52 protein-coding genes (2 of these 52 cut by a window edge) are annotated in these 56,519 nt (G+C 73.7%); 28 read left to right on the top strand and 24 right to left on the bottom strand.

The genetic code is table 11. The annotated features are described in order from the left end of the window. On the bottom strand, positions 1-791 hold the 5' portion of the coding sequence (gene nadA, locus AB0I41_RS13465) for a quinolinate synthase NadA (protein WP_357106084.1). 409 nt of this gene lie to the left of the window's left edge; 791 of the gene's 1,200 nt are visible here — the first part of the coding sequence; the start codon lies at positions 789-791; its stop codon lies beyond the left edge, outside the window. Positions 792-859: 68 nt separating this feature from the next. Here nadA and AB0I41_RS13470 point away from each other — a divergent pair, with 68 nt between their 5' ends. The 3 genes from AB0I41_RS13470 (at position 860) to AB0I41_RS13480 (ending at position 3,816) form a co-directional block, all read left to right on the top strand. Continuing rightward, a complete protein-coding gene (locus AB0I41_RS13470) occupies positions 860-1,996 on the top strand; it encodes a glycerate kinase (protein ID WP_357106087.1) in 1,137 nt (378 codons plus the stop codon). Between the two features lie 207 nt (positions 1,997-2,203). Continuing rightward, positions 2,204-2,572 carry an iron-sulfur cluster insertion protein ErpA gene (gene erpA / locus AB0I41_RS13475; protein WP_088961031.1) on the top strand — a complete coding sequence of 123 codons (369 nt, stop codon included), beginning with the start codon at positions 2,204-2,206 and terminating at the stop codon, positions 2,570-2,572. A 266-nt stretch (positions 2,573-2,838) separates the two neighbouring features. Then, positions 2,839-3,816, top strand: a complete 978-nt coding sequence (locus AB0I41_RS13480; protein ID WP_357106091.1) for a carbohydrate kinase family protein — start codon at positions 2,839-2,841, stop codon at positions 3,814-3,816. 24 nt (positions 3,817-3,840) lie between these two features. Here the strand turns inward: AB0I41_RS13480 and AB0I41_RS13485 are convergent, their stop codons facing one another. Then, entirely contained in the window at positions 3,841-4,068 is a 228-nt protein-coding gene (locus AB0I41_RS13485) for a sulfurtransferase TusA family protein (protein ID WP_357106094.1), read from the bottom strand. Continuing rightward, complete coding sequence (locus AB0I41_RS13490) at positions 4,065-5,216, bottom strand: aminotransferase class V-fold PLP-dependent enzyme (protein WP_357106096.1); 1,152 nt, start codon at positions 5,214-5,216, stop codon at positions 4,065-4,067. The genes AB0I41_RS13485 and AB0I41_RS13490 overlap by 4 nt, the downstream gene beginning before the upstream one ends. A gap of 169 nt (positions 5,217-5,385) precedes the next feature. On the opposite strand from AB0I41_RS13490, the gene coxB reads away from it, so the two are divergent. Together coxB and AB0I41_RS13500 are read left to right on the top strand one after the other, a co-directional pair. Beyond that, positions 5,386-6,357: a cytochrome c oxidase subunit II gene (gene coxB, locus AB0I41_RS13495; protein ID WP_357106099.1), complete on the top strand. Its 972-nt coding sequence runs from the start codon at positions 5,386-5,388 to the stop codon at positions 6,355-6,357. Positions 6,358-6,367: 10 nt separating this feature from the next. Next, positions 6,368-6,793 carry a cytochrome c oxidase subunit 4 gene (locus tag AB0I41_RS13500; RefSeq protein ID WP_357106101.1) on the top strand — a complete coding sequence of 142 codons (426 nt, stop codon included), beginning with the start codon at positions 6,368-6,370 and terminating at the stop codon, positions 6,791-6,793. A gap of 476 nt (positions 6,794-7,269) precedes the next feature. Here AB0I41_RS13500 and AB0I41_RS13505 read toward each other — a convergent pair whose 3' ends face one another. From AB0I41_RS13505 to AB0I41_RS13520, 4 genes are all read right to left on the bottom strand, one after another. Continuing rightward, positions 7,270-7,482: a hypothetical protein gene (locus tag AB0I41_RS13505; RefSeq protein WP_357106104.1), complete on the bottom strand. Its 213-nt coding sequence runs from the start codon at positions 7,480-7,482 to the stop codon at positions 7,270-7,272. A 197-nt stretch (positions 7,483-7,679) separates the two neighbouring features. Continuing rightward, the gene (gene trpD, locus AB0I41_RS13510; protein WP_357106106.1) at positions 7,680-8,726 is read right to left on the bottom strand and encodes an anthranilate phosphoribosyltransferase; all 1,047 of its coding nucleotides are present in this window, start codon (positions 8,724-8,726) and stop codon (positions 7,680-7,682) included. A gap of 89 nt (positions 8,727-8,815) precedes the next feature. Continuing rightward, positions 8,816-9,211 carry a hypothetical protein gene (locus tag AB0I41_RS13515; RefSeq protein ID WP_357106109.1) on the bottom strand — a complete coding sequence of 132 codons (396 nt, stop codon included), beginning with the start codon at positions 9,209-9,211 and terminating at the stop codon, positions 8,816-8,818. A gap of 187 nt (positions 9,212-9,398) precedes the next feature. Beyond that, complete coding sequence (locus AB0I41_RS13520) at positions 9,399-10,385, bottom strand: cytochrome c oxidase assembly protein (protein WP_357106112.1); 987 nt, start codon at positions 10,383-10,385, stop codon at positions 9,399-9,401. A 108-nt stretch (positions 10,386-10,493) separates the two neighbouring features. On the opposite strand from AB0I41_RS13520, the gene AB0I41_RS13525 reads away from it, so the two are divergent. The 5 genes from AB0I41_RS13525 to AB0I41_RS13545 all read left to right on the top strand — a co-directional run bounded on the left by AB0I41_RS13525 (position 10,494) and on the right by AB0I41_RS13545 (position 15,693). Continuing rightward, entirely contained in the window at positions 10,494-11,093 is a 600-nt protein-coding gene (locus AB0I41_RS13525) for a heme-copper oxidase subunit III (RefSeq protein WP_357106115.1), read from the top strand. 72 nt (positions 11,094-11,165) lie between these two features. Next, positions 11,166-11,999 carry a cytochrome c gene (locus tag AB0I41_RS13530; protein ID WP_357106118.1) on the top strand — a complete coding sequence of 278 codons (834 nt, stop codon included), beginning with the start codon at positions 11,166-11,168 and terminating at the stop codon, positions 11,997-11,999. 67 nt (positions 12,000-12,066) lie between these two features. Beyond that, the gene (locus AB0I41_RS13535) at positions 12,067-13,155 is read left to right on the top strand and encodes a Rieske 2Fe-2S domain-containing protein (RefSeq protein ID WP_357106121.1); all 1,089 of its coding nucleotides are present in this window, start codon (positions 12,067-12,069) and stop codon (positions 13,153-13,155) included. Continuing rightward, positions 13,152-14,780, top strand: a complete 1,629-nt coding sequence (locus tag AB0I41_RS13540) for a cytochrome b N-terminal domain-containing protein (RefSeq protein ID WP_357106124.1) — start codon at positions 13,152-13,154, stop codon at positions 14,778-14,780. Before AB0I41_RS13535 ends, AB0I41_RS13540 begins: the two co-directional genes overlap by 4 nt. Before the next feature lie 181 nt (positions 14,781-14,961). Continuing rightward, on the top strand, positions 14,962-15,693 hold the full coding sequence (locus tag AB0I41_RS13545) for a DUF4142 domain-containing protein (RefSeq protein ID WP_357106126.1): 732 nt from the start codon (positions 14,962-14,964) through the stop codon (positions 15,691-15,693). A 67-nt stretch (positions 15,694-15,760) separates the two neighbouring features. Here AB0I41_RS13545 and AB0I41_RS13550 read toward each other — a convergent pair whose 3' ends face one another. The 5 genes from AB0I41_RS13550 to AB0I41_RS13570 all read right to left on the bottom strand — a co-directional run bounded on the left by AB0I41_RS13550 (position 15,761) and on the right by AB0I41_RS13570 (position 21,386). Further along, complete coding sequence (locus tag AB0I41_RS13550) at positions 15,761-16,048, bottom strand: Lrp/AsnC ligand binding domain-containing protein (protein ID WP_357106129.1); 288 nt, start codon at positions 16,046-16,048, stop codon at positions 15,761-15,763. Between the two features lie 81 nt (positions 16,049-16,129). Next, positions 16,130-16,972 (bottom strand): sugar phosphate nucleotidyltransferase, encoded by an 843-nt coding sequence (locus AB0I41_RS13555; protein WP_357106250.1) that lies wholly within the window; start codon positions 16,970-16,972, stop codon positions 16,130-16,132. A 41-nt stretch (positions 16,973-17,013) separates the two neighbouring features. Next, positions 17,014-17,544 (bottom strand): NUDIX domain-containing protein, encoded by a 531-nt coding sequence (locus tag AB0I41_RS13560; RefSeq protein ID WP_357106131.1) that lies wholly within the window; start codon positions 17,542-17,544, stop codon positions 17,014-17,016. A gap of 167 nt (positions 17,545-17,711) precedes the next feature. After that, positions 17,712-19,499, bottom strand: a complete 1,788-nt coding sequence (locus AB0I41_RS13565) for an HD domain-containing protein (RefSeq protein ID WP_357106253.1) — start codon at positions 19,497-19,499, stop codon at positions 17,712-17,714. 129 nt (positions 19,500-19,628) lie between these two features. Next, positions 19,629-21,386, bottom strand: a complete 1,758-nt coding sequence (locus tag AB0I41_RS13570) for a DEDD exonuclease domain-containing protein (RefSeq protein ID WP_357106133.1) — start codon at positions 21,384-21,386, stop codon at positions 19,629-19,631. A gap of 127 nt (positions 21,387-21,513) precedes the next feature. Here AB0I41_RS13570 and AB0I41_RS13575 point away from each other — a divergent pair, with 127 nt between their 5' ends. From AB0I41_RS13575 to AB0I41_RS13590, 4 genes are all read left to right on the top strand, one after another. Beyond that, positions 21,514-22,917, top strand: coding sequence for an NYN domain-containing protein (locus tag AB0I41_RS13575; RefSeq protein ID WP_357106136.1), 1,404 nt, complete (start codon positions 21,514-21,516; stop codon positions 22,915-22,917). A gap of 121 nt (positions 22,918-23,038) precedes the next feature. Continuing rightward, positions 23,039-23,251 carry a hypothetical protein gene (locus AB0I41_RS13580; RefSeq protein ID WP_357106139.1) on the top strand — a complete coding sequence of 71 codons (213 nt, stop codon included), beginning with the start codon at positions 23,039-23,041 and terminating at the stop codon, positions 23,249-23,251. A gap of 219 nt (positions 23,252-23,470) precedes the next feature. Then, entirely contained in the window at positions 23,471-24,730 is a 1,260-nt protein-coding gene (locus AB0I41_RS13585) for a M48 family metallopeptidase (RefSeq protein ID WP_357106142.1), read from the top strand. Then, positions 24,727-25,851, top strand: coding sequence for a glycosyltransferase family 4 protein (locus AB0I41_RS13590; protein WP_357106144.1), 1,125 nt, complete (start codon positions 24,727-24,729; stop codon positions 25,849-25,851). The genes AB0I41_RS13585 and AB0I41_RS13590 overlap by 4 nt, the downstream gene beginning before the upstream one ends. 323 nt (positions 25,852-26,174) lie before the next feature. Here AB0I41_RS13590 and AB0I41_RS13595 read toward each other — a convergent pair whose 3' ends face one another. Then, positions 26,175-28,292, bottom strand: a complete 2,118-nt coding sequence (locus tag AB0I41_RS13595; protein WP_357106147.1) for an MMPL family transporter — start codon at positions 28,290-28,292, stop codon at positions 26,175-26,177. A gap of 182 nt (positions 28,293-28,474) precedes the next feature. Here AB0I41_RS13595 and AB0I41_RS13600 point away from each other — a divergent pair, with 182 nt between their 5' ends. Then, positions 28,475-29,788 carry a histidine kinase gene (locus AB0I41_RS13600; RefSeq protein WP_357106150.1) on the top strand — a complete coding sequence of 438 codons (1,314 nt, stop codon included), beginning with the start codon at positions 28,475-28,477 and terminating at the stop codon, positions 29,786-29,788. After that, on the top strand, positions 29,740-30,459 hold the full coding sequence (locus AB0I41_RS13605) for a response regulator transcription factor (protein WP_357106153.1): 720 nt from the start codon (positions 29,740-29,742) through the stop codon (positions 30,457-30,459). The genes AB0I41_RS13600 and AB0I41_RS13605 overlap by 49 nt, the downstream gene beginning before the upstream one ends. On the opposite strand, the gene AB0I41_RS13610 is transcribed toward AB0I41_RS13605, so the two are convergent. From AB0I41_RS13610 to AB0I41_RS13630, 5 genes are all read right to left on the bottom strand, one after another. Further along, entirely contained in the window at positions 30,448-32,151 is a 1,704-nt protein-coding gene (locus AB0I41_RS13610; protein WP_357106256.1) for a bifunctional diguanylate cyclase/phosphodiesterase, read from the bottom strand. The two genes, AB0I41_RS13605 and AB0I41_RS13610, sit on opposite strands and share 12 nt — an antisense overlap. Before the next feature lie 88 nt (positions 32,152-32,239). Continuing rightward, complete coding sequence (locus tag AB0I41_RS13615; protein WP_357106155.1) at positions 32,240-33,052, bottom strand: SAM-dependent methyltransferase; 813 nt, start codon at positions 33,050-33,052, stop codon at positions 32,240-32,242. 253 nt (positions 33,053-33,305) lie between these two features. Further along, positions 33,306-33,974, bottom strand: coding sequence for a response regulator transcription factor (locus AB0I41_RS13620; protein ID WP_007072219.1), 669 nt, complete (start codon positions 33,972-33,974; stop codon positions 33,306-33,308). A gap of 7 nt (positions 33,975-33,981) precedes the next feature. After that, positions 33,982-35,673, bottom strand: a complete 1,692-nt coding sequence (locus tag AB0I41_RS13625) for a GAF domain-containing sensor histidine kinase (RefSeq protein ID WP_357106158.1) — start codon at positions 35,671-35,673, stop codon at positions 33,982-33,984. A 14-nt stretch (positions 35,674-35,687) separates the two neighbouring features. Next, positions 35,688-37,502 carry an AMP-dependent synthetase/ligase gene (locus AB0I41_RS13630; RefSeq protein WP_357106161.1) on the bottom strand — a complete coding sequence of 605 codons (1,815 nt, stop codon included), beginning with the start codon at positions 37,500-37,502 and terminating at the stop codon, positions 35,688-35,690. A gap of 212 nt (positions 37,503-37,714) precedes the next feature. Here AB0I41_RS13630 and AB0I41_RS13635 point away from each other — a divergent pair, with 212 nt between their 5' ends. From AB0I41_RS13635 to AB0I41_RS13660, 6 genes are all read left to right on the top strand, one after another. Next, positions 37,715-38,170 (top strand): SRPBCC family protein, encoded by a 456-nt coding sequence (locus AB0I41_RS13635; protein WP_357106163.1) that lies wholly within the window; start codon positions 37,715-37,717, stop codon positions 38,168-38,170. 34 nt (positions 38,171-38,204) lie between these two features. Continuing rightward, positions 38,205-38,864: a hypothetical protein gene (locus tag AB0I41_RS13640; protein ID WP_357106166.1), complete on the top strand. Its 660-nt coding sequence runs from the start codon at positions 38,205-38,207 to the stop codon at positions 38,862-38,864. 71 nt (positions 38,865-38,935) lie between these two features. Then, positions 38,936-39,883, top strand: coding sequence for an ROK family glucokinase (locus tag AB0I41_RS13645; RefSeq protein ID WP_357106169.1), 948 nt, complete (start codon positions 38,936-38,938; stop codon positions 39,881-39,883). Further along, positions 39,880-40,596 carry an endonuclease/exonuclease/phosphatase family protein gene (locus tag AB0I41_RS13650; protein WP_357106171.1) on the top strand — a complete coding sequence of 239 codons (717 nt, stop codon included), beginning with the start codon at positions 39,880-39,882 and terminating at the stop codon, positions 40,594-40,596. Before AB0I41_RS13645 ends, AB0I41_RS13650 begins: the two co-directional genes overlap by 4 nt. A gap of 147 nt (positions 40,597-40,743) precedes the next feature. Next, a complete protein-coding gene (locus AB0I41_RS13655) occupies positions 40,744-42,150 on the top strand; it encodes an NAD(P)-binding domain-containing protein (protein WP_357106173.1) in 1,407 nt (468 codons plus the stop codon). Between the two features lie 175 nt (positions 42,151-42,325). Beyond that, positions 42,326-43,141 carry an alpha/beta fold hydrolase gene (locus AB0I41_RS13660; RefSeq protein ID WP_357106176.1) on the top strand — a complete coding sequence of 272 codons (816 nt, stop codon included), beginning with the start codon at positions 42,326-42,328 and terminating at the stop codon, positions 43,139-43,141. Between the two features lie 9 nt (positions 43,142-43,150). Here AB0I41_RS13660 and AB0I41_RS13665 read toward each other — a convergent pair whose 3' ends face one another. Together AB0I41_RS13665 and AB0I41_RS13670 are read right to left on the bottom strand one after the other, a co-directional pair. Then, positions 43,151-44,569: a trehalose-6-phosphate synthase gene (locus AB0I41_RS13665; protein ID WP_357106179.1), complete on the bottom strand. Its 1,419-nt coding sequence runs from the start codon at positions 44,567-44,569 to the stop codon at positions 43,151-43,153. Positions 44,570-44,750: 181 nt separating this feature from the next. Then, entirely contained in the window at positions 44,751-45,584 is an 834-nt protein-coding gene (locus tag AB0I41_RS13670) for a DUF308 domain-containing protein (RefSeq protein WP_357106182.1), read from the bottom strand. 248 nt (positions 45,585-45,832) lie between these two features. On the opposite strand from AB0I41_RS13670, the gene AB0I41_RS13675 reads away from it, so the two are divergent. Beyond that, on the top strand, positions 45,833-46,543 hold the full coding sequence (locus AB0I41_RS13675; RefSeq protein ID WP_357106185.1) for a lysophospholipid acyltransferase family protein: 711 nt from the start codon (positions 45,833-45,835) through the stop codon (positions 46,541-46,543). A 16-nt stretch (positions 46,544-46,559) separates the two neighbouring features. Here AB0I41_RS13675 and AB0I41_RS13680 read toward each other — a convergent pair whose 3' ends face one another. Continuing rightward, positions 46,560-50,195, bottom strand: coding sequence for an adenylate/guanylate cyclase domain-containing protein (locus AB0I41_RS13680; RefSeq protein ID WP_357106188.1), 3,636 nt, complete (start codon positions 50,193-50,195; stop codon positions 46,560-46,562). A gap of 124 nt (positions 50,196-50,319) precedes the next feature. Between AB0I41_RS13680 and AB0I41_RS13685 the strand changes: the two genes are divergently transcribed. Beyond that, entirely contained in the window at positions 50,320-50,529 is a 210-nt protein-coding gene (locus AB0I41_RS13685; protein ID WP_357106191.1) for a hypothetical protein, read from the top strand. A gap of 60 nt (positions 50,530-50,589) precedes the next feature. On the opposite strand, the gene AB0I41_RS13690 is transcribed toward AB0I41_RS13685, so the two are convergent. Next, a complete protein-coding gene (locus AB0I41_RS13690; protein WP_088961072.1) occupies positions 50,590-51,282 on the bottom strand; it encodes a Crp/Fnr family transcriptional regulator in 693 nt (230 codons plus the stop codon). Between the two features lie 283 nt (positions 51,283-51,565). On the opposite strand from AB0I41_RS13690, the gene AB0I41_RS13695 reads away from it, so the two are divergent. The 3 genes from AB0I41_RS13695 (at position 51,566) to proC (ending at position 54,283) form a co-directional block, all read left to right on the top strand. Further along, a complete protein-coding gene (locus AB0I41_RS13695) occupies positions 51,566-52,063 on the top strand; it encodes a polyadenylate-specific 3'-exoribonuclease AS (RefSeq protein WP_357106194.1) in 498 nt (165 codons plus the stop codon). Between the two features lie 300 nt (positions 52,064-52,363). After that, a complete protein-coding gene (locus AB0I41_RS13700) occupies positions 52,364-53,392 on the top strand; it encodes a 6-phosphofructokinase (RefSeq protein ID WP_357106259.1) in 1,029 nt (342 codons plus the stop codon). Positions 53,393-53,464: 72 nt separating this feature from the next. After that, complete coding sequence (proC, locus tag AB0I41_RS13705; protein WP_357106196.1) at positions 53,465-54,283, top strand: pyrroline-5-carboxylate reductase; 819 nt, start codon at positions 53,465-53,467, stop codon at positions 54,281-54,283. Positions 54,284-54,669: 386 nt separating this feature from the next. On the opposite strand, the gene AB0I41_RS13710 is transcribed toward proC, so the two are convergent. Together AB0I41_RS13710 and AB0I41_RS13715 are read right to left on the bottom strand one after the other, a co-directional pair. After that, the gene (locus AB0I41_RS13710) at positions 54,670-55,221 is read right to left on the bottom strand and encodes a hypothetical protein (protein ID WP_357106199.1); all 552 of its coding nucleotides are present in this window, start codon (positions 55,219-55,221) and stop codon (positions 54,670-54,672) included. Continuing rightward, positions 55,218-56,312 carry an XRE family transcriptional regulator gene (locus AB0I41_RS13715; RefSeq protein WP_357106202.1) on the bottom strand — a complete coding sequence of 365 codons (1,095 nt, stop codon included), beginning with the start codon at positions 56,310-56,312 and terminating at the stop codon, positions 55,218-55,220. Before AB0I41_RS13715 ends, AB0I41_RS13710 begins: the two co-directional genes overlap by 4 nt. Positions 56,313-56,363: 51 nt before the next feature. Between AB0I41_RS13715 and AB0I41_RS13720 the strand changes: the two genes are divergently transcribed. Beyond that, positions 56,364-56,519: the 5' portion of a hypothetical protein gene (locus AB0I41_RS13720; RefSeq protein ID WP_357106204.1), read on the top strand. The gene runs 129 nt beyond the window's last position; the window shows 156 of its 285 coding nt (coding positions 1-156); the start codon lies at positions 56,364-56,366; its stop codon lies beyond the right edge, outside the window.

Here is a 56,519-nt window from a genome sequence, read left to right on the forward strand (position 1 = left end):
TCGTTGACGCTGTCGAGGGTGAAGCGGCCGTGCACCGAGCAGTGCCCCCGCCAGAGGATCATCTTCGCGTCGCGCAGCTGCTCCGGGGTGAGCCCGCCGTTGCGCTTGTGCGGGTCGTACAGCACGCAGTCGTCCAGCGAGAGGCCCATCTCCAGCACGGCCGTGTTGCGGCCCAGGTGCTGGTCGGGCAGGAAGAGCACCTTCGACCCCTGCTGGTACGCCCAGTCCAGCGCCCGCTTCGCGTTCGACGAGGTGCAGACCACACCGCCGTTGCGCCCGACGAAGCCCTTGATGTCGGCCGAGGAGTTCATGTACGTCACCGGGACGGTGTCCGCCGCGACGCCCAGCTCGGTCAGCACGTCCCAGGCGGTCTCGACCTGCGACAGCACCGCCATGTCCGCCATCGAGCAGCCGGCGGCCAGGTCGGGCAGGATCACCCGCTGCGCGTCCGAGGTGAGGATGTCGGCGCTCTCGGCCATGAAGTGCACGCCGCAGAAGACGATGTACTCCGCGTCCGGCCGGGCGGCGGCCTCCCGGGCCAGCTTGAACGAGTCACCGGTCACGTCGGCGAACTGGATCACCTCGTCGCGCTGGTAGTGGTGACCCAGCACGAACACCTTCGTGCCGAGCGCGGCCCTGGCCGCCGCCGCCCGGGCCACCAGGTCAGGGTCGCTCGGCGCCGGCAGGTCGCCCGGACACTCCACGCCACGCTCGGTGGCGGGGTCGCTGCCGCGGCCGAGGAGCAGCAGCGCAGTGGCGGTGTTGGAGGGTTCCACCCAGGTCGAAGTCACGCCTCCCATGGTCCCACAGCGTGGCTGCCGCGCAGCTTCCACCGGTGTGTGCTGCCACACTGCCAGGCATGCGTGTGCTGCTCTGCCCGGACAAGTTCGCCGGCACCCTCGCGGCCCAGCAGGTCGCCGCCGCCGTCGCCGAGGGTTGGCGGGCCGTCGCCACCGGCGACGAGCTGCTGATCCGACCGCTCGCCGACGGCGGGCCGGGCTTCGTCGCGGTGCTCGCCGACGCCCTCGGCGGCCGGCGGATCCCGGTGGCGATCGTCGACCCGCTCGGCCGGCCGGCCGCCGGTGAGATCCTGCTCACCGACGACGGCACCGCCTACCTGGAGAGCACCCAGGCCTGCGGGCTGCACCTGCTCTCCGCCGCCGAGCGCGACCCGAAGGCGACCACCTCGTACGGGCTGGGGGCACTGGTCACCGCGGCCGTCGAGCACGGGGCCCGCACGGTGGTGGTCGGGCTGGGCGGCTCCGGCACCAACGACGGCGGCGCCGGCCTGCTCACCGCGCTCGGCGCGACCCCGCTGGACGACGCCGGCCGGGCCCTGCCGTACGGCGGGGCCGCGCTGGCCGCGGTCGCCACCCTCGACGGCGCGCCCCGGCTGCGCGGGGCCACCCTGGTCGCCGCCACCGACGTCGACAGCCCGCTGCTGGGGCTGCACGGCGCGAGCAGCGTCTACGGGCCGCAGAAGGGCGCCACCAGGGCGGACGTGCTGCTGCTCGACGCCGCGCTGGAGCGCTGGGCGGCGGTGCTCGAACGGGACCTGCCCGGCTGCCCGCCCGGCCTGGGCGCGCTCGCCGGCGGCGGCGCGGCCGGCGGCATCGGCGCCGCGATCCTCGCCCTGGGCGGGCGCTGCGAGTCCGGCATCGACCTGGTGACCCGGGCGATCGGGCTGGACGCCGCGCTGGACGCCACCGACCTGGTGATCACCGGAGAGGGTTCCTTCGACCACCAGTCGCTGCGCGGCAAGGTGGTCGCCGGGGTGGCCGGGGCCGCCCGCGACCGCGGGGTGCCCTGCGTGGTGCTGGCGGGACGGGTGAGCACCGGCCGGCGGGAGGCCGCCTCGGCGGGCGTCACCGAGACCTACAGCCTGGTGGAGCACTTCGGCGGCGAGGAACGCGGCGGGGTCGAGGCGGCGATGGGCCGGCCGGCCGAGGGGCTGCGGGCGCTGGGCGCGCGGCTGGCCCGGCAGTGGAGTCGCTGACCGCCCGGCTCTGGCCTGGCCGTCGGGGACGAAACGGCGACGCCCGTGGGCGGACCTGCGGCGCGGGCCACGGCGGTCCTGTCACGGCACCCGGGTGCCGCCGGCCCGGTCGGCGTACGATCGGATCTGGACCACACCGGGAATCACTGGACGACGCGTGATGTTGGCCAGTGCGTCCGGACCCATACCGCGCAGGGAGATTTCCACGTGACCACGCCAGCGCAGACCGAGTCGACCGAGGCCCAGGCCCCTACTTCCGTCGTCCTCACCGACGTCGCGGCGCAGAAGGTCAAGGCCCTGATCGAGCAGGAGGGCCGCGACGACCTGCGGCTCCGGGTCGCGGTGCAGCCGGGCGGCTGCTCCGGCCTGCGGTACCAGCTGTTCTTCGACGAGCGGTCGCTCGACGGTGACGTCGTCACCGACTTCGACGGTGTCGAGGTCGTCGTCGACCGGATGAGCGCCCCCTACCTGGCCGGGGCGACCATCGACTTCGCCGACCGGATCGACGCCCAGGGCTTCACCATCGACAACCCCAACGCGGGCAGCTCCTGCGCCTGCGGCGACTCGTTCAGCTGAGTCGCAGCCGTTCCGTACGACCGGGGCCGCCCCTGCCGGGGTGGCCCCGTCGTCGTTCCCGGGTCATTGGCGGCGCTCCGGCGCCTTGATCGACTTGAGCTGCGGCAGGTCGCGGCCTCCCGGCCCCGTGATGCCGCGGTGTGCGGCATGTCGCGCGCAGCGCGTACGTGGCCGACGGGTGAACGGGGGATGACCGGACCGCGACCCGCGATCGCGCCGGGACCGGTAGGCTGACCGGCGCCGTGCCCCCGACCCAGAGGGTTGACATGAAGATCGCCGTGACCGGCTCGATCGCGACCGACCACCTGATGAGCTTCCCCGGCCGGTTCGCCGACCAGCTCCTCGCCGACCAGCTGCACAAGGTGTCGCTGTCGTTCCTCGTGGACGACCTGGTGCTGCGCCGGGGCGGGGTGGCGGCCAACATCGCTTTCGGCATGGCGCAGCTCGGGCTGAGCCCGGTGCTGCTCGGGGCGGTCGGCGCCGACTTCGCCGACTACCGCTCCTGGCTGGAGCGGCACGGGGTCGACTGCGAGTCCGTGCACGTCAGCGAGGTGGCGCACACCGCCCGGTTCGTCTGCACCACGGACACCGACATGTGCCAGATCGCCTCCTTCTACGCGGGGGCGATGAGCGAGGCCCGCAACATCGAGCTGTCCCCGGTCGCCCAGCGGCTCGACGGTCTCGACCTGGTGCTGGTCAGCGCCAACGACCCGGAGGCGATGATCCGCCACTCCGCCGAGTGCCGGGAGCGCGGCTACGCCTTCGTCGCCGACCCGTCCCAGCAGCTCGCCCGGATGGACGGCGCGGACGTGATCGGCCTGATCGACGGCGCCGACTACCTGATGACCAACGACTACGAGAAGTCCCTGCTGCAGAGCAAGGCCGGCCTCACCGACGAGCAGCTGCTCGACCGGGTGAAGGTGCGGGTCACCACGCTGGGGAAGGACGGCGCGGAGATCGCCGGCCGGGACTTCGGGACGATCCACGTGCCGATCGCCCGGGAGATCCAGGCGGTCGACCCGACCGGCGTCGGCGACGGCTTCCGGGCCGGTTTCTTCGCCGCGCTCTCCTGGGGCCTCGGCCTGGAGCGGGCCGCGCAGGTCGGCTCGCTGCTGGCCACGCTGGTGCTGGAGACCGTCGGCACCCAGGAGTACGAGGTGCGCCGCGACCTGTTCGTCAAGCGGCTCGCCGAGTCGTACGGCGACGTCGCCGCCGAGGACGTGCGGCCGCACCTGCTGCCATGATCCTCGCGCACCTCGCCTGACCCGTTACCCGCTGCGCCGGACGTCATAGCCGGGGCCGTCGGGGTGGGCGCCGACGAACTCCTGCCCCCGCATCCGGCACCAGGCCGGGATGTCCACGGCGGCGGCCGGGTCGTCGGCCAGGACGCGCAGCACCGCGCCGACGGGCAGTTCCGGCAGCCGGCGGGCCAGCGCGATCACCGGCAGCGGGCAGCGCTGGCCCCGGCAGTCGAGCACCTCCATGGGATCGGTCACAGCCCCACCACCCCCGCCTCGGCGCGCAACTCGGCGACGATGCCGGGCAGCTCGGCCAGGAAACGCTCGACGTCCGCCTCGGTCGTCTCCCGGTGCAGCGAGACCCGGACGTTGCCGTGCGAGAGCACCCCCATCGCCTCCAGCACGTGCGACGGGCGCAGCGTCGACGAGGTGCAGGAGGAGCCGGACGACACCGCGAAGCCGCGCCGGTCCAGCGCGTGCAGCAGCACCTCGCCGTCGACGTACAGGCAGGAGAAGGTGACCAGGTGGGGGAGCCGGTCGACGGGGTCGCCGACCACCTCCACGTCCGGCACCTCGGCCGCCACCCGGTCCCGGATCCGGTCCACCAGCGGCGCCAGCCGGGCCGCCTCGGCCGCGGCGTCGGCCGCCGCCGCGCGCAGGCTCGCCGCCGCCGCCACCACCGCCGGCAGGTCCACCACCCCAGGGGTACGCCCCGACTCCCGCTCGTCGGCCGGCCAGGGCGACTCCCACCGGGTGCCCTTGCGCACCACCAGCAGCCCCACCCCGGGCGGCCCGCCCCACTTGTGCGCGCTGGCGGTCAGCACCGACCAGCCGGCCGGCACCGGCACCCGGCCGACCAACTGCGCCGCGTCGACGTAGAGCGGCACGCCCGCGTCGGCGCAGGCGGCGGCCGCCGCCGGCACCGGCTGGACGGTGCCCACCTCGTGGCTGGCGCCGATCAGCGCGGCGAGGGCCACTCCGGGCGCCGCCACCGCCGCCGACCAGGCGTCCAGGTCGAGCCGGCCGGCCCGGTCCACCGGCACCGGGACCGCGGCGCCGGTGGACGCGACGTGCCGCTCGGCGGCGTGCAGCACCGCGGAGTGCTCGATCGCGGAGTGCACCAGGGTCGCCCCGACACGCCGTCGCCCGGCCAGGCAGCCGAGCACCGCCCCGTGCGCCGCGGTCGTACCGCTGGGGGTGAAGGAGAGCTCGTCGGCACGGACGCCGAGCGTGGCCGCGGTGGCCTCGCGGGCGGCGTCGAGGAGCTGGCGGGCCCGACGGGCCTGGGTGTACAGCTTGCCGGGGTCGGCCCAGCCGTCGTCGAGGGCGGCCAGCAGCGCCTGCCGGGCGACCGGGTGCAGCGGCGCGGCGGTGGCCGCGTCCAGGTAGACCGGGGTAGGGCTCACGACTGCCCACGCTATCGCGTCGGTATGCCCAAGATCCCCCCGATGGGGGCGGACAGCGACCCCAAGACGGCCGAGCCCGTCATGGTCGAGTAATCTGCGACCGTCGGTGACGCCTTTGCCGTCGGTGCTGAGGGAAACCCACCGCGGCGCGCTAGGGAGGCAGGACCAGGTGGTCGCAAGGAGTTCGGAGGTACGGCCGTCGGCCGTACGGCACAGCGCTTCCCCAGGAGCCGGTGGGCGCCGGCGGCGTGGTGCTGGTCGCCTCGCCGGGCTCGGTCTCGGCGGAGCGGCGTTGCTGGTTCTGCTCACGGGCTGCAACGTCGGCAGCTCGTTCGGCGGCTTCGGCTGGCCGCAGGGCGGCATCTCGCCGGAGTCGCGCCGGATGTACGACCTGTGGATCGCTTCCTGCATCGCCGCCCTCGTGGTCGGCGTCTTCGTCTGGGGCCTGATCTTCTGGTGCATCGTGCGCTACCGCAAGCGGGGCAACGAGCTGCCGGTGCAGACCCGTTACAACATGCCGATGGAGTTCCTCTACACCATCGCGCCGATCCTGATCGTCTCCGTGCTCTTCTACTACACGGCGGTCGTGCAGACCGGCGTGGTCCGGACGACGAAGAACCCCGACGTGACCGTCGAGGTCGTCGCCTTCAAGTGGAACTGGCAGTTCAACTACCGCGACGGTCAGGGCCCCGACGCGAACACCGTGGCGTCGGTGCTGGGTACCAGCGAGGTGATCCCGGTGCTGGTCCTGCCGGCCGACCGGTCGATCCGCTTCGAGGAGACCAGCCGCGACGTCGTCCACTCGTTCTGGGTGCCGGAGCTGCTGTTCAAGCGGGACGTCTTCCCGGGCAACGTCCGCAACGTCTTCGAGGTCTCCAAGCTGGAGACCGAGGGCGCGTTCGTCGGCCGATGCGCCGAGCTCTGCGGCAGCTACCACGCCTTCATGAACTTCGAGCTGCGCGTCGTCTCCCCGGAGAAGTACGACCAGTTCCTGGCGGCCAAGCGGGACGGCAAGTCGACCCAGGACGCGCTCAGCGCCATCGGCGAGGACCCGTACGCGAAGACCACCGAGCCGTTCAAGACGCGGCGCAACACCGCCAACTTCAACCCCGACGAGCTGTCGGCCGGCGCGGGAAGCTGAGGGATCAGGCATGAAGACCGAGTGGCGTATCTTCCTGATCGTCGGCACGTTCCTCCTCGGCACGGCGGTCCTCTACGGCGCCTGGACCTACGGGGAGGGCGGCCGGGTCGAGTGGGTCGGCACGGTGGCCCTGCTGCTGTCGTTCCTGCTCTGCGCGATGTGCGGCGGCTTCTTCTGGTTCGTCTCCCGCCGCATCGACCTGCGGCCCGAGGACCGGGCGGACGGCGAGATCGCCGACGGCGCGGGCGAGGTCGGCTTCTTCAGCCCGGGCAGCTACTGGCCTTTCGGCCTGGCGCTGGCCGCCGCGGTGGCCGGTCTGGGCCTGGTGTACTGGCAGCTCTGGCTGGTCGGCCTCGGCGCGGTCGCGGTGATCTTCGCCGCCTGCGGCCTGCTCTTCGAGTACTACACCGGCACCCGCCGTACGGCCGAGCACTGATCTGACGCTTCACCCGCAGGCCCGCTTCCCGCTCCGGGACGCGGGCCTGCGCGTTCTTCCGGATCCCCGCCGGCAGTGGAGCGGCGCACAGGACGGCGGCGGTCCCGCCGGGTGGGGCGGGTGTTGTTGGCGCGCTGGGGAGCTGATGACGTGACCGGATCAGCGTCCCGGCTGTCGGCTGTCGGCCTGTCGGCGGTCGGGATCGGCGGGCGGCGGGCGTGATCAGGTGAGTCGTCTACGACATCAGCTCCAAAGGGCCGCAACGATGCCCGTGGGGGCGCAGTCCGCGTTCCGGCCCGGGGGTGGGCTCCCGTTACGTGGACTCGGAAAAGGGGCTCGTCGTGGAGCGGGCTCGACACAACGGCCCTCGCCCTCTCGATCGGACGGTCGACGACTACGACGACGGAGGTTCGCACGCGCGGATCGAGGTCGCCCACCCGCCGGCACGGCCGTCAGGTGGTCGGCCGGGGGTGGGGTCAGGCCGCGCGGCGGCGGGACCCGGACCCGGCGCGCCGGCGCCGGTCGGCGAGGCGCGGGGCGTGGAAGGCGAAGGTGGCGATCAGCACGGCCGCGCCGCAGCCGGTGCAGATCAGCTCGGGGCAGTCGACGCCGTGACCGTCGACGCAGGGTGGGGCCTCGAACGGCTGAACGCCCTCGCAGGTGTCGCAGTAGAGCTCGCGGTCCGACACGGGCGTCTCCTCTCGCTCCGGTGCCCGCCGACGGCGATCGGAGCCATCGGTGGAAAACGGAAAATTACTCCCGTGTAGTTTGGCACGCCCCTCCGACACTTCCGGCCGCGCCCACCCCTTTTGCGCCCGGTGCCGACCAGGGGTCACCGGGTCCGCGTCGGCGGGCCGTCGTGGTCGGGCCGGCTGGTCGCGGGCGCTCAGACCGCGCGGGCCACCTCGACCCAGCGGTCCAGGACGGCCGCGGCCGCACCCGAGTCGATCGACTTGGCGGCCCGGTCCATCCCGGCCCGCAGCGCCTCGGTCAGGTCGCCGTCCAGCGGTCCCTGGGTGGCCAGCGCGGCGGCGGAGTTGACCAGCACGGCGTCGCGTACCGGGCCGGTCCCGCCGGCCAGCAGCCGCCGGGCCACCTCGGCGTTGTACGCGGCGTCCCCGCCCCGCAGGTCGGCGAGGGTGGACCGGGGTACCCCGAGGTCCGTCGCGTCCAGCAGCGCCTCTCTCACGGTGCCCTGCTGGGCCACCCAGACCCGAGTCGGTGCGGCGGTGGTGAACTCGTCCAGGCCGTCCTCGCCGCGCATCACGATCGCCGAGTCGCCCCGGCCGGCGAAGACGGCCGCCATCACCGGGGCCATCCGCGCGTCGAAGCAGCCGATCGCCCCGGCCCGGGGGCGGGCCGGGTTGGTCAACGGGCCGAGGAAGTTGAAGAAGGTGGGCACGCCGATCTCGCGGCGGACCGGGCCGGCGTGCCGCATCCCGGGGTGGAACCGGCCGGCGAAGCAGAACCCGATGCCCGCCTCCTCGACGCAGCGGGCGACCTGCTCGGGCGCGAGGTCCAGCGGCACGCCGAGGAACTCCAACAGGTCGGCGGTACCGCAGAGCGAGGAGGCGGCGCGGTTGCCGTGCTTGACCACCCGGACGCCGGCGCCGGCCACCACCAGCGCGGTCATGGTGGAGATGTTCACGGTGTGGGCGAGGTCACCGCCGGTGCCGACCACGTCCAGCGCGGTGCGCCGCAGCTCCTCGGGCAGGTCGACCGGGACCGCCCGACCGAGCATCGCCTCGACCAGGCCGGCCAGCTCGGCGGCGGTCTCGCCCTTGGCCCGCAGCGCCACCGCGAAGCCGGCGACCTGGGACGGGGCGGCGGCGCCGGTCATGATCTCGTCCATCGCCCAGGCGGTGTCGGCGGTGGAGAGCTGCTCGCCGCGCAGCAGCGCGTTGAGCAGGTGCGGCCAGGTCCGTTCGCCCATGGTGGGCCTCCCGAGCGGGCGTAAGTGCGGGTGGGACGGGGCCGGCGCCCGTCAGCCCGGGCGCCGGGGGCGCCGCCGAGCGCGGAGACTCAGGCGGCGGCGTGCGTACGCAGCAGCTCGGCGACCGTGGTGCCGGTGGTCACCGGGTCGAGCGGGTGCACCAGCGTGGCGTCGACCTGCGCGTACGCGGCGAGCCATCGGTCCGCGGAGCGGGCGATGACCAGGCAGGTCGGCGGGGCGTCGTCCCGGTCGTCCTTGATCTGGCGGGCGATGCCGATGCCGCCGCCCGGGGTGGCCTCGCCGTCGAGCAGCAGGAGGTCGATCTCGTAGTCGTCGACCAGCCGGACGCACTCGGCGTAGGTGGCCGCGTCGACGAACTCGATCTGCAGGCCGGGCGCGGGGCGGGTGCCGACGGCGAGCCGCATCCGGTCGCGGACCTGCGGGTCGTCGCTGTAGAGCAGGACGGTGCAAAGACGATCGCTCATGCCGACACTCCGCTTCGCTCCGTGCCGTCATGAGGCACCCTCGCACTGAGCCTGATGATTCGCTCGCTGCGCTCACTCATTGCCTGGACCGGCTCCCACCTCGTAGCTGCCCGCTGATCGTACCCGCCGGTGTGGCGCACCCGACATCCCGCCCGGCGGGTCCGGGCGGGCGGGATGTCGGCGCAGGTCAGGCCGGGGTGCCCGGGGTGGGAGCGGCGGTCGCGGCGGCGTCGGCGGCGCGTTCGCGGGCCTCCTGGCGATCCAGCTCGCGGTCGAGCCGGCGGGCCTCCCGCTCCGACTGCCGGATCCACTGCACGACCAGCACCGCGAGCATCGTCACACTGACGAACTCGCCGCCGGCCCAGAGGATGCCGCCGGCGACCACCTGGTCGTTCCAGGGGTTCGACCAGGACAGGCCGAGCGACGGGTACCAGTCGCCGCCGAGCAGCGTGGTGCTCTGCATGATGGTGAGCCCGAGCACCGTGTGGAACGGTACGGAGAGCAGCATGAGCAGCGCCCGCGCCGGGTACGGCCACCGCCCCGGCAGCGGGTCGAGGCCGAGCAGCGGCCAGAAGAACACGCAGCCGGTCGCGATGAAGTGCGCGTGCGTCAGCTCGTGCGCCCAGGCGTGCTCCAGTGTGTAGCGGTAGAGGCCACTGAAGTAGAGCGCGAACGGGTTCACCACGAAGATGCTGAACGCCACCAGCGGGAAGCTGTACACCTTCGCGAACCGGCTGTGCACGACCGCCAGCAGCCGCTTGCGCGGGCGTACCGGCAGCGTGCGCAGGGCCAGGGTGACCGGCGCGCCCAGGGCGAGGAAGATCGGCGAGACCATCGCCAGCACCATGTGCTGCACCATGTGCACCGACAGCAGCGCCGTGTCGTACGCGTGCAGGCCGCTGACCGTCACCGCGGCGATGCCACCCAGGCCCGGGCCGAGGAAGCAGACGGTCCGGAGGATCGGCCAGCGGTCCCCGCGCAGCCGCAGCCGGTACACCCCGTACAGGTAGAGCCCGGCGGCCAGCACCAGCCCGAGGGCGAGCCAGCTGTCCAGCCTGGTCTCGGTGAAGACCCGGGCTACGGTGAACGGCGGCGGGACGGCGTCGCCCCCGGCGGCGAGGACGGCCGACGGGCCCGCCGAGGTCGTGGCGAAGATCGAATCGACGTGCAGCACGCTTTTCAGGCTAGGCCAGGCGAACCGGACCGCCACGATCGGGCCATCCCCCACGCTGGTTTGGCCCCCCGCTGATCGCCCGCCCCGGTCAAGGGCAATAATGACCGCGTGACTGCGGCCCCAGCCATTGACAAGAGCCGGATCCACTCCCTGACCCGACCCAACATGGTCAGCGTCGGGACGATCGTGTGGCTCTCCAGCGAACTCATGTTCTTCGCGGCGCTGTTCGCGATGTACTTCTCGATCCGCGCGGCGGCGCCGGAGCAGTGGGAGAAGCACACCGAGATCCTCAACATCCCCTACGCGACCACCTTCACGGTGATCCTGGTGCTGTCCTCGGTGACCTGCCAGCTCGGTGTCTTCGCGGCGGAGAAGGGCGACGTCCACGCCCTGCGGCGTTGGTTCACGATCACCTTCGTGATGGGTCTGATCTTCGTGCTCGGCCAGGCGAACGAGTACCGCACCCTGGTGCACGAGGGCGTGAAGATCAACGAAGACGGTTACGGGTCGATGTTCTACCTCACCACCGGCTTCCACGGCCTGCACGTGACCGGCGGTCTCATCGCCTTCATCATCTTCATGATCCGCACCACCATGGGCCGGTTCACCCCGGCGCAGGCCACCTCGGCCATCGTCGTGTCGTACTACTGGCACTTCGTCGACGTGGTGTGGATCGGGCTCTACGCCATGATCTACTGGCTTCAGTGATCTTGGCGCGTCACGTACCGCGCCGCTGCTTCGTCCCCTGAGACAAGGTCCAACCGGTTAAGGACACAGGTCATGACTTCTGACAACGACCGCCGACGCGGTCTGCTCGCGCGCCTGCGCGGGCGGCCCGTGGCGCGCAGCAGGGGCCGCCGCCGGCTGGGCGCCGCGGTCCGGCTGATCGCCGCGCTCACGCTGGCCGGCGGCGCCTACACCGTCTTCGCCCCCGGCGTGCAGGCGCAGGAAAACCCGCCGCTGACCGGCGCCGCGGCCGAGGGCAAGGCGCTGTTCGACGTGAGCTGCGTGACCTGCCACGGTCGCAACGCGCAGGGCGTCGAGGGTCGTGGCCCGAGCCTGGTCGGCGTCGGCGCCGCCTCGGTCGAGTTCCAGGTCGGCACCGGCCGCATGCCGATGGCCCGCCAGGAGGCCCAGGCCCCGCGCAAGACCCCGGTCTTCACCAACGAGCAGGTGCGCCAGCTCGGCCAGTACATCCAGGAGCTCGGTGGCGGCCCGCAGATCCCCGAGGGTGACCTGCGTCAGGGCGCCAACCTGGCGACCGGCGGTGAGCTGTTCCGGATCAACTGCTCCCAGTGCCACGCCTTCGGCGGTGGCGGCGGCGCGCTCTCCTCGGGCAAGTACGCCCCGAGCCTGCACCCGTCCACCGACCGGCAGATCTACGCCGCGATGCTGAGCGGCCCGCAGAACATGCCGGTGTTCGGGGACAACCAGATCAGCCCGCAGGAGAAGGCGGACATCATCGCCTACATCCAGGAGACGCTGAAGCACAACCAGGACCAGGGCGGCTTCAGCCTCGGCCGGTACGGCCCCTCCACCGAGGGCCTGGCGATCTTCCTGATCGGCATCGTCGCGCTGGTCTTCGCCAGCCTGTGGATTGCGGGCAAGTCGTGACCAGGCAGATCATTCGTTTCAGTGCCGTGGTGCCGTGCGCCGGCACCGCCCGTAGCGAGGTGACGGCATGAGCACCCACACCGAGCACCAGGCCCCGCAGGGTCGGGAGCCGCTCGACGTCCTGGACCCCCGGCTGTCCCGGTTCGACGTCGTCCAGGAGGGCGCGCGTCGGGACGACATCGAGATCGTCCACTACGAGTCGCAGGTCGTCCCGGGCAGCAAGGCCGAGCGCCGGCTGACCCGTCTTGTCGCCTCGCTCTTCCTGCTCACCGGTCTGGCCGCGACCGCCTTCCTGGTCGTGTACATCTGGTGGCCGTGGAAGTGGGAGGCCGGCCGCGGCGGCGACAAGTGGTACACCCCGCTGCTCGGCCTCACCCTGGGCGTCGCGCTCCTGGCCGTCGGCTTCGGCATCCTCACCTGGGGCAAGAAGCTGCTGCCCAAGGAGGTCTCGATCCAGGACCGGCACGACCAGCCGAGTTCGCCCGAGGATCGCAAGATCACCGGGGAGACCATGCTCTACCTGGCCGACGAGATGGGCGTGCGGCGTCGTCCGCTGCTCGGCGTCTCGCTGGTGGCGGGCCTGCTGCCGGTGGGCGCGGTAGTCGCGGCCCCGCTGATCGGCGGCATGATCATGCAGCCGCACAAGAACAACCAGATGTTCACCACCGGCTTCGCGCCGGCCGAGGGCGGCCGCCGGATCCGGCTGGTCCGCGAGGACGGCCGGCCGCTCCGCCCGGCGGACGTCAGCGCCGGTGGCCAGATGACCGTCTTCCCCGGCATCGAGCACGGCGTGAGCAACAAGCACGCGGACTCGCCGACGCTGCTGATCCACCTGCGGGACTCGGACGCCCAGGCGTCCCGCGACGCCAACGCGCGGGTGGGCCACAACGACTTCATGTGGGGCAACTACGCGGCGTTCTCCAAGATCTGCACGCACGCCGGCTGCCCGGCGAGCCTCTACGAGCAGCAGACCAACCGGCTGCTCTGCCCGTGCCACCAGTCGCAGTTCCTGATCACCGACAACGCCCGGCCCATCTTCGGTCCGGCCAGCCGTCGGTTGCCGCAGCTGCCGATCGAGGTGGACGAGGAGGGCTTCTTCGTGGCGAAGTCCGACTACACCGAAACCATCGGCCCCGACTTCTGGGAGCGGCCATGAAGCGCCGAAAGTTTGACGTAGCAGCGGTGCCGGCCAAGAACGCCGGGGCGGTGGACGACCGCTTCCAGGTGGCCACCCCGCTGCGCAAGCTGCTCAACAAGGTCTTCCCGGACCACTGGTCGTTCCTGCTCGGCGAGATCGCGCTGTTCTCGTTCATCGTGCTGCTGCTGACCGGTGTCTTCCTGACCTTCTTCTTCGATCCGTCGATGACCGAGGTGGTCTACAACGGCAGCTACGCCCCGCTGCGGGGCACCCCGATGTCGGCCGCGTACGCCTCCAGCCTGGACCTGTCGTTCGACGTCCGCGGCGGCCTGATCATGCGGCAGATGCACCACTGGTCGGCGCTGCTGTTCATGGCCGCGATCGTGGTGCACATGCTGCGGGTCTTCTTCACCGGCGCGTTCCGCAAGCCGCGCGAGACGAACTGGATCATCGGCTCGCTGCTGTTCTGGGTCGGCTTCCTCGCCGGCTTCACCGGCTACTCGCTGCCGGACGACGGCCTGTCCGGCACCGGCCTGCGGATCGCCTCCGGCATCATCCTGTCGATCCCGGTGATCGGCTCCTGGGTCAGCTCGTCGATCTTCGGCGGGGAGTTCCCGGGCGAGATCATCATCAGCCGCTTCTACATCGCCCACGTGCTGCTGATCCCGGGTCTGCTGGTGGCGCTGATCAGCGCCCACCTGGGCCTGGTGTTCAAGCAGAAGCACACCCAGTGGCCCGGCCCCGGCCGGACCAACGAGAACGTGGTCGGCGAGCGGATGTTCCCCCGCTACGCGCTCAAGCAGGGCGGCTTCTTCATGGTCGTCTTCGGCGTGATCGCGCTGATGGGTGGCCTCTTCCAGATCAACCCGATCTGGTACTTCGGCCCGTACGAGGCGTGGGTGGTCTCGGCCGCCAGCCAGCCGGACTGGTACGTCATGTTCCTCGACGGCTCGACCCGACTCATGCCGGCCTGGGAGATCCACATCCCGATCGGCGACGGGTACGTCATCCCGCCGCTGTTCTGGCCGACCGTCGTGTTGCCGGGCATCCTGGTCGGCCTGTCGACGATGTACCCGTTCCTCGAGGCCCGACGCCTCAAGGACTACAAGCATCACAACCTGCTCCAGCGGCCCCGGGACGTTCCGGCCCGGACCGCGGTGGGTGCGATGGCGGTGTCGTTCTTCGTGGTGCTGACCCTCTCCGGCAGCAACGACGTGATCGCCGACAAGTTCCAGATCAGCCTGAACGCGATGACCTGGGCGGGCCGGATCGGTCTGCTGGTGGTCCCGCCGCTGGCGTACTACCTGACGTACCGGATCTGCCTCGGTCTCCAGCAGCACGACCGGGAGGTGCTGGCCCACGGCGTGGAGACCGGCATCATCCGGCGCCTGCCGGACGGCCGGTTCGTCGAGGTCCACCAGCCGCTCACCGCGGCCGACGGCCACGACGGGCACGCCGAGCTGGACTACGTCGGCTGGGTGGTGCCGAAGAAGATGAACCGGCTCGGCGCCCTCGGCCCGGCCATCCGGGGCTTCTTCTACCCGATCGAGAAGCCGGCCGAGGCGCCGGTCTCGCCGGGGCACCCGCCGGTCGAGCCCCGTACCGAGCGGGAGGAGATCGGCAGCGGCGAGAGCCGTCGCTGACGACGCACCCGACCGTGGCGCCCGCCGGAGTTCCCGGCGGGCGCCACGTCCGTTTCCGGACCCGGCGTCCGGAGCGCGGCGCCCGCCACGCTCCGGCGACCCGCCCAACGATGGTGGAAACGCAGGAATAACCCCGGTCAGCGGGGTATCCGTGCGGTCCAACGTCAAACGGGGAGGGAACATGTTGGGAATCAAACGCCTCGGCTTGCTGGCCGCACTGGTGCTGGTCGGCCTGGCGCCGGCCGCGGCCGCGCAGGCCGCGGCACAGCCGTCTGCGCAGGACACCCAGTACCTGCAGGCGATGCACCAGACGAACCTGTTCGAGATCCGGGCCGGTGACCTGGCCCAGTCGAAGGGCCAGAACCAGGAAGTCAAGCGGCTCGGCGAGATGTTCAAGACCGACCACACCCAGTTGGACCAGTCGGTCCAGCAGACCGCCTCCCAGCTGGGTGTGCAACTGCCGGGTGAGCCGACCGCCGACCAGCAGCGGGTCCTCGACCACCTGAACGGCCTCAGCGGCGCGGAGTTCGACCGGCAGTGGGTGATCGACCAGCTCGCCGCGCAGCTCCAGGCGATCCAGGCCACCCAGACCGAGATCTCGCAGGGTCAGGAGCAGTCGGTGATCCAGCTGGCGCAGACCGTGCTGCCGGTGCTCCAGGCGCACAACGACGAGCTGGTGGCCCTGGCCCAGCAGCTCGGCATCTCGGTCCCGCAGGCCAGCGCCAGCGGCACGCCCAGCCCGGGCGCCACCACGACGCCGTCTCCGGGCGCCACGACCGAGACCCCGGCTCCGGGCGGCACCACCGAGTCGCCGGCTCCGGGCGGCACCACCGAGTCCCCGGCTCCGGGCGGCACGACCGAGTCGCCGGCCCCGGGTGGCGCCACCGAGACGCCGGCTCCGGGTACCAGCTGACGTCGTCGCACGGCCGACGGTGGCCGGTCCGCCCTCCGGGGCGGGCCGGCCACCGCGCGTACGCCGGTCAGTCGGCGCCGGCCAGCCCGATCGCGAACGCCTCCTCCAGGTCGTGCCGGGAGTACGCGCGGAACGCGATGTGCGACTCGGTGTTGAGCACGCCGGGCACCTTGGAGATGCTGCCGGCGATGACCTGGGCGATCTGCTCGAACTCCCGGACCCGGACCATGGCGATCAGGTCGACGTGCCCGGCCACCGAGTAGACCTCGCTGACGCCGGGCAGGTTGGCCAGGGTCTCGGCCACCTCGGGGATCGAGTCGGTGGCGCAGTCGATCAGGACGATCGCGGTGATCACTGGACGATTCTCCGTTCGTCGACGTCGTGGCTCATGCTAGATGTTCACCGGCCGCCGCAGGACCGGACCGGTGCGGGCCGCTCAGGCCGGCACGGTGCGGCCGTCGCCGGCCCGGACGGCGTCGCGCAGCCGCTCGTCCGCCCCGACGGTGGCGCCGGGCCAGACCACCGCCCGCTCCACGTCGCCGCGGACCACCGCGCCCGCCCCGACCACCGCACGGCGCACCCGGCCGGTCACCGTGGCGGTGGGGTCGACCAGTTCGCCGCCGCCGGCGGCGTGCAGGTTGGCCGCCAGGTAGTCGGCCGGGGTGCCGGTGTCGTAGAAGGTGCCGGGATAGGCCACCACCTCCAGCGCGCCCGCCGCCTCCGCCGGCCGCCACACCGCGCGGACCAGGTCGCCGAAGGTCGGCGGCAGCTCCCGGACCAGCCGCCAGGGCAGCAGCGAGAACCCGGTGAAGCGGTGGCCGTCGAACGTGCCGGGGGCGGCCGGGTGCGCGACCGGCTGGCCGAGCAGGCGTACGCTCCGCCCGTCCCAGCCGTCGAGCAGCGCGGCGACGTCCGGCCCGGGGGCGGCCGCCGGATCGGCGAGGTACGCGTCGGCGTTGCCGACGAGCACGCCGCGCCCGGCGATCCAGTCCCGCAGGTTGCCCACGCCCCCGGCGGTGCCGAGCGGGTCGCCCGGTTCGACGGAGAGGTGGGCCCGTCCGCCGACGTGGGCGACCACCTGGTCGGCGAGGTGGCAGGCGTTGACCGCGATCCGTTCCGGGCCGGTCAGGCCCAGCCCGGCCAGCCGGGCCAGCGCGCGGTCCAGCAGCGGCACGTTGCCGACCGGGCAGAGCGCCTTGGGCACCCGCTCGGTGAGCGGTCGCAGCCGGGTCCCCTCGCCGGCGGCGAGCACCACCGCGCAGATCCCGGCCGGCGGCACCGGCCCCGGGTCGCCGGTCGGCCACGGGTCCGGGGTCGCGGTCACGCCGGCCGGCCGGTGGGCGGGACCTCCCCGGCCATCGGGCCGATGCCGTAGTGGCCGAGCAGGTGGGCGGTGGCCCGGCTGAGCCGGGGCAGGTCGTCCAGCGGGTGCCAGGCGGCCTCGAAGACCTCCGCGCCGTCCACCGTGAGCGCGGTGGTCGACGCCGGCACCTCCGTCTCGAAGACCATGTCCACCCAGCCCTTGGCGTGCACGAGGGCGTTCGGCACGGCCGGGCGGAGCCGGTCGGGGGAGAGCCGGATGCCCGACTCCTCGTACAGCTCGCGGGCCGCCCCGACGACCGGGGCCTCGGCGCGCTCGAGCAGGCCGGCGGGGAGGGTCCAGCTGTGTCCGGGCGGCTGGCGCAGCAGCAGGAGCCGGCCGGTCCCCTCGCTGTCCCGGACCAGGGTGACCGCGCCGACGACGTACTTCGGCACGGCGAGCCGGACCAGGCGGCGGCGCATCCCGACCGGAAGCCGGTAGAAGACCTTGTAGGCGACGGCCCGGCCGGTGGCGCGCGAGCGGGGGATCATGACTCCAGGCTAGGCCCTCCGCCGCCCACCCGCCCCCCGGGCCCACCACTCGCCCCGGCCCCGCGCGCTCTTCCGGGACGGAGTGGCCGTTCGCGCCGGCACACCCACGCCGGCATGGCGCGCGGGCGCGGTGCGTCGCGATGGCGGGTCGCGGCGGGGTGGCGGCCCTACTGGCGGTGGTCGACCAGGTCGATGAGCTGCTGGACGACGGCGTCCGGCTCGACCGCGCGGTCGAAGACCGCCACCAGGAGGGTCTCCAGGTCGGGGTAGCCGAGCTCCTCGGAGAGCCGCAGCAGCGGCAGGTCGCTGGCCAGCCCCCGGTTGTGCTTGCGCAGCGCCAGCCCGATGGTCGCCCGGCCGAGGCGCACCTTGTCGGCGATCGAGATGCCCGGCTCGGTGTGCTCGGCGAACCAACGGTTGATCTGCATCTGCGCGTGCGGCGACTTGACGAAGCCGAGCCACTCGCGGCGGGGCCCGCGCGGCGCGGCGTCCGCCTCGAAGCCGCTCTCCGCGTCGCTCTCGGTGAAGATCTCCACGACGTCGCCCTCGTCCAGTTCGGACGAGAGCGGGGCCAGCCGGCCGTTGATCCGCACGGCCAGGCAGTGGTCGCCCCGCTCGGTGCCCAGCTCGTACGCCAGGTCGACCGGGGTGGCCCCGGCCGGGAGCACGACCTGCCGGCCGTCGGCGACCACCTGGATCTGGGTTTCGGCCAGGTCGCAGCGCAGCGACTGGAGGAACTGGGCCGGGTCGGGGGCCTCCTGCTCCCAGTCGAGCACCCGCCGCAGCCAGGCCAGCTGCTCGGCCCGGGCGGCATCGCCGGAGGAGCGCGGGAAGCGGAAGTCGGCGGCGACGCCGTACTCGGCGGAACGGTGCATCTCGCCGGTGCGGATCAGCACCTCCACGGTGCGGTCCTGTGGGCCGCAGACGCTGGTGTGCAGCGACCGGTAGAGGTTGTTCTTCGGGGAGGCGATGAAGTCCTTGAAGCGGCCGGGGACGGGCCGCCAGCGGCCGTGCACCGCGCCGAGCGCCGCGTAGCAGTCGGTGGCCGGACCGTCCACCACGATCACGATCCGGGGCAGGTCGAACGGGGCGGTGTGGCCCCCGGCGACGGTGTCCTTCCAGATCGAGTAGAGGTGCCGGGGTCGGGGGATCACCTCGGCGTCGACCCGGCTGCGGCGCAGCGCCGTCCTGGTCTGGGTGACCACGGCGTCCAGGTAGGCGTCCCACCCGGGCCGGTCGTGCACGTGCCGGGCGATCCGGGCGTGCTCCTCGGGACGCAGGTGCAGCAGCACCACGTCGTCCAGCTCGCGTTTGAGGGTCTGGATGCCCAGCCGGTCGCAGAGCGGGACGAGCACCTCCTGGGTCTTGCGGGCGATCCTTTCCCGGGACGCCGCCGAGCGGACGCCGAGGGTGCGCATGTTGTGCAGCCGGTCGGCCAGCTTGATGATCAGCACCCGGACGTCCTTGCCCGCCGCGATGATCATCTTGCGGATCGTCTCCGCCTCGGCGGCCTTGCCGTAGAACGCCTTGTCGAACTTGGTCACCCCGTCGACCAGGTGGGCCACCGCGTGGCCGAAGTCCTCGCTGAGCGCCTGGAGCGTGTAGCGGGTGTCCTCGACCGTGTCGTGCAGCAGCGCCGCCACCAGGGTGGTGGTGTCCATGCCGAGGTCGGCGCAGATCTGGGCGACCGCGAGCGGATGGGTGATGTACGGCTCGCCGCTCTTGCGGAACTGGCCGCGGTGCATGTTCTCCGCGATCGTGTACGCCCGGCGCAGCACCGACGGCTCCGCGCCGGCGTGGATGCCCCGGTGGGTGCGGACCAGCTGGTTGACCGGGTCGGCGTCGTTGGTCGGCCAGGTGAGCAACGACCGCAGCCGGCGGGCCAGCGGCAGCTCCCCCGCCTGGGTCGGAAGCGCGCCCCCCAGGGCGGCGCCGTGTCCGGCGTCGACGTCCACGAGGGACACCTCCTCACCCCGGCTCCGCGATCACCCGTGCCCGGCAACCGGAAGCAGGCCCACGAAACGGGCAGGACTGCACTCCCTTAACAGCCTAAGTCAGTCACGGTCATCCGATCGGTCACTTGCTCATGAGCGTTCGGTCGAGAGTTGGTGCGATCCGCCGTTCTCGGCCTTCGCCAGCAGGTCCCGGAAGCGGGCCGCGCCGGCCACCGGCGACGACCACTCGGAGGACATCTCCACCAGCCGGGTCTCCGGCCGTTCCAACCAGGACAGGATGCGTTCGGTCTCCTCGGCGGAGGCGCGGGGCACCGGCCCGTGGCCGGGCTCCACCGTCTCGGCGGTGGCCCGGATCGCGGTGATGGTCGGTCGAGGGTGGACCCCGGCCGGGGAGACCCCGGCCCCGGCGAGCCGGCCGTGCCGGACCAGCGCCAGCTCCCAGCCGCCGCCGGGGGCCCGCCGGGCGGCGGTCAGCTCGGCGATCCGGGTCAGCCCGGCCAGCCGCTGCATGCGTACGGTCGCCCGGAGCACCGCCGCCAGCCGGGACCGCGCCACCGCCGCATCCTCGTAGCGCCGGCTCGCCGACAGCGCCTCGATCCGGGCGAGCAGGGCGTCGACCACCACCTGCGGGTCGCTCGCCGTCGCCGTACGGAACGGGGCGGCGGCCCGGTGGTCGTACTCCTCGGGGGTGATCCGGTGCTCGCAGGGCGCCGGGCAGCGACCCAGCTCGGCCAGCGCGCAGGCCGGCGTGACCGTGCGCAGCGAGAGCCGGTGGGTGCACTGGCGCAGCGGGACGGCGTCGTGGAAGCCGGCGGCGGCCAGCTCGGCCGCCTGCTTGGAGCGGAACGGCCCCAGGTAGGCGGTGTCGCCGGGGGCGAGGCTGCGCACCACCGACAGCCGCGGGTACGGCCCGTCGGTCAGCTTGAGCCAGACCATCCGCTCGGGGAACTTGGAGCGGCGGTTGTACGGCGGGGCGTGCGCGGCGATCAGCCGCAGCTCGCGGACCTCCGCCTCGAGAGGATGGGCGCACTCGACCGCCTCCACCCGCTCGGCGGCGGCGAGCATCTCGGAGATCCGGGCCCGCTTCTCCGCCGCGGTGAAGTAGCTGCGCACCCGGGTGGCGATGTCGCCGGAGGTGCCCACGTAGAGCGGCCGGTCGTCGGCGGCCCGGAAGATGTAGACCCCCGGCGCCTTGGGCAGGCCCTCCGCGAGGTGCCGCTTGCGGCGCTGGTTGGGGGTGACCGCGCGGGCGAACTCGATGGCCTCGCCGACGGTGTCCACCCGGTGCCCACCGAGCCGGGCGATCAGCCCGTGCAGCACGTCGACGGTGGCCTTGGCGTCCTCCAGCGCCCGGTGGGTGGGCTGGGTGGCGGTGCGGAAGTAGGCGGCCAGGGTGCCGAGCTTGCGGTTGGGCACCTCGTCGCGGGTCAGCACCCGGCGGGCCAGGGCGGCGGTGTCCAGCACTTGGGGGTTGGGCCAGCGGTAGCCGTGCCTGGCGCAGGCCGCCTTGAGGAAGCCCACGTCGTAGGGGGCGTTGTGGGCCACCAGCACGGCGTCGGAGATGAACTCCAGGAAGCTCGGCAGCACCTGCTCGATCGGCGGCGCCGGGATCAGCATGGCCTGGGTGATGCCGGTCAGCACGGTGATGAACGGCGGGATCGGCACCCCGGGGTTGACCAGGGTGGCGAGCACCCCCAGCTCCTCGCCGCCGCGCACCTTGACCGCGCCGATCTCGGTGATGCCGCCGCCGTCCGGGGCGCCGCCGGTCGTCTCCAGGTCGACCACCACGAAGGTCGTCGCGTAGAGCGGCAGCGCCGGGTCCACCCCGCCGCCCGCTGTCGGATCCAGACCGGCCAGCGTCTGCTGGACGTACTCCCCAGGTGCCACGCGCGGCAGGCTAGCGGGCCCGTCCGACACTCCGGTCGCAACGGCCCCAGCCGTCACCGCCGGTCTAGGATGAGAGATCGGCTCACTCATCCGGCGGTGGGCCCGGTCGCGGTGGGAGACTTGCCCCATGCCCCTCACCGAGCCGTACGACGACCACCTCCCCGAGGAGGGGTCGTCCGCCGCCGCGCCCGAGGCCGGCGCGGAACCGGGTGCGGGGGCGCCCGAGCCGGAGCCCATCCTCCCCGAGCCGGTCCGCCAGCGCATCGTCGCGCTCACCGCGGCGGTGCTGCCCGGGCTGCCCGCCGACGAGGTGCCGGTGCCGCTGCGCCGGGTGGCCAAGTTCGCCCCGAACCGCCGCGCCCGGCTGGGCGCGCCGGTGATCGCCGCCCAGCTCACCGCCGACCCGCTGTTCCGTCAGCGGGTCACGGCGCGGGTGCTCGCCGACGCCGGTGACCTGGGCGCCGCCGTGGTCGAGGGCACCGCACCGGCCGCCGCCGACCCGGTCGAGGTGGCCGCGCTGGCGTACCTGGCCCGGCCCCGGGGCTGGCGGGAGCTGATCGAGGCCAGCGGCGCCGCGGTGCGCGCCGAGGCGGACAGCGCGGTCGTGGCCGAGCTGGTCCGGGAGGCCGAGCAGCGGGCCTCCCGCGCCGAGCACGACCGGGCGGTGGCCCGGGTCGAGGCGGACAAGCTCCGCGACGAGCTGGCCCGGGTCCGCGAGGAGTTGGGGCAGCTGCGGGAGGAGAGCCGCCAGCTCCAGCGGACGCTGCGGGAGACGCAGGCGCGCGAGCGCCGGGCCAACGAGCTGCTCGCCACCGAGCGGGGCCGGGCCGCCCGGGCGGCGGCCGACAGCGACGCCGAGCTGCGCCGGGCACGGGCCCGGCTGGCCGAGGCCGAGGCGGTGGCCGGGGTGGCCCGGGCCAGCGCGAAGGAGGCCCGCTCGGTCGACGACGCCCGGCTCTGGCTGCTGCTGGAGACCATCGGGCAGGCGGCCGTCGGGCTGCGCCGGGAGCTGGCGCTGGACCCGGTGGAGAAGCTGCCGGCCGACTTCGTGGCCGACGCGTTCGCCGACTCCTCGGCCACCACGCCCGCGGGCACCGCCGCCCGGGCCCGGGACACCGACGACCCGGCCCGGCTGGACCAGCTGCTCGCCCTGCCCCGGGCGCACCTGGTGGTGGACGGCTACAACGTCACCAAGCGCGGCTTCGGCGAGATGTCCCTCGAACAGCAGCGCAAACGGCTGATCACCGGGCTGGGCGGGATCGCCGCGCAGACCGGCGACGAGGTCACCGTGGTCTTCGACGGCGCGGAACGGATGCACGGGCTGCCGCCGACCCCGCGCGGCGTACGGGTCCTCTTCTCCCGCAAGGGGGAGACCGCCGACGAGCTGATCCGCCGCCTGGTCCGGGCCGAACCGGCTGGCCGGCCGGTGGTGGTGGTCTCCTCCGACCGCGAGGTCGCCGACGGGGTGCGCCGACATGGCGCGTACCCGCTCGGCGCGGACTCGCTGCTGCGCCGGCTGGCCCGTTCCTGACTCTTGATCACTGTTGTCCGGTTCTGTCGGACCCGGTGACTAGTGTCCGACCTGACCGACGGTGCTCGGATGGTGACGAAAGGGTTCCACCCGCCGCGCCGCACTCCGTCAGGGAGGCACGATGCTCATCGACTGCGACAGGTGCGGGATCCGGGGCGCCGGCTGCTCCGGCTGCCTGGTGACCGCCCTGCTCGACGCCGACTCGCCGGCCGCCGGCCTCGGGCCCGCCGAGCACCGGGCGGTCGAGGTGTTCGCCCGGGCCGGCTTCGAGGTGGCGGTGCTGGCCCACGAGACCGGGCCGGCCCGCCCGGCCCGCCGGCATCGGGTGGCCTGACCGGGGCCGCCACCGGAACACGGCCCGGTCGGCCTCGGGAGGGCGGCCGGCCCGCCGGGCGGGCCCCCGGCGGCGTGCCATGCCGGTCTCTCGGCGCAGGCGTGGGCGCGCGCCGGGCCCGGTGGCGGCGGGCCATAGGATGGTCGCTCACGGCGGGAGGAGCGGCGGCATGACGCGGTTACGGCGTGGTGGCGGCGGGCCGGCGTACGAGGTGCCGGCGTGACCCCCCGCGGGTGGGCGGTGCTGACCCTCGGCGGGCTGGTGCTGGCGCTGCTGGTCGCCAGCGTCGTGCTGGTGCCGTGGAGCCGGCCGCCGGCGCCGCGGGCCGACCAGGTCGCCGCGCTGGGCGACCTCCCCGTCGACCGGGTGGCCCACGCGCGCGAGTTCCGCGCCGCGCTGCGCCCCGGCGCGTACGGCGGGCTGGTGGTCGGGCTGCTGGTGGCGCTGCTGCTCGGGCTCACCCCGCTCGGCGCCCGCCTGGTCGAGCTGGCCGGGCGCCCCTTCGGCGGTCACTGGACCGCCCGCGCGGTGCTCGGCGGGCTCGCCGTGCTGCTCGTCGCCGACCTGCTCACCCTGCCCTTCGCCGCCTGGCGGCACTCCGTGCTCACCCGGTACGGGCTGAGCACCCACGGCTGGGGCGGCTGGGCCCTCGACCTGCTCAAGTCGTACGCGGTCAGCGCGGTCATCGGCGCGGTCGCGCTGCTCGGCTTCTACACCGTGACCCGGCTCGCCCCGCGCTGGTGGTGGGCGTTCGGTGCGGCCGGGGCCGCCGGGTTGGTCGTGCTGCTCTCCTTCGTCCTACCGGTCGTGGTGGAGCCGGTGTTCAACCGGTTCACCCCGATGGAGCAGGGTCCGCTGCGCGCCGAGCTGATGACGATGGCCGCCCGGGACGGGGTGCCGGTGCGGGACGTGCTGGTCGCCGACGCCTCCCGGCGGACGAAGGCGGTCAACGCGTACGTCTCCGGGCTGGGGCCGACCCGGCGGGTGGTGGTCTACGACACCCTGCTGCGCGAGGCCACCCCGGCCGAGGTGACCAGCGTGGTCGCGCACGAGCTGGGGCACGCGAAGGACCGGGACGTGGCGGTCGGCACGCTCATCGGCGCGCTCGGCGCCGCCCTGGCGGTGGTCGCGCTCTACCTGCTCGGCTCCTGGGGGCCGCTGCTGCGGCTGGCCGGCGTCGACTCCGTGGCCGAGCCGCGCGCGTTCCCGCTGCTGATCGCCCTGGTGACGGTGGCCGGGCTGGTCGCCGCGCCGGCGCAGGCGCTGGTCTCCCGCCGGGTCGAGGCGCGCGCCGACGCGCACGCGCTCGCGCTGACCCGCGATCCGGCCACCTTCGAGGCGATGCAGCGCCGGCTGGCCGGGGTCAACCTGGCTGATCCCGACCCGCCGCGCTGGGAGTACCTCTGGTCGGCCTCGCACCCGTCCACCGTGGAGCGGATGGCCGCCGCCCGCGCCTACGCCAGGGAGGCCGGCAGATGAGCCGGACGCTGCTGATCACCAACGACTTCCCGCCCCGCCCCGGCGGCATCCAGTCCTTCGTGCACAACCTCGCCCTCCGGCAGCCCACCGGCTCGGTGGTGGTCTACGCCTCCAGCTGGCGGGGGGCGGCGAAGTTCGACGCCGACCAGCCCTTCGAGGTGGTCCGGGAGCGGACCAAGGTGCTGCTGCCCACCCCGCTCGTGGCCCGCCGGGCGGCGCGGCTGGCCCGCGAACACGACTGCGACACCGTCTGGTTCGGTGCCGCCGCCCCGCTGGGCCTGCTCGCGGCCGGGCTGCGCCGCCGGGCCGGCATCCGCCGGGTGGTCGCGCAGACCCACGGCCACGAGATCGGCTGGGCGGCGCTGCCCGCCGCCCGGGCCGCGCTGCGCCGGATCGGCCGCGGTACCGACGTGGTCACCTACCTCGGCGACTACACCCGGGTACGCCTCGAACGGGCGCTGCACGGGGTGACCGACCTGCACCGGCTGGCCCCCGGCGTCGACGTGGACACCTACCACCCGTCCGTCGACGGCGAGCGGGTCCGCGTCCGGCTGGGGCTGGCCGACCGTCCGGTGGCGGTCTGCGTGTCCCGGCTGGTGCCCCGCAAGGGGCAGGACATGCTGATCCGGGCCATGCCGGAGATCCGCCGTCGGGTGCCCGACGCGGCGCTGCTGGTGGTCGGTGGCGGGCCGTACCGGGCGACGCTGGAGAAGCTGGCCCGGCAGACCGGCGTCGAGCGGGACGTCGTCTTCACCGGCTCGGTGCCCTCGGCCGAGCTGCCCGCGCACTACGCCGCCGGTGACGTCTACGCGATGCCCTGCCGCACCCGCAACCGGGGCCTGGACGTCGAGGGGCTCGGGATCGTCTACCTGGAGGCCTCCGCGACCGGCCTGCCGGTGGTCGCCGGCGACTCCGGCGGCGCCCCGGACGCGGTGCGCGAGGGGGAGACCGGGTACGTGGTGCGTGGCCGGGATGTGGCCCAGCTCGCCGACCGGGTGGCCACCCTGCTCGCCGACCGGGACCTGGCCCGGCAGCTCGGCGCGGCCGGCCGGGCCTGGGTGGAGCGGGAGTGGCGCTGGGAGACCCAGGCGCAGCGGATGGCCGCCCTGCTCGCGGGCTGACCGGCGGGACGCGGGCCGCCGCCCCGGTCTGCCGGGTCGTCGACGCTCCCGTCACTGACCCCCGAGCAGCGCGCGTCTCGACGATCCCGGCCTCGTCCTGCTATCGCCGGCCGACGTACCCGGTCGGTGGTGTGTCGCCACTGCGAGCGTGATACCTCAGAGTCATCTTGATGCCTCTGAGGTATCACGCTCGTGGCGATGGTTCCGGCCGGGGGGACTGCGGTCGGCGCCGTCCGGCGCTCCGGGCGTCGCCGGGCGTGGGGACCGGGCGGGCGGGCGGTCGAGCCCGGCCCGCCCGGTGCGGCGGAGGGTGTCGTCGCCGGTCAGGCCCGGGCCGGGACCGGCTCGGCCGGGGTCGCAGGCCTGGTCGGGGCGGTCCGGCGGGACAGCTTCCCTGGCCACCAGGTGCGGGCGCCCAGGTCGAGCGCGAGCGCCGGGACGAGCAGGCTGCGGACCAGCAGCGTGTCGAGCAGGATGCCGACGGCCACGATCACCCCGGTCTGCATCGACGGCACCAGCGGCAGCACGCCCAGCGCGCCGAACGTGGCCGCGAGCACGACTCCCGCGCTGGTGATGACGCCACCGGTCACGGTCAGCGCGCGCAGGACGCCCGGCCGGTGCCCGAGCTGCGCCGTCTCCTCCCGGGCCCGCGTCATCAGGAAGATCGTGTAGTCCACGCCGAGGGCGACGAGGAACAGGAACGCCTGCAGCGGGATCCCCACGAAGAGCTTGGTGTAGCCCAGCGCGTCCAGGATGAAGCCGGCGGCCCCCATCGCGGCGGCGTACGACAGGACCACGCTCACCATCAGCAGCAGCGGCGCGACCAGTGCCCGCAGCAGGAGCACCAGGATGACGAAGACGACGGCGAGGATCAGCGGGATGACGATCCGGTTGTCCCGGCCGACCGTGCGCTCCTGGTCCACCAGGACGGCGGTACTGCCGCCGACCACCGCCTGGGCGCCGGGCACCGCGTGCACGGCCGTGCGGAGCCGCTCCACGGTCCTCAGGGCGGCGTCGCTGTCCGGCGTGTCGGCCAGCACCGCCGGGACCCGGACCCAGGCCCCGTCCGGCGAGCGCTCCGGCTCGTCGACCCGGGCGACGCCGGGCACGGCCCGGGCGGCGGCGACCACCTGGTCGGTCGTCCCCGCCGTGGCCAGGATCTCGGCGGGTGAGGCCGAGCCGCTCGGGTAGTGCGCGGCGATCAGCCGCTGGCCGGTGACCGAGCCGACCTCCGAGGTGAAGGCCTCCTCGTTGGGCATGCCGATGCTGAGGTTGCCGATGCCGAAGGTGAGCGCCACCAGCGCCGCCGTGGTGCCGATCCAGACCGCCCGGGGCCGGCCACCGACGAGCGCCGCGATCCGGCGCCAGATCCCGTGGTCCGCGGTCACGTCGGCGGTGACGGCGGTGGGCGTGTAGCGCGGCACGAACGGCCAGAACAGCCACCGCCCGAACAGGACGAGCACGGCCGGCAGCAGGGTGGTCATGGCCAGCAGGGCGGCGCCGATGCCGACCGCGCCGACCGGGCCGAGGCCACGGGTGGACGGCAGGTCCGCGGCGAGCAGGCAGAGCAGTCCGATCGCGACGGTCGCCGCCGAGGCGCAGATCGCGCCGAACGACCGGCGCAGCGCCACCTTCATCGCCTCGTGCCGGTCGGCGTGCCGGCGCAGCTCCTCCCGGTACCGGGCGATGAGCAGCAGCGCGTAGTCCACGCCGACGCCGAAGACCAGCACGGTCAGGATGGTCTGGCTCTGGAAGTCGACCGTCACCCCGCCGTACTTCGCCATCAGGTACACGATGCCGCCGGCGAACTGGTTGGCGACGCCGACGGTGATCAGCGGGATCAGCCAGAGCACCGGGCTGCGGTAGGTGACCAGGAGCAGCACCGCGACGGTGACCGCGGTCGCCAGCAGCAGCGTGGTGTCCATCCCGCCGAACGCGTCGAGGACGTCACTCTCGGCCGCCGCGTCGCCGGTCAGGGCGGTACGCAGGCCGGCGGGCTGGTCGACGGCGAGTCGGTCCTTGACGTCGGTCACCGCCTCGGGGCGCTGGACGTCGTCGCCGGCGACCGGGAAGGAGACCAGCAGGGCCTTGCCGTCCTCGCTCGGCACCGGGGGCGACACCGCGCCGCCGTCGGCGTACCGGGCGAACACGGTGCGGTCGGCGTCGACCTTGGCGCGGTCGGCGTCGGTGAGGCCGGCGTCGCGGACGTAGACGGCGATCGCCACGGGCTTCTTCGAGTCCGGGAAGGCCGCCTCGGCCCGGGCGACGGCCCGGCTGCTCTCCACGCTGGCGGGCAGCGAGCCGAGCGTGTCGTTGTCCTGGACCTCGCTCAGCTTGATGGAGAGCGGGCCGGCCACCGCGACGAGGATCAGCCAGAAGACGATGAGGGCGTACTTGCTGCGTCGGCCGGACGGCAGACCGGCCAGTCGTTGCCGGGACATGTCGGTTTCCTCCGAGGATCGGGAGCTGACGGACGGGTGCGGAACCAGGCGGACCGCGTGTCCGCGGCAGGTGCTGCTTCCTGCCTTCGATCCTTCTGGCCTGCGGGCGCGCAGACAGGAGTGTCACGTCCCCGACGCCGGTGGTCCTAGCACCACCGAACACGGGGCGGTCGTGCCCGAGAATGGGAATCGTGGACAGCCCTTTGCGAGAGTTCGCCCGCCAGACGGTCCGGCCCGGTTCGATCGCCGCACTCCAGGGCCTGGCGGTGGCCGTGCTCTCCCTGACCACCAACCTCGCCCTGTTCGCGCTGTCGCTGCTGTCGCTGGTGCTCATCCCCGCCTTCGGCATCGGCTTCGCGCTGTTCCCGATGGTGACCGCGTTGGTGCGGCTGTCGACCGGGCTGCAACGCCGGCTCGCCCGGTGGGGCGGGGTGCCCATCGCCACGCCGTACCGGCCGGTGCCGGAGGGGGCGCAGGTCGGCAGCTGGCGGCGCTTCCGGTGGGTGGTGGGCGACCCGGCCACCTGGCGGGACTTCGCCTGGCTCGTTCCCGGCGCGATCACCGGCGGGGCGTGCCTGCTCGCGTTCGTGGTGCCGCTGTACGGGCTGGAGGGCGCCCTCGGGGTGCCGCTGGTGCTCTACCTCACCGTCGACTCGTACGGCTACGGCCTGTTCTGGCCGCTGGGCAACCTCGCCGAGGCGCTGGCCGCGCTGCCGCAGGGGTGGCTGCTCCTGCTCGGCGGCCTGGCCATCGCCCCCTGGCTGGTCTGGCTGCACCTGCGCTTCGCCCGGCTCTTCCTGGCCCCGACCCGGGCGGCGGAGCTGGCGCTGCGGGTCCGCCAGCTCACCGTCACCCGGGCCGACACCGTCGACGCCCAGGCGGCCGAGCTGCGCCGCATCGAGCGCGACCTGCACGACGGGGCGCAGGCCCGGCTGGTCGCGTTGAGCATGAACATCGGCCTGGCCGAGCAGCTGCTGGAGCAGGACCCGGCCGCCGTCGGGCGGCTGCTGGCCGAGGCGCGGGAGACCAGCGGCCAGGCCCTGGTCGAGCTGCGCGGCCTGGTACGCGGCATCCACCCGCCGGTGCTCGCCGAGCGCGGGCTGGACGGCGCCGTCCGGGCGCTCGCGCTGGCCGTGCCGCTGCCGGTGGAGGTCGAGGTCGACCTGCCGGGCCGCCCGGTGGCGCCGGTGGAGTCCGCGGCGTACTTCGCGGTGGCCGAGGGGCTGGCGAACATCACCAAGCACAGCGGCGCCGCGCACGCCTGGATCCACCTGGGCCACGGTGACGGCCGGCTGACCATCGTGGTGGGTGACGACGGTCGGGGCGGCGCCGACCCGGCGGCGGGCAGCGGACTGGCCGGTATCGGACGACGGCTCGCGGCCTTTGATGGAACGATGGTGGTGACCAGTCCGCCCGGCGGGCCCACCCTTGTGACCATGGAGCTCCCTTGCGAGTTGTCATCGCCGAAGACCTCGCCCTCCTCCGGGACGGGCTGATCCGCATCCTCGAGGCGTTCGGTTTCGAGGTGGTCGCGGCCGTCGACAACGGACCGTCGGTGCTGTCGGCCCTGGTCACCCACCGCCCGGACGTGGCGGTCCTCGACGTGCGGCTGCCGCCGACCTTCACCGACGAGGGGTTGCAGGCGGCCATCCAGGCCCGGGCCGAGATCCCCGGCCTGCCGATCCTGGTGCTCTCCCAGCACGTCGAGCAGCTCTACGCCCGGGAGCTGCTCTCCGACCGCGCCGGCGGCGTCGGCTACCTGCTCAAGGACCGGGTGTCCAACGTGGCCCAGTTCGTCGACGCGGTGCGCCGGGTGGCCGGCGGTGGCACGGTGATGGACCCGGAGGTCGTCTCCCAGCTGCTGGCCAGCCGGTCCGGGGCCCAGCCGTTGCAGGAGCTGACCGCCCGGGAGCGTGAGGTGCTGGGCCTGATGGCCGAGGGGCGGTCCAACGCGGCGATCGCCGCCCGGCTCTTCGTCACCGAGAAGGCGGTCAGCAAGCACATCAACAACATCTTCAGCAAGCTGCGGATGCCGCCGTCGGACGACGACAACCGGCGGGTGCTGGCGGTGCTGACGTACCTCAACGGGGACGACAGTCAGCTGCCGGTGTCGGTGCCGGGCCGGGCGCCGCGTCGCGCCGCCGCCGGGCCGTCGCTACCCGGGTGACCCGACCGGCCCGGCCCCGACCGTGGTGGACAGCGCGGGAGAGCGGCCGAGGCAGCGGTCGGCCGGCCCGGGCCGCCCGAAGTACCAGCCCTGGCCGGCGTCGCAGCCGATCGCCCGCAGCCGGTCGGCCTGCCCGGCCGTCTCCACCCCCTCGGCGGTGACCGTCAGGTCCAGCGCGTGGGCCAGCGACACCAGCGAGGCGAGGATCCGCTCGTCGGTGCGGCTGGCCGGGTCGACCGCCGGGGCGCGCAGCCCGGCGACGAACTCCCCGGCCACCTTCAGCTCGGTCACCGGCAGGTCCCGCAGGTACGCCAGGTTGCAGTAGCCGGTGCCGAAGTCGTCGATGGCGATCCGTACGCCGAGGTCGGCCAGGACCCGCAGGGCCCGGACCGGCTCCTCCGCGGTGCTCATCATGGTGCTCTCGGTGATCTCCAGCTGGAGCCGTTCCGGCGGCAGGCCGGTGGCTCTCAGCAGGCCCCGCACCTCCTGCACCAGGCCGGGTCGGTGCACCTGGCGGACGGCCAGGTTGACGCTGACGAAGGGGGCTCCGGCGCCCCAGCTCTCCGCCTCGCGGCACGCCTCCGCGAGGACCCAGCCGCCGAGCCGGACGATCAGGCCGGTCTCCTCGGCCAGCCCGATGAAGCTGTCCGGCCGCAGCAGCCCCAGGCTCGGGTGGCGCCAGCGGACCAGCGCCTCCACGCCGAGCAGCGTGCCGTCCCGCAGCGAGGTCAGCGGCTGGTAGTCCAGGAAGAACTCGCCCCGGTCGATCGCGGCGGGGATCGCCGCGGAGAGGGCGTACCGGGCCAGGTCGGCGTGGTGCCGGTCCGGGTCGAACACCGACCAGCGTGCGCCCCCGGCCGCCTTGGCCCAGTGCAGGGTGCTGTCCGCCGCCCGCATCAGCTCACCGGGCGTGGTGCCGGCCACCGGGCGCTCCACGATGCCGATGCTGGCGGTGACGGTCAGCTCGTGCCCGTCGACCAGGGCCGGCTCGCCGAGCGCGGCCAGCGCCGCCTCGGCGACCTCGACCACGTCCTCGACCCGGGCGGTGCGCTCGACCAGGATGACGAACTCGTCGCCGCCGAGCCGGGCGACCAGGTGTTCGCCGAGCGCCGCGCGCAGGCGCCGCGCCACCGACACCAGCAGGGCGTCGCCGACCTGGTGCCCGAGGGAGTCGTTGACCACCTTGAACCGGTCGAGGTCGAGGAAGCAGACCCCCACCCGGTCGGCGCCCCGGCCCGGCTCGCCGATCGCCGCGGTGAGCCGCTCGGTGAACAGGACCCGGTTGGGCAGGTCGGTCAGCGGGTCGTGGCTGGCCTGGTGGCGGAAGCGGGACTCGCTGTCGCGCAGCGCCCGCTCGGCCTGGGCCCGGGCCACCATCGCGGCCCGGCGGATCGACTCCTGCTCGTCCAGCGTCCGGTCGCGCAGCGCCCGGGCGTACCCGGTGGCGACGGTGGCGAGCAGCCGGGCCATCCGGTCCTCGACGTCGTCGGCGACCAGCCCGAGGTCGCGGATCAGCCGGAGCTGGATGACCTCCACGGTACGGCCCAGCCCCTCGGCCGAGGCGATGTGGGCGGCGACCAGTTCCGCGCCCACCTGGTGCCCGACGCGCGGGTCGAACGGCTCGGCCCGCAGGGCCCCGGCCAACCGCTCGGTGAGTTGTTGCAGCAGCAGCTCCAGCTGCGCCTGGGTCATCGGCAGGTAGCTGGTGCCCGAGACCGCCTTGGCCCAGGCGCGGGCGAACGTGCCGGGGCGCGACCGGTGCTCCGGCACGTCCGGTGTCTCACCCACCGAGGCGTCCGGCGCCACCCATGAAGACCGCCTGCGCGGCGTCCTCGGCGCTCTCCGGCGACTCCGGCCGCCACTGCGGCACCCAGACCACGCCGGGGTCGAGCAGCGTGAACCCGTCGAAGAGCGCGGTCAGCTCGGCCCGGCTGCGGATCGACAGCGGGCTGTCGGTGCGGCGGTAGACCCGCTCGGCCTCGGCCCGTTCGCCGGTGTCGCGGCGGTCCTCGTCGCTGGCCTGCGACATGACCAGGTAGCTGCCCGGCGTCAGCGTCTCGCGCAGCGTCCGCAGGATCTCCTCCGGGCGGTCGGAGTCCGGGACGAAGTGCAGCACCGCCACGATCAGCACGGCGACCGGCTGGGAGAGGTCGAGCAGCTTGGTCACCTCGGGGTGGCCCAGGATCGCCGCCGGCCGGCGCAGGTCCTCCTGGACGACCGTGGCGCCGGGGTTGCCCTGGAGGATCTCCCGGCTGTGGGCCACGGCCACCGGGTCGACGTCGACGTAGACCACCCGGGAGTCGGGCGCCGCGCGCTGGGCGATCTCGTGCACGTTGCCGACGGTGGGGATGCCCGAGCCGATGTCGAGGAACTGGCGTACGCCGGAGTCGACCAGGTACTGCACCGCCCGGCGCATGAACGCCCGGTTGGCCTGGGCCATCAACGGGGCTTCGGGCACCGCGTCCATCATCGCCCGGGCCGCCGCCCGGTCGGCCGCGAAGTTGTGCGAGCCGCCGAGGTAGTAGTCGTACATGCGGGCGACGCTGGGGCGCTCGATGTCGATGTCGTCGGGTGCCCAGTCCGGTCGCTGCATGCCCACCCCTTTAGTCGACAAACGCGAGCATCGTCGCCCGCACGGGCCATCCTGGTATTCTGCCCCCGCTTCGCCCCGGTGCAAAGGCCACCGACGCTGTGCGACCGTCCGATCACGCAGGGCAGGCCGGCCGCGGCCCGCGCCGCGTTGCCGGCCGCCGATCCCGCACGCCGCGCTGCCCGCGCCCGCCGGACAGCCGAGAGGTCCGCGACCGGCGGGCGGGCGCGGACCTCTCGGTGACGGGCGGAAGCCCTCAGAACTTCGGCGCGTCCGGGGCCTCGAGCAGGCCGAGCCGCAGCGCGGTCATCAGCGCCTGGGCGCGGTTGGCCGCACCCAGCTTCTCGTAGAGCTTCGAGATGTGGGTCTTGGCGGTGGACTCGCTGACGAAGAGCTGCTTGGCGATGCCGGCGACGCTCATGCCGTCGGCCAGCAGCCGCAGCACCTGCCCCTCGCGGGGGGAGAGCTGCGGACCGGACGGCGCCAGCCGGCGCTTCATCGCCTCGGCCAGGTCGGCCGCGGTGAACGCGCTGGGGGAGGAGGCGGCGTGCCGGGCGGCGGCCACGACCTCGTCGGCCGGTGCGGTCTTCGGCACGAACGCGCTCGCCCCGGCCTCCAGCGCACCGAAGAGCTGGTCGTCGCCGGCGTACATGGTGAGCACGACGATCCCCATCGACGCGCTGGACTTGCGCAACGCCCGGGTGGCCTCCAGGCCGCTGCCGTCCGGGAGGCGCAGGTCCATGATCACGACGTCCGGCTGCAGCGCGCCGGCCTGCCGTACGCCCTCCGCCGCCGTGGCGGCCTCGCCGACGACCTCGAACTGCCGGTCGCGCTCGAAGGCGTGCCGAAGGCCCTTGCGGATCAGGTCGTGATCGTCGACAAGGAGGACCTTGGTACGAGTTGCCGGTGTCGGGCTTGTGGTCATCCTCGGGTTACTCCCCTTCTCCTGCTGCGCTGCCACGCACGTTATCTCGCCGGGGCGAGGAACCGAGCACCACCGCCACGGTCGTGCCGCTGGGCTGCCGCGGCCTGATCTCCAACCGGCCCCGGATACGTTCCGCCCTCTCGGCCATGATCGCAAGACCGTAGTGCCCGTCGGTGTGCTGGTCACCGATGCCGTGACCGTCATCCGACACTTCGATCCGCGCGTACGGGGGGTCGACCTCGCAGGTGACCCAGAGATTCGCGGCCCCGGCGTGCTTGCGCGCGTTGGTGACCGCCTCCTGCGCGATGCGCAGCAACTCGGCCTCGGTGGCGGCCGGAAGCCGGGCGGTGGACTCGTCCAGCGACAGGTGCACCCGCAGGCCGCCGGAGGCGCCGACGGTGCGCGCGTACTCGGCGATCGCGGCGGCCAGGCCGCCGTGCCGGTCCACCTCGCTGCGCAGCTCGAACAGGCTCAGCCGCAGCTCGGTGATCACCCGGGTCACCTCGCCGCGCAGCGTGCGCAGCCCCTCGGCGGTCTCCTCGGCGTCGTCGTACACGGTGGCCAGGGCGTTGTCGATGCCGTAGCCGACCATCACCAGCTCCTGGGCGACCCCGTCGTGGATCTCCCGGGCCAGCCGCTGCCGCTCCTCGTTGGTGGCCAGCGAGCGCACCTCGTCGAAGAGCAGCGCCGCCTCCAGCCGCAGCGCGGCGGGGCCGGTCAGCGCGGTCACCCGGGACACCACCGGCGGCGGGTACGCGTGCGCGGCGTCGGCCTCCAGCACCACCAGCCCGACCGTGCGTACGCCGGCGACCAGCGGCACGATCAGCGCGGAGACGTCCCCGCCGCGGTGCGAGCGGGCCTGTGACCGGGCCGCGGTCTGCGGCTGCTGGCTGGCCCAGGCGTCGGCGATGGCCGAGTCCGCGTCGAGCGTGGTCTCCCAGTCCACCCGGTCCACGCCGACCTGGGCGAGCACCACCAGCCGGCCGCCGCCGCTGGCGGAGAGCACCGCGGCGCGGTTGTTGGGCGCGACGGTGCGCAGCTCCTCCAGCAGGTGCTCGGAGATGCCGCCCGGATCCAGGGTCGCGCCGGGCAGCTGCCGGGCGACCGTGCGCAGCTGGGTGAGCAGCCGGGTCGCCTCCGCGTACGGCTGGGGCTTGCCCTCGCCGCGGACCCGCATCACCTGGTGCAGCGTGCCGGCCGCGTAGAGGCCGAGCCCGGCCAGGATCAGCCACTGTGCGCAGACCGCCAGGTAGCCGGGCTGGCCGAGCTGCCGCCCGCCGTCGACCTGGGTGAACGCCCCGGCGACCAGCAGGGTGGCCGCGGTGACACCGAGCAGCCCCGCGCCCTCGCGGAACCGGCGGCGCAGCGCGGTCACCGTCACCGGCACCGCGAGGTACGGCAGCACCGCCGAGGCGCCGAGCCCGCCGACCGACCCGCCGAGGGCGGACTCGACGGCGACCTGGCTGGCGGCCAGCCCCAGCAGCACCGCCTCGGCGACCCGGCTGAGCGGGCCGAGCAGCCGGTGCTCGGGGGCGAGCACCGCCGGCAGGCCGGCGACCGCCAGCAGGGCGATCCACCACAGCTGGGCGGGATCGCGGGTGGCGACCAGGGTCAGGACGGCGACCAGCGCGAGCATGACCGCGCGCGCGGCGACGGCGAGGGGTTGCGGCTGGGGCCGGACGGGTGTGGAGGCGGGCACGTGACGGATGGTAGTCAGCTCCGGTAGATCTCGGCGATCTCGGACGCGTACGTCTTGTGCACGACCTGGCGCTTGACCTTGAGCGACGGGGTCAGCTCGCCGGTGGCCTCGGTGAAGTCCCGGGGCAGGATCCGGAAGACCTTGATCGCCTCGGCCTTGGAGACCGACTGGTTGGCCAGGTCGATCGCGCCCTGGATGTCGGTGCGCAACGCCTCGTGGGCGACCAGCCGCTCGACCGGGGTGTCCTCCGGCAGGCCGTGCGCGGCCAGCCACTTCGGCAGCGCCTCCTCGTCGATGGTGACCAGGGCGGCGATGAACGGCTGCCGGTCGCCGACCACCAGGCACTGGCTGATCAGCGGGTGCGCCCGGACCTGGTCCTCCAGCACGGCCGGGGCGACGTTCTTGCCGCCGGCCGTCACGATGATCTCCTTCTTGCGGCCGGTGATGCTGAGGAACCCGTCGTCGTCGATCCGGCCCAGGTCGCCGGTTCGGAACCAGCCGGCGGCGCCGAGCGCCTCGGCGGTGGCCGCCTCGTTGCGCCAGTAGCCCTGGAAGACCAGGTCGCCGGAGATCAGGATCTCGCCGTCGTCGTCGATCCGGATGGTGACGCCGGGCAGCGGACGGCCGACGGTGCCGATGCGGGTGGCGGTGGGCAGGTTCGCGGCGGCGGCGGGGGAGGTCTCGGTCAGGCCGTAGCCCTCGCAGACGGTCACCCCGATGCCGCGGAAGAAGTGCCCGAGCCGGGCGCCGAGCGGGGCGCCGCCGGAGATCGCGTCCCGGCAGCGGCCGCCGAGCGCGGCGCGCAGCTTGCGGTAGACCAGCCTGTCGAAGAGCGCGTGCTGGGCGCGCAGGCCCAGGCCCGGGCCGTCGGGGGTCGCCAGCGCCTCGCTGTAGGCGATGGCGACCCGCTCGGCCCGGTCGAAGATCTTGCCCTTGCCGTCGGCCTCGGCCTTCTGCCGGGCGCCGTTGTAGACCTTCTCGAAGACCCGGGGTACGGAGAGCACGAAGGTCGGCTTGAACTCCTGGAGTTCGCCGACCAGGTTCCTGGTGTCGGCGCAGTGCGCCATGGTGGCCCGGGCCTGCACCACGCCGATCTGGATGAGCCGGGCGAACGAGTGCGCCAGCGGGAGGAAGAGCAGGGTCGAGGCGCCGGGCCGGAACAGGTTCGGCAGCACCGGCACCGCGTTGGCGATGTCGGCGTACATGTTGCGGTGGGTCAGCACGCAGCCCTTGGGTCGGCCGGTGGTGCCGCTGGTGTAGATGATCGTGGCGATGTCGGCGGCGCGGACCGCCTTGCGGCGCCGCTCGACCTCCGTCGGGTCGACCGACGCGCCGGCCGCGACGATCTCGTCCACCCCGCCCAGCTCGATCTGCCAGACCTGGCGCAGCTCGGGCACCCGGTCGCGGACGCCGGCGACCAGGGCGGCGTGCGCGTTGGACTCCACCACGACGGCGACGGCGCCGGAGTCGGCGATGATCCAGGCGGCCTGCTCGGCGCTGGAGGTCTCGTAGATCGGCACGGTCACCGCGCCGGCCGCCCAGATGGCGTAGTCGATCAGGGTCCACTCGTAGCGGGTGCGGCTCATCAGCGCGACCCGGTCGCCGGGGTTGATGCCGGCTCCGACCAAACCGCGGGCCACGGCGACGACCTCGTCGCGGAACTGCCGGCAGGTCACGTCCACCTGGGCGGGGCCCTCGGCGCCGGCGGCGGCGGCGGGTCGGACGAACTGCACGGCGTCCGGCGCGGCCTCGGCGTTGTCCCAGACCGGGTCGGTCAGGTTGGCCGCGTCGCCGACGGTGACGATCGGCGGAACGGAGAACTCGCGCACCTGCACTCCCTCGTGCTCGCACTGGCCGGGCCGGCCGCCGTGGTGGGTCGGCTTCTGTCGAAACCTACCCGCATGCCCGGGTGGTGAGGTAGTGAGGTTGTCCGCCCGCCTGGTGGGACGCCGCCGCCCGCCCGGCCGGAAGCGCCGCCGCCGCGGCGGGCGCGGCGGGGTGGAGCGGCGCGCGGGGGCGTCGCTCCGGGTAGCCTCCCCCCATGGCGGACTCCTCCACCCAGTCGATCATCGTCGGCGCGTCACCGGACCGGGTGGCGGCGGTCATCTGCGACTTCGCGAGCTACTCCGAGTGGACCGACGCGGTGCGCCGGGCGGAGGTGGTCGAGGAGTACGAGGACGGCTACGCCAGCCAGGTCCGCTTCATCATCGACGCCGGGGTGATGGCCGACGAGTACGTGCTGGCGTACGAGTACGCCGAGGACCTGTCCCGGATCGAGTGGCACCTGGTGGCGCCGTCGAAGATGCAGAAGTCCCAGCGCGGGTCGTACGACATCGTCGGCAACCCGGACGGGACGTCGACGGTGACCTACACCCTCGAGGTCGAGCTCTCGGTGGGCATGCTCGGCATGTTTCGCCGCAAGGCCGAGAAAATGATCATGGATACGGCGTTGAAGCAGCTCAAGCGCCGGGTAGAAGCATCCGGTGCGGCACAGTGACGCGGCAGCCGGCCGTACGGTAGAGGAGCCGACCATGGGGGGTACGCAACCGGGCTCCGCCCGGGAGGAGGCCGAGCGGCTGGTCGCCACGCTGCTCGCCACGGCACGGCTGACCGACCCGGGCGCCGGAGGCGACCCGTGGGGTCCGCTCGGCGGCATCCTCTCGGGTGTCCTCGGTCACGGTGGCGCCGCGTCCCGGCCGGCCGGCGACGGGGGCGGCACCGGGGGATTCGCCACCGGTTCGCCCGAGTGCTGCGTCTGTCCGGTCTGCCGCGGTATCGCGGCGTTGCGGGACCCGAGTCCGGAATTCGCCGAGCGGCTCGCCACCGGCGCGGGTGATCTGGCCGCCGGGATCGCCAGCCTGATGCGCGCGTTCGCCCCCGCCGACCGCGGGGAAGCCTCCCACGCGCCCACCGGTGCGGCCGGGCGCGCCGCCGGGTCGGACGCCGACGCCGATCACGTGTGGCGCGAGGCGACCCGTACCGGGCATGATTCTCCGTCGGTACCGGAGCGGGACGTCTGGTCCGCTGCCACGCGGGCGGAGGACGTGGTCGTGCCGGCCGCCGCCCCGCCCGTCGACGACGCCGGGCCGGTCGCACCGGCCCAGGTCCGGCCGACGGCCGACCGTCCGGTGGTGCCCGCCTCGCGTGCGCCGGCCGGCGCGGGCGGGGACGCACCAGGCGACGGGGCCTGAACACCGGACATCCGACAGCGCGCGGCCGGTTCGGCCGATGTCGGGCAGCACAGCAGAGGGGAGTGGCAGCGGTGACGCTGACCATCGGAGTCGACGTCGGTGGCACGAAGGTGGCCGGCGGTGTCGTGGACGACACCGGCGAGGTTCTCGTGCAGGCCCGACGGGACACCCCCGCGGACGACGTCGGCAAGACCCGGGACGTCATCATCGAGCTGGTCACGGAGCTGGCCGTCGGGCACGAGGTCGGCGCGGTCGGCATCGGCGCGGCCGGCTGGATCGACGCCTCCCGCTCCACCGTGCTCTTCGCCCCCAACCTGGCCTGGCGGAACGAGCCGCTGCGCGAGTACGTCAGCAACGCGACCGGCCTGCCGGTCATCGTGGAGAACGACGGCAACGTGGCCGCCTGGGCCGAGTTCCGCTACGGCGCGGCCCGGGACGCCGACGACTCGATGGTCATGTTCACCATCGGCACCGGCGTCGGCGGCGGCATCGTGCTCGGCGGCGAGCTGGTGCGCGGTGCCAACGGCATCGCGGCCGAGCTGGGCCACATGCTGACCGTGCCGGACGGCCACCAGTGCGGCTGTGGCCGGCTCGGCTGCATCGAGCAGTACGCCAGCGGCAGCGCCCTGGTCCGCTTCGCCCGGGCCGGCGCCCGGCAGGAGCCGCAGCGCGCCACCGACCTGCTCGACCTGGCCGGCGGCGACGCCGAGGCGATCACCGGCCCGATGGTCACCGCCGCCGCGCAGGGCGGCGACCCGATCTCCGCCGAGGCGTTCGCCCAGATCGGGCGCTGGCTCGGCACCAGCCTCGCCGACATGGCCCAGATCCTCGACCCGCAGGTCCTGGTGGTCGGCGGCGGCGTCGTCGAGGCCGGCGACCTGCTGCTCGGCCCGACCCGGCGCTCGTTCACCGCCGCGCTGGCCCAGCGCAGCCGGCTCCCGGTGGCCGAGGTGCGCCCCGCCGAGCTGGGCAACACCGCCGGCGTCATCGGCGCCGCCGACCTCGCCCGCAGGCGGTGAGCGCCGCGCCGACCCCGCCGGGCGGGGTGCGGCTGCGGGTGGTGTCGTACAACATCCACAGCCAGCGCGACGACCCGGCCGCGCTGGCGGCGGTGGTCCGCGGGGCGGCCCCGGACGTGGTGATCGTGCAGGAGGCCCCGCGCCGGTTCCGCTGGCGGCAGCGCTGCACCACGCTCGCCGAGTCCTTCGGCCTGGTGGTGGCCGCCGGTGGCCTGCCGTCGCTGGGCAACCTGCTGCTGACCAGCCTCCGGGTCCGGGTGCTGGCCACCCGCTGCCAGCGGTTCCCGCTGACCCCCGGGCGGCACCTGCGCGGCGCGGCGTACGCCGAGTGCGCGGTCGGCGGGGCGCGGTTCCTGCTGGCCGGCTCGCACCTGTCCACCGACCCGGCCGAGCGTCCCGGCCAGGCCGCCCTGCTCAAGCGGGAGCTGGCCGGCGCCGACCTGCCGGTGGTGCTCGGCGCGGACCTCAACGAGGGTCCCGACGGGGCGGCCTGGCGCACCGTCGGGGAGGGACTGACCGACGCGGCGGTGGCCGCCGACGCCGCCGACCGGCACACCTACTCCTGCGCCGATCCCCGCCGGCGCATCGACGCGCTCTTCGTCGACCCGCGGGTGACCGTGGCCGGGTACGACGTGGTCGACACCCCGCTCACCCGCCGGGCCAGCGACCACTTCCCGGTCCTGGCCGACCTGCTCCTGCCGGCCACCGGCTGAGCCCGTGCCCCGGGCCGGCCCCGGCCCCGCCCGCGCGACGGCCGGCACGGACCGCGCGCCCGGCGAGCCGGGCTGGACAACCGGCTCCGGGTACGGGGAGGATGCCCGTCGAACCGGCGTTCGTGCCGCACATAAGGAGACACCCCGGTGCCACCCTCCCCCGAGCACGGCCGGCGCGAGCCGGAGACCACGCTCGCCCCGAGCCGGGACGGCCGCCCGGTCTCCGACCGGGGCGACACGGTCTGCGTCATCGGCGCCGGCGCCAGCGGCCTGACCGCCGTGAAGAACCTGAAAGAGCACGGCTTCGGCGTCGACTGCTACGAACGCGAGACCGGCGTCGGCGGCGCGTGGAACTGGCGGCACGACCGCAGCCCGGTGTACGCCAGCACCCACCTGATCTCGTCGCGGCCGTTCACCCAGTTCCCCGACTTCCCGATGCCGGACTCCTGGCCGGACTACCCGCACCACAGCCAGCTGCTGTCCTACTTCGAGCGGTACGCCGACCACTTCGACCTGCGCCAGCACATCTGGTTCGGCACCGAGGTCGTGCGGGTCGAGCCGGTGGCCGGCGACCGTTGGGACGTCACCACCCGCAGCACCGGCGGATACGGCCCGGAGCGCACCTCCCGCTACGCCGCCCTGGTGGTCGCCAACGGCCACAACTGGTCGCCGAAGCTGCCGCGCTACGAAGGGCTGGAGGAGTTCCGGGGCGAGGTCATGCACGCCTCGTCCTACAAGGACCCGGCGCAGCTGCGCGGCAAGCGGGTGCTGGTGGTCGGCGCCGGCAACACCGGCTGCGACATCGCGGTCGAGGCCGCCCAGCAGGCTTCCCGCTGCTGGCACTCCACCCGCCGCGGCTACTGGTACGCCCCGAAGTACGTCCTCGGCCGCCCGGCCGACCAGGTCAACGACACCCTGCTCGCGTTGCGCGTGCCGCTGCGGATCCGGCAGTGGCTCCACCACTGGACGCTGCGGCTGACCGTCGGCGACCTGACCCGGTTCGGCCTGCCCAAGCCGGACCACCGGGTCTACGAGACCCACCCGATCGCCAACAGCCAGCTGGTCTACTACGTCGGCCACGGCGAGATCACCCCGGTGCCCGAGCTGGCCCGGTTCCACGCCGGCGGGGTCACCCTCACCGACGGCCGGGAGATCGACCCGGAGCTGGTCGTCTTCGCCACCGGCTACCTGCCCCGCTTCGAGTTCCTCGACCCGAAGGTGCTCGGCGACGACGACGCCTCGGGTCGCCCCCGGCTCTGGCTCAACGCCTTCGCCCCCGGGTACCCGACCCTCGCGGTGGCCGGCCTGGTGCAGCCGGACTCCGGCATCTTCACTCTGTCGCACTGGCAGGCCGTCCTGTTCGCCCGGCTGCTCCAGGCCCGGCTCGGCCGGCCGGAGCGGGCCGCCGCGTTCGCGTCCCGGGTGGAGGCCGGTGCCGGGGAGCGGTACTCCGGCAAGGTCAAGGACAGCAGCCGGCACTGGTTCGAGGTGGGCCACGCCGACTACCTGCGCGCCGTGCAGCGCGCCCTGTACGAGCTGGAGAGGCGCCGGTGAGCGCGAGGAGTGAGCCGGTCCTGCGAGCCCCGCAGTCGCGAACAGAGAAGGCGCCGGTGAGCGCGAGGAGTGAGCCGGTCCTGCGAGCCCCGCAGTCGCGAACAGAGAAGGCGCCGGTGAGCGGGGGCAACGTGGCGGGGCCGGGTCCCGCGGTCGCGGACGAAGGGCGGACCAGATGAGCGAGCGGCTGCGGATCATGCGGGGCCGGGACTGGGCCCGCCCGGTCCGGCCGGCCCGGCGGGAGGTGCTGGGCGCGGCCCCGGAGCTGGAGGAGGGGCGGCCGCCGCTGCTCCTCGTCCCCGGCTTCGGGCACGGGGCCTGGGCGTTCGCCGAGCACTGGCTGGAGCACGCCGCGTCGCGCGGCTTCCCGGCGTACGCGCTGAGCCTGCGCGGGCACGGCGGCAGCGAGCCGGCGCCGAAGGCGACGCTGCGCGCGTACACGCACGACGTGGTCCAGGTGGCGGCGGGCCTGCCGCGCCAGGCGGTGCTGGTGGGGCACGGCGCCGGGGCGCTCGTGGTGACCCACGCGCTGGCCCGCTACCCGGCCCGGGCCGCGGTGCTGGTCGCGCCGGTGCTCGGCGGCTGGTCGACGGCCGGTGTGGCGCTGCGCCGCAACCCGATCGGCACGCTGCCCGCGCTGGTCGGCGCCGGCCTGCGGCTCAGCCGCCGGCAGTTGTTCAGCAGGGAGCTGCCCGAGGCGGACGCCCGCCGGCACGTGTCGCGGCTCGGTCGGGCCGGGCGGCGCGCGCAGTGGCAGCTGCTGGCCGGCCGGGAGGCGGAGCCGGCGGTGGGCCGCCCGCCGGTGCTGGTGCTGGGCAGCCCGGACGACCGGGTGGTGCCGCCGGCCGCGCTGACCCGGGCCGCCCGCCGGTACGGCTCGGCCCCGCTGCTCTTCCCCGGCATGGGGCACGACCTGATGCTCGACGCGCGCTGGCGGGAGCCGCTCGACGCGATCCTCGACTGGCTGGTCAAGGACCCGCAGCGGGTGTGACCGCCCTGCTCAGCCGGTGCCGCCCAGCCGGGTGACCAGCGAGCCGGTCTGGTCCAGCGCGCTGAGGTAGGAGCGGGCCCAGGCGTGGATGTCGTGGCGGTGCAGGTGCGCGCGCATCGCCCGCATCCGGTCGCCGACGTCCTCCGGGCCGGCCCGCAGCGCGGTGAGCAGCATCTGCTTGAGGCCCTCCAGGTCGTGCGGATTGACCAGGTACGCCCGCTCCAGCTCGGCCGCCGCGCCGGCGAACTCGCTGAGCAGCAGGGCGCCGGTGTCGTCGACCCGGGCGGCGACGTACTCCTTGGCGACCAGGTTCATCCCGTCCCGCAGCGGGGTCACCGCCATCACGTCGGCGACCCGGTAGAGAGCGGCCAGCTCGGCGCGGTCGAAGTGCTGGGTGAGGTAGTGGATTGCCGGCTCGCCGACCCGGCCGAACTCGCCGTTGATCCGGCCGACCTCGCGCTCCACCCGGTCCCGCAGGATCTGGTACTGGCCGACCCGCTCCCGGCTGGGCACCGCCACCTGGACCAGCACCGTGTCCCGGACCTTGACGTCACCGCTGGCAAGCAGCTCGCTGTAGGCCTTGAGTCGCTGCTCGATGCCCTTGGTGTAGTCCATCCGGTCGACGCTGAGGATCACCTGCTGCGGGTCGCCGAGGTCGTGGCGCAGCCGGCGGGCCCGGGCGGTCACGTCGGGGCGGCCGGCGAGCGCGGCCATTTCGGCCGTGTCGATCGAGACCGGGTAGGCCCCGACCCGCACCACCCGGTCGTCGACGCCGATCCGCCGGTCGGTGGCGGGCAGGTCGAGCACCTTCGCCACCAGTTGGGCGAAGTTGTGCGCGGCCTGGGCCCGCTGGAAGCCGATCAGGTCGGCGCCGAGCATGCCGCGCAGCAGCTCGGCCCGCCGGGGCAGCTGCATGAACAGCTCCGGCGGCGGGAACGGCACGTGCAGGAAGAAGCCGATCCGCAGGTCGGGCCGGAGCGCCCGGAGCAGGCCGGGGACCAGTTGCAGGTGGTAGTCCTGCACCCAGACCAGGCCGCCCGGCTCGGCCACCGCCGCGGCCGCCTCGGCGAACCGCTGGTTGACCCGCTGGTACGCCTCCCACCAGTGGCGGTGGTATTCCGGCTGCTCGACGGCGTCGTGGTAGAGCGGCCAGAGGGTCGCGTTGGCGAAGCCCTCGTAGTGGTCGCGCAGGTCCTCGGCGGTCAGCGCGACGGTGTGCATGCGGACACCGTCGACGTCGGGGAGGCGGGGCGCGGGGCCGGTGCCGCCGGCCCAGCCGACCCAGGTGGCCGGGGTGTGCCGTAGCAGGGGGTGCAGCGCGCTGACCAGCCCGCCGGGGCTGCGGCGCCACTCGCAGGCTCCGTCGGGCGCCACGCTGTCGTCGATGGGGAGCCGGTTGGCCACCACCACGAGGGAACTCGGTCGCATCTGGGGCATTCCGATCCGCAGTGGGCCGACCACCGCGAGGGAGGAACAACCGGGCAGTCGGTGAGGGAAGTGACGGACGGCGGTATTCCTACTGACCGTAAGTTACACCACTGTCGCGTCAGCGACCGAGGCGTGGGCCTCCCGCGATGCGGGCGGAGCGTGCCGGTCGCGCGGCGGAGCGTCAGACGACCGCGCCGTCGTCCGGGTCGTGGTCGTCCTCGTCGCCGGGGCGTAGCCGCCAGATCAGCGTGACGAAGCCGGCGAGGATGCCGGTGAACCCGAGCAGGGTCACCACCGAGGCGTCCGCCGGCAGCAGCGCCGGGTTGAGGAAGAGCACGAAGCCGAGCACGATCGCCAGCACGCCGACCACCGCGTACTTCGACACCCGGGGCAGCGGCGGGGGCGGGGGCGGGCGGTAGCCCTCCTCCGGGTCGTCCGGCAGGTCGGCGCCGAAGGTGTCCAGGCCGTCCAGCAGCGAGGGCTCCTCGGGCCGCGTCCGGCCCACCGAGATACCGGAGATGTCCGCCGCGTACGGCAGCCGCCGCACGTCGGTGGCGGTCGGGCCGGTGGCCTCCTCGGTGCGGGTCGCCGGGGCGCCGGTCGGGCCGGTGGGGCCGTCGTCGTCGACGTCCTCCGCGGCGGGCCAGGGGTGGCTGCCGGCGGTCGGGGCGGTGTGGAAGGCGGCGACGATCCGGTCCCACTCGGCGTCGACGTCCGGCTCGCCGCGCGGCGGCTCCGGGGTTGATTCGTCGGCGAGCTGGGTGAGGTAGTCCCTGGCGGTGGTCAGGTGCGAGCGGTCCACGTAGAGCCGGTCGACCGGGCGGGCCGGGACCGTGGTGGTGCGGGTGACCGGGTTGAGGTCGGCGGAGGGCTGCAGGTAGGCGGCGATCCCGCCGGCGGCGAGCACGTCGAGCAGGTGCTCGCCGACACGCGGATCGACGTCGCCCGCGACGGCGTACTCGCTCGCGTCGAGCCCGTTGTCCCGCCGCCCCCGGCGGGCCCCACCCGCTGACACCGGACATCCTCCTCGGCGCACCTCACGGTGCGGTTGTGTCGGCGCCCCGTACGCCGTGCCCTGAATCGTGACACGTCCGGACCCGGTTCCGGGAGTGCGTTGTGGCGTGCCGCTCCCGGTTCGTAGGCTCATGGCCGACGATCCCGCCCGCCGACGGCCTTTTCCGGCGGGGTCGCCGGGTCCGCCCGGCGGCCCCGGCCCGCCCGATCGGCGGCGGTGTCGCCCGCCCCTGCTCCGGAAGGACACCGTTGCTGTACTGGCTGATGAAGTACATCATCCTCGGCCCGCTGCTCAGGCTGATCTTCCGTCCCCGGGTGGAGGGGCTGCACCACGTGCCGGAGACCGGCCCGGTGATCCTCGCCAGCAACCACCTCTCCTTCTCGGATTCGATCTTCACCCCGCTGATCGTCCCGCGAAAAGTCACTTTCGTGGCCAAGGCGGAATACTTCACCGGTAAGGGCATCAAAGGCTGGCTCACCAAGGCGTTCTTCGCCGGCACCGGTTGCATCCCGGTCGACCGCTCCGGCGGGCGCGCCGCCCAGGCGGCCCTGGACACCCAGCTCACGGTGCTGCGGGCCGGCGGCGTCGCCGGAATCTACCCGGAGGGGACCCGCTCGCCGGACGGGCGGCTCTACCGGGGCAAGACCGGGGTGGCCCGGCTCGCGCTGGAGAGCGGCGCCCCGGTGGTCCCGGTGGCGATGCTCAACCTCGACGAGATCCAGCCGCCCGGCAAGCTCATCCCCAGGATCGCCCGGGTGCGGATCCGGTTCGGCCCGCCGCTGGACTTCTCCCGCTACGCCGGCCTGGCCGGCGACCGCTTCGTCGAGCGCGCGGTCACCGACGAGATCATGTACGAGCTGATGGAGCTCTCCGGCCGCGAGTACGTCGACATGTACGCCACGAAGCTGAAGAACCAGCCCCCCGCCGAGCCGGTCACCCGCGAGCCGGTCGCCGCCTGACCGGCGGGTCGCCGGTTCAGGAGGCCAGCGCGGGCCCGGCCTGCGGCACCGGGCCGCGGGCCAGGTCCAGCAGGCCCGGGGCGTCGTTGCGCAGGGCGAAGGTGCGCACCTCGGCCAGCGGCGCCCGGGCCGCCGGATCGTCTGCCAGGGTCAGCTCCGCCGCGGCCAGGGCCAGGGCCAGTATCCGATCGGTGACGTCCGGGATGCGGGCATAGATCTCCGCCCCGGCCAGGTGCAGCTCGCCGGCGCGCCGGTGGTCGCCGTCCGCCGCGGCCAGCGCCCCGGTCACCGTACGCAGCGCCGCCTCCGACCACGGGGTGCGGTGACCCAGCTGGTCCAGCATCGCCCGGACCCGTACGGCGGCGTCCCGGCCCGCCAGCGTCGCCGCGTACGCCGCCGCGGCGATCCACTCGCCGCTGGCCAGCGCCGGCACGGCCGTCCACGCCTCTGCCAGCTCGTCCAGCAGCGCGGCCGCCTCGTCGAGCCGGCCCTGCAACGCCCGGCACAGCGCGGCCATCCCCAGCATCGTCCAGTACGGCCGGTGGAAGCCGCCGCGGCGGGCCGCCTCCAGCGCCGCCGCCACGTCGTCGCGGTGCCGGTCGGCCCCCACGGCCGCCGGCGCGTCCGGCGACCGGTCGTCCCGGGCGGCCGGCAGCGGGCGCGGCGCCGGCGGCACCGGCTGACCCCGCAGCACCAGCAGGCACGAGCGCAGGCCGCGCACCTGCATGTCCCAGCCGCCGGTGGGGGTGTCCACGAACGCGTCGGCGGCGGCCAGCAGCCGGCCGAAGTCCCCGTCGAAGTACGCCCGCATCGCCTCGCCCGAATAGCTGGTGGCCAGGGTCTGCCCGCTGCCCCGGGCGGCCGGCGCGGTCGACAGCAGCGCGTCCGAGCGCAGCCAGTCGCCCTCCTCGCGCAGCGCGAAGGCGAGGTTCTGCAACGCCCGGGGCAGGGCCAGCAGCTGCTGGGCCCGGCTCGACTCGACCAGCGCGTGCAGCTCGTCCAGGCCGGCCCGGTCGCCGGCCTGGTAGCGGGCGGTGGCCGCGGTGATCCGGGCGTTGGTGCGGGTCTCCACCAGACCCAGCCGCTCGCCGATCCCGGCCGCCGTCTCGGCGGCGGCCACCGCCGCGCCCCGCTCGTAGTTGAGCATGTGCAGCCGGCCCAGCTCGGCGTGCGCGTCCGCCTTCTGGGCGCTGTCCGGCAGCGGCGCGAAGAGCGCGACGGCCCGGTCCAGGCAGGCCACCGCGGCGCCGCGGTCGGCGCGCAGCCAGGCCGCCTGGCCGAGCAGCGTCCAGGCCCGGGCGCCGCAGGCGTCGTCGCCGTGCGCGAGCAGCCGGTCGGCCAGCGCGTGCAGCTGCTCCGGGCCGCCGCCGGAGAGGAACGCGTTGCCGTCCCGGTAGAACGAGATCTCCGTGCTCAGCAGTTCCAGTTGCAGCCGGTCGACCGGGTCGCTGTCGTCGGCCAGGCCCAGCGCGCGGCCCGCGTGGCTGGCCGCGGCCTCCAACCCGTGCAGGGCGTACGCGCGGCGGGCCGCCCGGTGCAGCGCCGCCCGCGCCGGGCCGGCGTACCGCTGGATCGGCATGCCCAGCGTCCGGGCGATCTCGTGGGCCGCCCAGCGGTGGTGCGCCAGCACCTCGGCCAGGTCGGTGTCCCGGCTCTCGGACAGCGCGTCCAGCCAGCCCGCCGTCCGCTCGTGCCGGGCCACCCGCTCGGTACGCGGCAACCGCTGGTAGCAGACGTCCCGCACCAGCACGTGCCGGAACCGGAACTCCGGCTGCCCGGCCATCGTGGACGCCGCCTGCTCGTGCACGAAGTCGCGCTGCTCCAGCCGGCGCAGGGACCGCTCCACCGACTCGACCGGCTGGCCCAGCGCGGCGGCCACCGCGCCCGGCCAGAACTGCACGCCGACCACCGAGGCGGCCAGCAGCACCGCCCGGTCCTTGGCGTCGAGCAGGTCGACCCGGTTCGCGATCACCGCGTGCACGCTCTCCGGCATCGGCAGGTCCAGGTGCTTCTCCAGCGACCAGCCGCGCCCGGACTGGCGTAGCGCGCCCTGCTCGATCAGCATCCGGACGTACTCGTGGGCGTAGAGCGGGTTGCCGCCGGCCACCTCGATCAGCGGGCTGAGCATGTCGGCGGAGAACGCCGCCTGGCCGAACATGTGCGCGTAGAGCGAGGCGATGCCGGTGTCCCGCAGCGGCGGCAGGGTGATGGTCACCGAGCCGGTGATGGTGCCCGCCCAGCTCGGGTCCCGGTCCACCAGCTCCGGGCGGGCGGTGCAGAGCAGCAGCAGCGGCACGTCCCGGGCGGCGGCGCCGAGCAGCTCGACGAAGCGCAGCATCGCGTCGTCGGCCCAGTGCAGGTCCTCGAAGACCAGCACGGTGGGGCGGCGGGCGGCCAGCGCCAGCAGGAAGCGGCGCCACGCCGACTCGGTCTCCTCGGCGGGCAGGGGCACGCCGGTGAGTCCGACCAGCGGGCGCAGCGCGTCGACGACCCGCTCCCGCTCGCCCGGGCCGACCAGCTCGGCCACCGCCGCGCTCAGCCGGCGCGCCGCGGTGGGCGCCGGGTCGGTGTCCAGGATCCCCGCCTCGGTCTTGACGATGTCGGCCAGCGCGGCGAACGTGACGTTCTCCCCGAACGGCGGGCACCGCCCGGTACGCCAGCTCAGCGGCTCGTCGACCAGCCGTCCGGCGTGCCGGTACAGCTCCCGGATCAGCCGGCTCTTGCCGATGCCGGCCCGCCCGAAGAGCGCCACCACCTGGGGGCGCCGGTCCCGCATCGACCGGTGCAGGGCGTTGACCAGCAGGCCCAGCTCGTGTTCGCGGTCGATCAGCGGGGTGGTGTCCGGCTCCCGGTCGGTCGGCTGCCGGCGTACCGGGGACAGGGCCAGCCAGACCTCGGTGGGCGTGGAACGCCCGCGCAGGGTCACCGGCGGCTGCTCGGCGTACCGGATGGCGTCCTTGGTCAGCGCGTGGGTGGTGCCGCAGACCAGCACCCCGCCGGGCGGCGACACCGACTGCATCCGGGAGGCGGTGTTGACCACGTCGCCGGCCACGATGGCCTGCCCGCCGTTGCGGGCGGCGGCCACGTCGACCAGCGCCTCGCCGGTCGCCACGCCCACCCGGAACCGCAGCTCGTCGGCGCCGGTGGGGGCGAACCGGGTGAGCACCCGTTGCAGCTCCAGCCCGGCCCGGACGCAGCGCAGCGCGTCGGTCTCGGTGGCCACCGGCGCGCCGAACAGCGCCATCACCGCGTCGCCGATGTACTTCTCGACCACGCCGCCGTACTGCCCGACGACCCGTTTCGCGGCGGAGAAGAACCCGGTCTGCATGGCGCGGACCTGCTCGGGGTCGGCGCGTTCGACGTACGGCGTGAAGTCGATCAGGTCGACGAAGAGCACGCTGACCCGGCGGCGGTCCTCCTGGGGCGTGGCGGCGGGCCGGCCCGAGCCGACCCGCGGCGCCCCGCAGGAGGTGCAGAAGGCCGCGTCGACGGCCAGCGGCCGCAGGCAGTGCGGGCAGAGCGCACCCAGCTCCGTCCCACAGCCACCGCAGAAGCGGTCGCCGTCGGCGGCGGTACGTCCACAACGGTCACACTGCGCGGAGATGACGCCCTCCACTGGTGGGTCTGCCTGCCGGTCGTCGCCGGCGTCCACCGCGAGTATCGCCGCTGCCGCCGCTGTCAGGTACCGGGCTGTTGGCTTGTGGACACTCCTCCGGCCGGCTGGGAGAGCTACATTCAGGCGGCCGAAATCCCATCATTGATCAAGGGGAGAGATCATGGTGTATGTGAAGCTCGAGAGCGACTGGACCGACGGTGACGGCGTCGCCCACTCCGCGGGGGAGTCGGTCGACGTCGACGCCGCCACGCTGGCCGTGCTCCAGGCCGAGGGGATCGTCAGCGAGCAGTCCGGTGGCGGCAAGGACGGCACCGACTGGGCCGGACCGACCGGCACCAACTGGGCGGGGCCGACCAGCGCCACCCCGTGAGCGTGGGCGGATGACACCGCGACGTGGCCGGCGCGTTCCGCGCCCGGCCGCGTCGCGCGTTCAGCGGTCGTTCATCCCGGCCCGGCGACGCAGCGCCGAGACGTCGGTGACCACGATGCGGCGGCCCTCGGTACGCAGCCAGCCCCGGCTGGCGAAGGAGCCGATCGCCTGGTTGACACTCTGCCGGGATCCGCCGGCCATCTCGGCCAGCTGGCTCTGGTTGAGCTCGATTGTGATCATCGGGGCCTGGCTCTCGCCGGCCAGCCGGACCAGGGTCTTCGCCACCCGCCCGGGCAGGTCCAGGAAGACGTGGTCGGCGTTCTGCTCGGTGAGCCGCCGGATCAGGCCGCCCAGCGAGCGCATCACCGCGTCGAGGATGCGCGGGTTGGAGTGCACCAGCTCCATGAAGGCGGGTCGGGACAGGGCCAGCGCGGCGGAGTCCTCGATCGCCTCGGCGGACGCCGAGCGGGTGGATGCGTCCAACAGTGACACCTCGCCGAGCACGTCCGGCGGTCGGATCACCGACAGCACGGCCCGCTCGCCGGTCGGCGCGGTGCGGAACACCGCCACCGCCCCGCGGCGCAGCACGATCAGCGACTCGCCGGGGTCGTTCTCCACGAAGAGCAGTTGGCCCTTGCGGTAGGTGCGCGGCACGGCCGCCGCGATGACCCGCTGCCGCACCTCCGGCTCCAGCCCGGCGAACATCTCCACGCCCGTGAGGGCGTCACCCGGCTCCGGCAGGCGCATCTCCACGGCCCAACCCCTCCACGGTCAAGGACCACAACTCGCTCACCGGGTGAACCTGACGGCCCCTGAAGAGGTGAACTGACACCGGTTCGGCGTCCGGTAGCGGTACACATCAGATCATGACGGTCCAGTCGCTTGCTGTACACCCCTCAAATCGTCTGCGTGACGCCACCGGACCGGGTCGGGCGGCCGGCTGAGGTGCGGTTTCGCCACCGCGCCGGTGGCGGGGGACCGGACCGGAACGGACCCGGGCGGCGGGCGCCACCGGCCGTACGCGAGGATTGGCGCGATGGTCTACCGCTATTTCTACGACTGCGAATTCATCGAGGACGGCCAGGTCGTCGACCTCGTGTCGATCGGTGTCGTCGACGAGTACGGCCGCGAGTTCTACGCGGTCTCCACCCAGTTCGACGACTCCCGCGCCGTGCCCTGGGTGCGCCGCAACGTGCTCGACAAGCTGCCGTCCCCGGCCGACCGCGCCTGGCGGTCCCGCGAGCGCATCCGCGACGACCTGTACGACTTCCTGCTGGAGCCGGTCCGTGACCGCCCGGGCGAGCAGCTCGAACTCTGGGCCTGGTACGCCGCGTACGACCACGTGGTGCTGGCCCAGCTCTGGGGGGCGATGCCGGCGCTGCCCCGGGAGATCCCCCGGTTCACCAAGGAGCTGCGCCAGCTCTGGGACGACCGGGGCCGGCCGAGGCTGCCCGACGCCGAGGCCGACCGGCACGACGCCCTGGTCGACGCCCGGCACAACCTGGCCCGCTGGCGGGCGATGACGGGCCGCTGACGTCCTGCGGGTGTGACCCGTTCTGTCCTGGGCGGTCAACGCCGCCTTCTCCGACCGGAAGCACCACGTCCGGGTGTCGCTCTCCGGCGAGGGTGGGCGAGGACCGCGAGGTCGGCTACTGGCCGGTAGCCGGTTCGGTGGCCGGAGCGGCCGGGGTGGCGGTGTCGGCGGCCCCCCGTGCCGACTACAGTGCGCACTGACGGCCCGCCCCGGGCCGGCAACGGCGCCGATGGTCTGATTTGACGCATATCCTGGGGCTTATCCGGGCTTCACCTGATGCTCCAGGAGGATGAGCAGATCATGCGTATCGGCGTGCTCACCGGCGGCGGCGACTGCCCAGGTCTCAACGCGGTGATTCGGGCGGTGGTCCGCAAGGGCGTCGCCACCTACGGTCACGAGTTCGTGGGCTTCCAGGACGGGTGGAAGGGCCCGCTGGAGGGCCGGTCCAGGCCGCTGGGCATCGCGGAGGTCCGTGGCATCCTGCCGCGCGGCGGGACCATCCTCGGCTCGTCCCGGACCAACCCGTTCAAGATCGAGAACGGGGTGGAGCGGATCAAGGAGAACCTCGCCGCGCAGGGCGTCGACGCCCTGATCGCGATCGGCGGCGAGGACACCCTCGGCGTGGCCACCAAGCTGCACGAGCTGGGCGTCCACGTGATCGGCGTGCCGAAGACGATCGACAACGACCTCGGCGCCACCGACTACACCTTCGGCTTCGACACCGCGGTCAACATCGCGATGGAGGCCATCGACCGGCTGCACACCACCGCCGAGAGCCACCACCGCACCCTGGTGGTCGAGGTGATGGGCCGGCACGCCGGCTGGATCGCCCTGCACGCCGGCCTCGCCGGCGGCGCCAACGTGATCCTGCTGCCGGAGCGGCAGTTCGACGTCGACCAGGTCGCCGGCTACGTCGAGAAGCGCTTCCAGCACCAGTACGCCCCGATCGTGGTGGTCGCCGAGGGCGCCCAGCCGCTGGACGGCCAGATGGTGCTGCACAACCAGGAGCTCGACTCGTTCGGCCACGTCCGCCTCGGCGGCATCGGCCAGTGGCTCGCCGAGCAGTTGGAGGCCAAGACCGGCAAGGAGGCCCGCACGGTCGTGCTCGGCCACATCCAGCGCGGTGGCACCCCGACCGCCTTCGACCGGGTGCTCGCCACCCGGCTCGGCCTGCACGCGATCGACGCGGCGCACGAGGGCGACTGGGGCAAGATGGTCGCGATGCAGAGCACCGACATCGTCCGGGTGCCGCTGGCCGAGGCCACCCGCGAGCTGAAGACCGTGCCGCTGGAGCGGTACGCCGAGGCCGAGGTCTTCTTCGGCAGCTGATCGATCCACGGCGTCGCGGCGGGCTGTCCGGCCCGCCGCGCCGCCGGCTCACGGCGAGGGGGGTACGACCCGATGGCGGGTTCGGTGCACACGGTCGCGGTCATCGGCGCCGGCAAGATCGGCGAGTTGATGCTCTCCGGGCTGCTGCGCTCCGGCTGGCCCCTGGAGCGGTTGCTGGCCACCGCCCGTCGTCCGGCCCGCGCCGAAGAGCTGACCGCCCGGTACGGCGTACGGGTGGTCGACAACCTCACCGCGGTCGAGGAGGCGGCGGTGCTGGCGATCTCGGTCAAGCCGCAGGACGCGGCGACCCTGCTGGACGAGATCGGCCCCAAGGTCCCGCCGGACAAGTTGGTCATCTCGCTCTGCGCCGGCCTGCCCACCGGCTTCTTCGCCCGCCGGCTGCCCGGGGGCACCCCGGTGGTCCGGGTGATGACCAACACCCCGGCCCTGGTCGACCAGGCGATGACCGCCATCTCGGCCGGCGCGCACGCCACCGGCGCCCACCTGGCGCTGGCGGAGGAGATGTTCACCCCGCTCGGCGCCACCATCCGGGTGCCCGAGTCCCAGCAGGACGCGGTGACCGCGCTCTCCGGTTCCGGTCCCGCGTACTTCTACCTGCTGGTCGAGGCCATGATCGACGCGGGCATCCTGCTCGGCCTGCCCCGTCAGGTGGCGCACGAGCTGATCGTGCAGACCGCGATCGGCTCGGCGGTGATGCTGCGCGACTCCGGGGAGCACCCGGTGAAGCTGCGCGAGGCGGTCACCTCGCCGGCCGGCACCACCATCTCCGCCGTCCGTGAGCTGGAGAAGCACGGCGTGCGCGCGGCGCTGCTGGCCGCTCTGGAGGCGGCCCGCGACCGGGCCCGCGAGTTGGCCGCCCAGTCCGAATGAGGCGCGGCCCGCCTGCGTTGATCCACTCAACGCCGGGGATGTGGGCCCTTCCGGCGGAGCCGGACATTGTTAGGTCAACTATGGAGGGGTGGTGCAAAGCACCTGGTTTTCCCTGGGCTCATCACTCGAACTGCACGCTGGCCTGGTCCACACTGATGAGTTGCCCAGCCCCGATGAAGCGTCGGGCCACCAACAGCCCAGCGTCTGATCCTGGAGCGGTACGACGCGATGACTCGCGCGACCCACCTGCACCAATCCCTTCCCCTGTCCTCAACCCGATACCCGGACAGGGGCGACGCCACCTGGCGTGATGGCTCAGGTGCGACGATCTGGCGGTGGGGGAGGACCTGTTGGGCGGGTGCCGTCGGGCAGAAGCTGAAAGTCGCCTACAGCAGGCCGTAGCGACGTGCGAACGCGGGAAACTCCATTCCCGTGCAGGGCAGCCGATGGCCGGTCTGCCGCAGGGCGTCGATGATCGCGCCAGCGCCGGGTTCCGTCAGCTTGCCTGTGCCGCACCAGCCGGCCAAGAGCCAGATCGTTCCGTGGACGGACAGGCCGTAGGCCCGACCCACCCTGGTGGCATCGCGGTCGTCGGTGATCGCGACCCCGCCGTGAATCTCCGCGGCGGCGAAAACGCTGGCCTCGCCCATGTCGCGGGCGCCGGCGCCGATCCTGCGGACCCAGTCCGCGAAACAGCGGATCTCGGCGGAATGGTCAAGGGCGATGACCTGAACCCAGTCGAGTTCCAGCGCGGAGCTGAGTGCGGGGTGCCGCTCCGCGCCAGATCGAAGCTCGTCCAGGACCACGGCGGTGGTGGCGCACGGACGGCCGATGACCATGTTGGCCAGCACGTCGAGGCGGTCGGCCCGCGCGAAGTGGTTCAGCACAGTGGTGTCAAAGACCCACAAGGGTTCGTTGACGCGTCCGTGGCTGCTCACAGCGTCAGATCTGCCTCGTCTCGCGGCGGCAGGTCATCGCGGTTGATCTGCCCGTGCAGCAGTTCGACGGCACGGGAACTCGTCACCAGGTCACGCCGCCACGCCTGCATCACGGCATGCGAATAGCCCGGCGGGACGCGTACCGCGTTGAGGTCGGGCTGCGGCGACCATCCGACAGCGTCCAGGAATTCCGCTTGAGTGGGAGTGGCTTGGCTCAACGTTCGTCGCATCACGGCGTCGAGCCAGCCCGCCAGCTCGGCCTGGCGCAGAGCTAGCGACCAGGAGGTGCGGTAGCGGGCGGCCAGCCGGATGACCTCCTCGCGGAGGTTGCCTTCGGGGTCGCGATCGGCAAAGGCCGCAACTGGCAGGAGTAGTTCGGCCGCGAAAGCATTGATGACACCCTCGCGGTCCGCCCGCGACATGTGCACTGCCAGGTCACTGGAGTACTCATCACCGAGCACCAGATGACCGAGCTCGTGGGCTGCCGTCGCCCGGCGCCGTCCCGGATCACCGTTCTTGCTGACCACGGCCACTGCGATGTCACCGTCTATCAGCGAGGCGCCATCTCCGGGCAGGTTGCTCACCAGGACGTACTGTCCGCTGCGTTCGCTGAACTCCATCAGCGTGTCTATTGGCGCAACCCCCGCCCCATGTGCCTCGCGTAGCCATCGTGCTGCCAACCGCGCATCAGTTTCCGATTCGACCCTCCCGGCGTAGCGCATCGGGGTGTTCACGCGGAGCGTGCCCGCTTCGATCATCTGGCGTACGTCGCCGAGCCATGCGGACAGGGTGATGTCGAGTCGCTGGGATCTGCGAGCCACGTCCGTGTCATTGTCATCGGCGAGCAATTCGGCGCGATGAGAGATGACAGCCGGTCGTCGCTGCAAGAGGTAGTCGATCGGTACGTCGAGCGCGGCGGCCAGGCGGATGAGCTCCAGGGCGTCGACGCGGCGGCCACCGGCCTCGACCTTGGCAACCATGGTCCGGTCAAGACCCACGCGTCCAGCCAACTCGGCCTGCGACATGCCAGCGCCGAGGCGTGCCTGACGGACCTGCTCCCCGACCGCCGTCCAGTCACTTTCTTCGGCCATGGTGCGATAATCGCACACCCCTGCTGATCGTGTCTCGCCCCAGCCGAGTTGATGTTGTCCGGGTTGCTGCGCCGTTGGCTGGACCGAAAGGGACTGACCTCTGACGCGCCCGCACTGCTGGACGCGCTGAATGGGAGGCTTGCCGACGCCGACTATGCGGTCGGCCCGTCGTACTTCATGCGGGAATCGGTCCACGCCAGGCCGGAC

This window comes from Micromonospora sp. NPDC050200 (genome assembly GCF_040656135.1).
In the GTDB taxonomy this organism is placed as follows: domain Bacteria; phylum Actinomycetota; class Actinomycetes; order Mycobacteriales; family Micromonosporaceae; genus Micromonospora.

Coding starts and splice junctions, on each gene's coding strand:
- AB0I41_RS13470 (WP_357106087.1), top strand. CDS start 860: ATGCGTGTGCTGCTCTGCCCGGACAAGTTCGCCGGCACCCTCGCGGCC.
- AB0I41_RS13480 (WP_357106091.1), top strand. CDS start 2,839: ATGAAGATCGCCGTGACCGGCTCGATCGCGACCGACCACCTGATGAGC.
- AB0I41_RS13500 (WP_357106101.1), top strand. CDS start 6,368: ATGAAGACCGAGTGGCGTATCTTCCTGATCGTCGGCACGTTCCTCCTC.
- trpD (WP_357106106.1), bottom strand. CDS start 8,726: ATGGGCGAACGGACCTGGCCGCACCTGCTCAACGCGCTGCTGCGCGGC.
- AB0I41_RS13515 (WP_357106109.1), bottom strand. CDS start 9,211: ATGAGCGATCGTCTTTGCACCGTCCTGCTCTACAGCGACGACCCGCAG.
- AB0I41_RS13530 (WP_357106118.1), top strand. CDS start 11,166: ATGACTTCTGACAACGACCGCCGACGCGGTCTGCTCGCGCGCCTGCGC.
- AB0I41_RS13535 (WP_357106121.1), top strand. CDS start 12,067: ATGAGCACCCACACCGAGCACCAGGCCCCGCAGGGTCGGGAGCCGCTC.
- AB0I41_RS13540 (WP_357106124.1), top strand. CDS start 13,152: ATGAAGCGCCGAAAGTTTGACGTAGCAGCGGTGCCGGCCAAGAACGCC.
- AB0I41_RS13545 (WP_357106126.1), top strand. CDS start 14,962: ATGTTGGGAATCAAACGCCTCGGCTTGCTGGCCGCACTGGTGCTGGTC.
- AB0I41_RS13560 (WP_357106131.1), bottom strand. CDS start 17,544: ATGATCCCCCGCTCGCGCGCCACCGGCCGGGCCGTCGCCTACAAGGTC.
- AB0I41_RS13575 (WP_357106136.1), top strand. CDS start 21,514: ATGCCCCTCACCGAGCCGTACGACGACCACCTCCCCGAGGAGGGGTCG.
- AB0I41_RS13580 (WP_357106139.1), top strand. CDS start 23,039: ATGCTCATCGACTGCGACAGGTGCGGGATCCGGGGCGCCGGCTGCTCC.
- AB0I41_RS13590 (WP_357106144.1), top strand. CDS start 24,727: ATGAGCCGGACGCTGCTGATCACCAACGACTTCCCGCCCCGCCCCGGC.
- AB0I41_RS13595 (WP_357106147.1), bottom strand. CDS start 28,292: ATGTCCCGGCAACGACTGGCCGGTCTGCCGTCCGGCCGACGCAGCAAG.
- AB0I41_RS13600 (WP_357106150.1), top strand. CDS start 28,475: ATGGGAATCGTGGACAGCCCTTTGCGAGAGTTCGCCCGCCAGACGGTC.
- AB0I41_RS13610 (WP_357106256.1), bottom strand. CDS start 32,151: ATGACCCAGGCGCAGCTGGAGCTGCTGCTGCAACAACTCACCGAGCGG.
- AB0I41_RS13615 (WP_357106155.1), bottom strand. CDS start 33,052: ATGCAGCGACCGGACTGGGCACCCGACGACATCGACATCGAGCGCCCC.
- AB0I41_RS13620 (WP_007072219.1), bottom strand. CDS start 33,974: ATGACCACAAGCCCGACACCGGCAACTCGTACCAAGGTCCTCCTTGTC.
- AB0I41_RS13635 (WP_357106163.1), top strand. CDS start 37,715: ATGGCGGACTCCTCCACCCAGTCGATCATCGTCGGCGCGTCACCGGAC.
- AB0I41_RS13640 (WP_357106166.1), top strand. CDS start 38,205: ATGGGGGGTACGCAACCGGGCTCCGCCCGGGAGGAGGCCGAGCGGCTG.
- AB0I41_RS13660 (WP_357106176.1), top strand. CDS start 42,326: ATGAGCGAGCGGCTGCGGATCATGCGGGGCCGGGACTGGGCCCGCCCG.
- AB0I41_RS13665 (WP_357106179.1), bottom strand. CDS start 44,569: ATGCGACCGAGTTCCCTCGTGGTGGTGGCCAACCGGCTCCCCATCGAC.
- AB0I41_RS13685 (WP_357106191.1), top strand. CDS start 50,320: ATGGTGTATGTGAAGCTCGAGAGCGACTGGACCGACGGTGACGGCGTC.
- AB0I41_RS13695 (WP_357106194.1), top strand. CDS start 51,566: ATGGTCTACCGCTATTTCTACGACTGCGAATTCATCGAGGACGGCCAG.
- AB0I41_RS13700 (WP_357106259.1), top strand. CDS start 52,364: ATGCGTATCGGCGTGCTCACCGGCGGCGGCGACTGCCCAGGTCTCAAC.
- proC (WP_357106196.1), top strand. CDS start 53,465: ATGGCGGGTTCGGTGCACACGGTCGCGGTCATCGGCGCCGGCAAGATC.
- AB0I41_RS13715 (WP_357106202.1), bottom strand. CDS start 56,312: ATGGCCGAAGAAAGTGACTGGACGGCGGTCGGGGAGCAGGTCCGTCAG.